Annotated in this window: 48 protein-coding genes and 2 tRNA genes; 24 read left to right on the top strand and 26 right to left on the bottom strand. The window is 55.1% G+C overall.

Annotation, left to right across the window (positions count from 1 at the left end; translation table 11 throughout):
• Positions 1-233: 233 nt before the first annotated feature.
• Positions 234-309 (bottom strand) — tRNA-Glu (locus JXO48_07560).
• Positions 310-433: 124 nt separating this feature from the next.
• Complete coding sequence (gene porA, locus JXO48_07555) at positions 434-1,609, bottom strand: pyruvate ferredoxin oxidoreductase (protein MBN2283731.1); 1,176 nt, start codon at positions 1,607-1,609, stop codon at positions 434-436.
• 296 nt (positions 1,610-1,905) lie between these two features.
• On the opposite strand from porA, the gene JXO48_07550 reads away from it, so the two are divergent.
• The 12 genes from JXO48_07550 (at position 1,906) to JXO48_07495 (ending at position 15,353) form a co-directional block, all read left to right on the top strand.
• Complete coding sequence (locus JXO48_07550; GenBank protein ID MBN2283730.1) at positions 1,906-2,673, top strand: response regulator transcription factor; 768 nt, start codon at positions 1,906-1,908, stop codon at positions 2,671-2,673.
• A gap of 72 nt (positions 2,674-2,745) precedes the next feature.
• The gene (locus JXO48_07545; protein ID MBN2283729.1) at positions 2,746-4,455 is read left to right on the top strand and encodes a histidine kinase; all 1,710 of its coding nucleotides are present in this window, start codon (positions 2,746-2,748) and stop codon (positions 4,453-4,455) included.
• 210 nt (positions 4,456-4,665) lie between these two features.
• Positions 4,666-5,610, top strand: coding sequence for an EamA family transporter (locus JXO48_07540; protein ID MBN2283728.1), 945 nt, complete (start codon positions 4,666-4,668; stop codon positions 5,608-5,610).
• A 200-nt stretch (positions 5,611-5,810) separates the two neighbouring features.
• The gene (locus JXO48_07535; GenBank protein MBN2283727.1) at positions 5,811-6,959 is read left to right on the top strand and encodes a branched-chain amino acid ABC transporter substrate-binding protein; all 1,149 of its coding nucleotides are present in this window, start codon (positions 5,811-5,813) and stop codon (positions 6,957-6,959) included.
• Between the two features lie 112 nt (positions 6,960-7,071).
• Positions 7,072-7,983 (top strand): branched-chain amino acid ABC transporter permease, encoded by a 912-nt coding sequence (locus JXO48_07530; GenBank protein ID MBN2283726.1) that lies wholly within the window; start codon positions 7,072-7,074, stop codon positions 7,981-7,983.
• Positions 7,984-7,988: 5 nt separating this feature from the next.
• The gene (locus JXO48_07525) at positions 7,989-8,990 is read left to right on the top strand and encodes a branched-chain amino acid ABC transporter permease (GenBank protein MBN2283725.1); all 1,002 of its coding nucleotides are present in this window, start codon (positions 7,989-7,991) and stop codon (positions 8,988-8,990) included.
• On the top strand, positions 8,983-9,783 hold the full coding sequence (locus JXO48_07520) for an ABC transporter ATP-binding protein (protein ID MBN2283724.1): 801 nt from the start codon (positions 8,983-8,985) through the stop codon (positions 9,781-9,783). Before JXO48_07525 ends, JXO48_07520 begins: the two co-directional genes overlap by 8 nt.
• 29 nt (positions 9,784-9,812) lie before the next feature.
• Positions 9,813-10,541 (top strand): ABC transporter ATP-binding protein, encoded by a 729-nt coding sequence (locus JXO48_07515; GenBank protein ID MBN2283723.1) that lies wholly within the window; start codon positions 9,813-9,815, stop codon positions 10,539-10,541.
• Positions 10,542-10,878: 337 nt separating this feature from the next.
• A complete protein-coding gene (locus JXO48_07510; GenBank protein ID MBN2283722.1) occupies positions 10,879-12,135 on the top strand; it encodes a glycine betaine/L-proline ABC transporter ATP-binding protein in 1,257 nt (418 codons plus the stop codon).
• A gap of 200 nt (positions 12,136-12,335) precedes the next feature.
• A complete protein-coding gene (locus JXO48_07505) occupies positions 12,336-13,136 on the top strand; it encodes an ABC transporter permease subunit (GenBank protein MBN2283721.1) in 801 nt (266 codons plus the stop codon).
• 164 nt (positions 13,137-13,300) lie between these two features.
• Positions 13,301-14,194, top strand: coding sequence for a glycine betaine ABC transporter substrate-binding protein (locus JXO48_07500; protein MBN2283720.1), 894 nt, complete (start codon positions 13,301-13,303; stop codon positions 14,192-14,194).
• Between the two features lie 241 nt (positions 14,195-14,435).
• Positions 14,436-15,353, top strand: coding sequence for a hypothetical protein (locus JXO48_07495; protein ID MBN2283719.1), 918 nt, complete (start codon positions 14,436-14,438; stop codon positions 15,351-15,353).
• 25 nt (positions 15,354-15,378) lie between these two features.
• Here JXO48_07495 and JXO48_07490 read toward each other — a convergent pair whose 3' ends face one another.
• The 5 genes from JXO48_07490 to JXO48_07470 all read right to left on the bottom strand — a co-directional run bounded on the left by JXO48_07490 (position 15,379) and on the right by JXO48_07470 (position 21,994).
• On the bottom strand, positions 15,379-16,947 hold the full coding sequence (locus tag JXO48_07490; GenBank protein ID MBN2283718.1) for an FGGY-family carbohydrate kinase: 1,569 nt from the start codon (positions 16,945-16,947) through the stop codon (positions 15,379-15,381).
• Between the two features lie 13 nt (positions 16,948-16,960).
• Positions 16,961-18,517 carry a glycerol-3-phosphate dehydrogenase/oxidase gene (locus JXO48_07485; protein ID MBN2283717.1) on the bottom strand — a complete coding sequence of 519 codons (1,557 nt, stop codon included), beginning with the start codon at positions 18,515-18,517 and terminating at the stop codon, positions 16,961-16,963.
• Between the two features lie 73 nt (positions 18,518-18,590).
• Complete coding sequence (locus JXO48_07480; GenBank protein ID MBN2283716.1) at positions 18,591-20,183, bottom strand: FAD-binding oxidoreductase; 1,593 nt, start codon at positions 20,181-20,183, stop codon at positions 18,591-18,593.
• Positions 20,158-20,889 carry a fatty acid metabolism transcriptional regulator FadR gene (gene fadR, locus JXO48_07475; GenBank protein ID MBN2283715.1) on the bottom strand — a complete coding sequence of 244 codons (732 nt, stop codon included), beginning with the start codon at positions 20,887-20,889 and terminating at the stop codon, positions 20,158-20,160. The genes JXO48_07480 and fadR overlap by 26 nt, the downstream gene beginning before the upstream one ends.
• Before the next feature lie 217 nt (positions 20,890-21,106).
• The gene (locus JXO48_07470; GenBank protein MBN2283714.1) at positions 21,107-21,994 is read right to left on the bottom strand and encodes a DMT family transporter; all 888 of its coding nucleotides are present in this window, start codon (positions 21,992-21,994) and stop codon (positions 21,107-21,109) included.
• Positions 21,995-22,232: 238 nt separating this feature from the next.
• Here JXO48_07470 and JXO48_07465 point away from each other — a divergent pair, with 238 nt between their 5' ends.
• Positions 22,233-23,648 carry a DUF4139 domain-containing protein gene (locus tag JXO48_07465; GenBank protein ID MBN2283713.1) on the top strand — a complete coding sequence of 472 codons (1,416 nt, stop codon included), beginning with the start codon at positions 22,233-22,235 and terminating at the stop codon, positions 23,646-23,648.
• A gap of 115 nt (positions 23,649-23,763) precedes the next feature.
• Here JXO48_07465 and JXO48_07460 read toward each other — a convergent pair whose 3' ends face one another.
• Entirely contained in the window at positions 23,764-24,285 is a 522-nt protein-coding gene (locus JXO48_07460; GenBank protein MBN2283712.1) for a PilZ domain-containing protein, read from the bottom strand.
• A gap of 327 nt (positions 24,286-24,612) precedes the next feature.
• Here JXO48_07460 and moaA point away from each other — a divergent pair, with 327 nt between their 5' ends.
• From moaA to amrS, 3 genes are read left to right on the top strand one after another with little or no spacing between them, the layout of a single operon-like run.
• A complete protein-coding gene (moaA, locus tag JXO48_07455) occupies positions 24,613-25,605 on the top strand; it encodes a GTP 3',8-cyclase MoaA (GenBank protein MBN2283711.1) in 993 nt (330 codons plus the stop codon).
• 14 nt (positions 25,606-25,619) lie between these two features.
• On the top strand, positions 25,620-26,387 hold the full coding sequence (locus JXO48_07450; protein ID MBN2283710.1) for a class I SAM-dependent methyltransferase: 768 nt from the start codon (positions 25,620-25,622) through the stop codon (positions 26,385-26,387).
• A complete protein-coding gene (gene amrS / locus JXO48_07445; GenBank protein MBN2283709.1) occupies positions 26,384-27,400 on the top strand; it encodes an AmmeMemoRadiSam system radical SAM enzyme in 1,017 nt (338 codons plus the stop codon). Before JXO48_07450 ends, amrS begins: the two co-directional genes overlap by 4 nt.
• A gap of 159 nt (positions 27,401-27,559) precedes the next feature.
• Here the strand turns inward: amrS and JXO48_07440 are convergent, their stop codons facing one another.
• The 13 genes from JXO48_07440 to JXO48_07380 form a co-directional block, all read right to left on the bottom strand.
• Complete coding sequence (locus JXO48_07440) at positions 27,560-28,498, bottom strand: cation transporter (GenBank protein ID MBN2283708.1); 939 nt, start codon at positions 28,496-28,498, stop codon at positions 27,560-27,562.
• 101 nt (positions 28,499-28,599) lie between these two features.
• A complete protein-coding gene (locus tag JXO48_07435; GenBank protein MBN2283707.1) occupies positions 28,600-29,337 on the bottom strand; it encodes a 3-oxoacyl-ACP reductase FabG in 738 nt (245 codons plus the stop codon).
• Between the two features lie 23 nt (positions 29,338-29,360).
• A complete protein-coding gene (locus tag JXO48_07430) occupies positions 29,361-30,038 on the bottom strand; it encodes a TetR/AcrR family transcriptional regulator (protein ID MBN2283706.1) in 678 nt (225 codons plus the stop codon).
• A gap of 72 nt (positions 30,039-30,110) precedes the next feature.
• Positions 30,111-31,265 carry an acyl-CoA/acyl-ACP dehydrogenase gene (locus tag JXO48_07425; protein MBN2283705.1) on the bottom strand — a complete coding sequence of 385 codons (1,155 nt, stop codon included), beginning with the start codon at positions 31,263-31,265 and terminating at the stop codon, positions 30,111-30,113.
• Positions 31,266-31,340: 75 nt separating this feature from the next.
• Positions 31,341-32,480, bottom strand: coding sequence for an acyl-CoA dehydrogenase family protein (locus tag JXO48_07420; GenBank protein MBN2283704.1), 1,140 nt, complete (start codon positions 32,478-32,480; stop codon positions 31,341-31,343).
• 71 nt (positions 32,481-32,551) lie between these two features.
• A complete protein-coding gene (locus JXO48_07415) occupies positions 32,552-33,004 on the bottom strand; it encodes a MaoC family dehydratase N-terminal domain-containing protein (protein ID MBN2283703.1) in 453 nt (150 codons plus the stop codon).
• A gap of 39 nt (positions 33,005-33,043) precedes the next feature.
• Positions 33,044-33,463 carry a Zn-ribbon domain-containing OB-fold protein gene (locus JXO48_07410; protein MBN2283702.1) on the bottom strand — a complete coding sequence of 140 codons (420 nt, stop codon included), beginning with the start codon at positions 33,461-33,463 and terminating at the stop codon, positions 33,044-33,046.
• A gap of 57 nt (positions 33,464-33,520) precedes the next feature.
• Positions 33,521-34,705 carry a thiolase family protein gene (locus JXO48_07405; protein ID MBN2283701.1) on the bottom strand — a complete coding sequence of 395 codons (1,185 nt, stop codon included), beginning with the start codon at positions 34,703-34,705 and terminating at the stop codon, positions 33,521-33,523.
• 23 nt (positions 34,706-34,728) lie between these two features.
• Positions 34,729-36,192, bottom strand: coding sequence for a 4-hydroxybutyryl-CoA dehydratase (locus JXO48_07400; GenBank protein MBN2283700.1), 1,464 nt, complete (start codon positions 36,190-36,192; stop codon positions 34,729-34,731).
• Between the two features lie 81 nt (positions 36,193-36,273).
• A complete protein-coding gene (locus JXO48_07395) occupies positions 36,274-37,896 on the bottom strand; it encodes an NAD(P)-binding protein (GenBank protein MBN2283699.1) in 1,623 nt (540 codons plus the stop codon).
• Between the two features lie 102 nt (positions 37,897-37,998).
• Complete coding sequence (locus JXO48_07390; GenBank protein MBN2283698.1) at positions 37,999-38,763, bottom strand: glucose 1-dehydrogenase; 765 nt, start codon at positions 38,761-38,763, stop codon at positions 37,999-38,001.
• Positions 38,764-38,842: 79 nt separating this feature from the next.
• Entirely contained in the window at positions 38,843-40,681 is a 1,839-nt protein-coding gene (locus JXO48_07385) for a long-chain fatty acid--CoA ligase (protein MBN2283697.1), read from the bottom strand.
• A 92-nt stretch (positions 40,682-40,773) separates the two neighbouring features.
• Complete coding sequence (locus JXO48_07380; GenBank protein ID MBN2283696.1) at positions 40,774-41,265, bottom strand: acyl-CoA dehydrogenase C-terminal domain-containing protein; 492 nt, start codon at positions 41,263-41,265, stop codon at positions 40,774-40,776.
• Between the two features lie 401 nt (positions 41,266-41,666).
• Between JXO48_07380 and JXO48_07375 the strand changes: the two genes are divergently transcribed.
• The gene (locus JXO48_07375; protein MBN2283695.1) at positions 41,667-42,845 is read left to right on the top strand and encodes a thiolase family protein; all 1,179 of its coding nucleotides are present in this window, start codon (positions 41,667-41,669) and stop codon (positions 42,843-42,845) included.
• A gap of 47 nt (positions 42,846-42,892) precedes the next feature.
• Here the strand turns inward: JXO48_07375 and JXO48_07370 are convergent, their stop codons facing one another.
• Genes JXO48_07370 through JXO48_07360 form a run of 3 tightly spaced genes read right to left on the bottom strand, consistent with a single transcriptional unit; the run spans position 42,893 to position 45,341 of the window.
• The gene (locus JXO48_07370) at positions 42,893-43,153 is read right to left on the bottom strand and encodes a DUF2007 domain-containing protein (GenBank protein ID MBN2283694.1); all 261 of its coding nucleotides are present in this window, start codon (positions 43,151-43,153) and stop codon (positions 42,893-42,895) included.
• Positions 43,154-43,176: 23 nt separating this feature from the next.
• A complete protein-coding gene (locus tag JXO48_07365) occupies positions 43,177-43,851 on the bottom strand; it encodes an acetate--CoA ligase family protein (GenBank protein MBN2283693.1) in 675 nt (224 codons plus the stop codon).
• A gap of 5 nt (positions 43,852-43,856) precedes the next feature.
• Entirely contained in the window at positions 43,857-45,341 is a 1,485-nt protein-coding gene (locus tag JXO48_07360; GenBank protein ID MBN2283692.1) for a CoA-binding protein, read from the bottom strand.
• A 258-nt stretch (positions 45,342-45,599) separates the two neighbouring features.
• Between JXO48_07360 and JXO48_07355 the strand changes: the two genes are divergently transcribed.
• The gene (locus tag JXO48_07355; GenBank protein MBN2283691.1) at positions 45,600-47,009 is read left to right on the top strand and encodes a CoA-binding protein; all 1,410 of its coding nucleotides are present in this window, start codon (positions 45,600-45,602) and stop codon (positions 47,007-47,009) included.
• 57 nt (positions 47,010-47,066) lie between these two features.
• Here the strand turns inward: JXO48_07355 and JXO48_07350 are convergent, their stop codons facing one another.
• Positions 47,067-48,707, bottom strand: coding sequence for an AMP-binding protein (locus JXO48_07350; GenBank protein ID MBN2283690.1), 1,641 nt, complete (start codon positions 48,705-48,707; stop codon positions 47,067-47,069).
• 306 nt (positions 48,708-49,013) lie between these two features.
• On the opposite strand from JXO48_07350, the gene smc reads away from it, so the two are divergent.
• From smc to JXO48_07325, 5 genes are all read left to right on the top strand, one after another.
• On the top strand, positions 49,014-52,577 hold the full coding sequence (gene smc / locus JXO48_07345; protein ID MBN2283689.1) for a chromosome segregation protein SMC: 3,564 nt from the start codon (positions 49,014-49,016) through the stop codon (positions 52,575-52,577).
• Positions 52,578-52,657: 80 nt separating this feature from the next.
• Entirely contained in the window at positions 52,658-53,590 is a 933-nt protein-coding gene (ftsY, locus tag JXO48_07340) for a signal recognition particle-docking protein FtsY (GenBank protein ID MBN2283688.1), read from the top strand.
• 9 nt (positions 53,591-53,599) lie between these two features.
• Positions 53,600-54,256, top strand: a complete 657-nt coding sequence (locus JXO48_07335) for a serine/threonine protein phosphatase (protein ID MBN2283687.1) — start codon at positions 53,600-53,602, stop codon at positions 54,254-54,256.
• Complete coding sequence (ftcD, locus tag JXO48_07330) at positions 54,253-55,176, top strand: glutamate formimidoyltransferase (protein MBN2283686.1); 924 nt, start codon at positions 54,253-54,255, stop codon at positions 55,174-55,176. Before JXO48_07335 ends, ftcD begins: the two co-directional genes overlap by 4 nt.
• A gap of 38 nt (positions 55,177-55,214) precedes the next feature.
• Positions 55,215-55,291 (top strand) — tRNA-Arg (locus JXO48_07325).
• A gap of 42 nt (positions 55,292-55,333) precedes the next feature.
• On the opposite strand, the gene JXO48_07320 is transcribed toward JXO48_07325, so the two are convergent.
• On the bottom strand, positions 55,334-56,554 hold the full coding sequence (locus JXO48_07320) for an HlyC/CorC family transporter (protein MBN2283685.1): 1,221 nt from the start codon (positions 56,552-56,554) through the stop codon (positions 55,334-55,336).
• Between the two features lie 249 nt (positions 56,555-56,803).
• Here JXO48_07320 and JXO48_07315 point away from each other — a divergent pair.
• A partial coding sequence (locus JXO48_07315; GenBank protein MBN2283684.1) for an AI-2E family transporter occupies positions 56,804-57,671 on the top strand: 868 nt, incomplete at its 3' end.

Genomic DNA, 57,671 nt, shown 5'->3' with positions numbered 1-57,671 from the left:
CTGCCCCGTGAAGCGAATGAACTTATTGCTGACGCAATCCGTCATGCACTATTGAAACGTGGAATTACCCCCCTTGTAACGCTCTGATAAAAAGCACTTTTAGGGGTGTTTGTCAATTACCGAATATCTGTGGGTCTTTTATTTCTACTGGCTTTGTGGGGTATAGTGTGGAAAAATACTTTTTCAGAAGCAATCAGGGGGTTGGCTTTTCGCCTAACCCCCTGATGGTATTCTGGCGTCCCCACGGGGAGTCGAACCCCGGTCGCCGGCGTGAAAGGCCGGTGTCCTAGGCCTCTAGACGATGGGGACGGAGATGGCCGCTCGTTATGAACTGCGACTTATATCCCGTTCCCTTTTTGTCTGTCAAGGATAAAATGGCCGCGGACAGGGCAACGGTTTCACGCCCATATTTCTTCATATTTTTACCGGCTTTTCACACTGAATTCCATTTTGATGTCATGCGGGCATCAAGCCAGATACCTTCACCGTCGGGTTGATCTTCCCGCTTGGTTCTCCAGTAGATATCTTCAAGTTCACCGGCACCCACCGTGCGACCCCCGATCCCTGCAACATAGGGAAAAACGGCAGGCACGGGCACGTTACCATGAAGAGCCGCGTCAACTTCCTTCATTATCCTGTTCCGTGCGTCAAGAGAAGCGTCCCGGTCGACGACGGCGACTTTCCGTGCCGGCGCAAGTGTTCGGCGGATGAGGTCAGCAGGAAAGGGACGCAGGAGCCTGACCCTGAGAAGTCCCGCCTTTTCGCCTTTCGCCCGCAATGCTTCAACGACCCGGCGGGCCGTGTCGGCCGTCATCCCCGCCGTTACCAGGATGATATCCGCGTCATCACAGTTGACCGCCTCCGCGGCAGCATAGGACCTTTGAAAAACATTCATAAAATATTCTTCGATCTCCTCAAATCGAACCAGCACACGTTCCGTGGATGCATCAACGAGAGATCCCGATTCACCGGAATCACCGGGGAGCAGACGAAATTGCAGGAGTGCTGATTCTTTTATAACGGGACGATATTCTCTCATGAGGGTCGGCAGGAAACGGTCAACGTATTTCTGAGACGGAATGTTCACCGGTTCAGGGAAACGATCCAGAGATGATTCATCAAGGACGATCATGACGGGCAATCCGACCGTCTCCTGGACTCGGTATGCTACAAGTATCGTGTCGAGGACTTCCTGGGCCGTCTCACAATGGACCTGTATCCAATTCACATGTTTCCGGACAAGATGCTCCCGTTGCTCGATCCAGATATCCAGGGAAGCGGTCCCGTCTCCCTCAATCTCGATCGCCACCGGGGGAAGCGAAGCAGACGATGACCAGAGGGCATACTCCCGCATCAATGACAGGCCACGGTTATAGGTTACTGCGAACGACCGAATCCCGGCCCGCGCAGCTTCCATCGAGACGGCAAGGGCGCCACGGACACTTTCCACCGGCAGTAACCGTGCCTGCAATCTGTTCTGCATACAGCCATGGGAAAGCGTTCCCACAAGATCAGTTCTCTGAGTGACGGAACACATGGAAATAATGCTCACACTGGCCAGGCGGAGCGCTTCGGATATCGCCTGGCTCACGTTCAATTCGTGTACCATTGGTTCTGTACCTCCCGGGATATGATTCCAATCCGTTGAAAATGTTAAAACATAGTGAGGAAATACCTGCGGGGTGACATGTATCGAGATTTGTTAAAGCAATAAAGGAAAGGCTGTGAAATGCACATTTTTCGGATTGAACGGTGGAAACAGCCGTTTCAAATGCCGTGCAAAAAAAGCCGAATCATGCTCCTTTCCGTCATCTTGATCCCTATGAGCTAGGAAAAACAATACTTTACGAAATGGTCATTTCATGATACATACCCCACCACAAACCCCCGGGAACCATAGGTATTATGATACTACGCTGCATTATCGCTGACGATGAACGCCCGTCCCGTGATGAGTTGCTGCATCTTCTTTCGGAAATGGGCGATGTCGAGATCCTCGCCTGCGTGCAAAACGGGAAGGAAGCGCTTGAATTGTTGAAAAAAACAAGACCGGATGTCGTTTTTCTCGATATTCGCATGCCCGTTGTCAGCGGCTTTGACGTGGCACGGGAAATCCTGACCTTTCCCGACCCGCCGGCGATCGTGTTCGCCACTGCCTACGACGAATACGCCATTCAGGCATTCGACATCAGGGCCGTTGATTATCTTCTCAAACCCTTTTCCCGTGAAAGGCTTACGGAAACTGTTCAACGCCTCAAAGAGGCACGGGTAAAGAAACTGGACCTGTCCGATCTGAAGGAGATCATCGAACGGGTTGAAGGTACGCTTGAATCAAAAAAACTGGTAAGAATACCTGTTGCCGACAAAGGGAAGATCCTGCTCCTGCCACCGGTGGATGTCTTTTTCTGCAGCACCACCGACAGTAAGATAAGGGTCTGCACATGGGAAGAATCATATTCCTGCGGCATGACACTCAATGAGCTTGAGAATCGTTTGAAGGATGAGCATTTTCTCCGGGTCCACCGGGGATGCCTTGTCAACCTTAACCATGTCAGGGGGCTGATCCCCTGGTTTGACGGCAAATATCTCCTGACCATGGGAGACAGCCACGGCACGGAAATCCAAGTCAGCAGAAACAACGCGAAACATCTGAAACGGATATTACATCTCTGACGGGAATCGGTTTCCTGATCGGGGTGTTCTTCTTCATCGGAAATAACATGAAAAAGAAAGGCTGTCGATGGTGTGAATGCCTTCGATCTGTTCATCACACTTGTTGAGCGTTTCGGTCTTATTGTGACGGCGTGCTTTGTGTTGATGCAACTCGGCGCCTTCAGGAAGATACTACAGAAGCGGGCCGATACGTATGAAAAGATCCTGATCACCCTCATATTCGGTGTTTTTGGCGTCATCGGGACAAACGCCGGAATAAACGTCATGGAAGCGATAGCTAACTTCAGGGGTATGGCGGTCATAACGGCGGGGCTCCTGGGAGGTCCTTTCGTAGGACTGGGGGCCGGCCTGATCGCCGGAGGGTACCGGTTACTGCTGGGTGGATTCACCGCTTTCGGCTGCGGTTTCGCCACACTTATCGAAGGGATCGGGGCCGGTCTGATATTTCATTACCGGCGTGGCCGTGCCATCGACTGGAAACTCGCCGGTGCCGTGGCGATCATCGGTGAATCCCTTCAGATGCTGCTGGTGCTCGGCACGAGCACACCATTCACGGATGCCCTGACCGTCGTGCAGATCGTCGCATTCCCCGTGATGCTTCTGAACGCGTTGGGCACGGCCATTTTCATTCAGGTCATCAATATCATCCGCCGGGAAGAAGAAAAGGCCGGGGCGGAACAGGCGCAGAAGGCCCTGCGGATCGCCCGCGAAACAGTGGGACACCTCAGAACCGGTCTGAACGAGCGTTCGGCACAAGAGACCGCCGAGATCATACACAGAATCGCCGACGTGGCCGGCGTGGCGATCACGGACCGCCACGGAACGCTCGCCTTCCGGGGAACGGTCGGTGAGCACAAGCCCGCTGGTACCGGTGAACTCAGCCCGCCGACGGCGGAAGTTATCAAGACCGGTGCATACCGGGTGATCGGCGCAAAAAAGCACGGCAGGCCAACGGGTCCGGACCGCCATCCCTGCAGCGGAATCATTGTTCCGCTCAGTAAAAAGGATGTTGTGGCAGGGACGCTGACGCTCTACAAGGAACCGGGGAGCCGCATCACCAGGGTAGACAGGGAACTGGCAATCGGGCTGGCCCACCTCTTTTCAACCCAGCTCGAGCTTGAAGAGATCCAGAAACAGGCGCAGGTTCTGACCAAGGCGGAAATAAAGGCGCTACAGGCCCAGATCAACCCGCATTTTCTCTTCAACGCCCTGAACACCATCAGTTCGCTGTGCCGCAGCGACATGGAGAAAGCGCGTGATCTGATAATTCACCTGGGAAACTTTTTCCGAGGAACCTTTAAAAGCAGCGAGACAGGTCTTGTCAGCCTCGAAGAGGAACTGGAGAACGTTCGATCCTACCTGACAATTGAAAAGGCCCGATTCGGGGAACGGATCACCGTTATCTATTCTCTTCATCACAACAGCGGTTCCTGGTCCATCCCACCCTTCACCCTTCAGCCCCTCGTTGAGAACGCCATAAAACACGGTCTGTCAGGACGTGACCGGGGTGGGACGGTTTCCATAACAACGGACAGGGACGGCGATGACCTGCGTATCACCGTTGAAGACACCGGTATCGGCATGTCCGGGGAAACAGTGAAGATGATCTTGAACGGCACGGACACCGCTCATCGCGGATCCGGCATCGCCCTCGCCAATATTCAGCAGAGGCTGACATTCCTCTATGGACCCGAATACGGAAAATTGACCATCGAGAGTACCGAGGGAGCAGGCACGAAAATGTCCCTGAAAATACCCGCCGGGGGAAAACGGGAATCGTGATCCGGGATTCGAGAACGTTTCATGCCCTTCACTTTGTCACTTTCAAGAAACGCCCGATGAATCGGGCAACTACAAACAAAACCCCGTTTCACGAATAACGATTTCCGAATCCCGCACTCAGGCACTTAGGCACCTAGGCACTCAGCATTTCATTTCCCTCTTGATTAAATATCACCGATACCGTATCAAGCAGCGAGAACGAATGCCGGTGTGGTAACAGAAGACATGCAGCATAATCCGTCACGGGGATATCTCCTTGTCGTCATGGCCGCCCTGATGTGGGCATCATCGGGCACGGCGGGGAAATTTCTGTTCCATTCGGGGGTCCCTCCCTTCGCCTTGATCTATCTGCGCGTATTTCTTGCAACGATCATACTGCTGGTGGTGTTCCTCCTTTTCAACCGAAGGCTTCTGGTGATAGAACCGCGTGACATACCCTATTTTCTCTTTCTGGGCGGCGTCGTCACGGCACTGGTCCAGTCATCCTATTTCTTCGCCATCAGCAGGATCCAGGTTGCCGCTGCGATACTCCTGCAGTATCTCGCCCCGCTCCTGGTGGCGCTCTATGCCATGCTCTTCTGGAAGGAACGGCCCACGGTGATCAAGATCCTCGCCCTGCTCCTGGCCTTTTCCGGCTGTTATCTCGTAGTGGGCGGTTACAACATCGACCTCCTGAAGATGAACCGTCTCGGCATCATCTGGGGGGTTACATCCGCCTTTGCCTTTGCCGGGTATACCCTCTTCGGTGAACGGGGAATGCACAAGTACTCGCCATGGACGGTTATCTTTTATACCGTGGCCTTTGCCGTTCTCTCGCTGAGCTTCTTCGGAAACCCCCTGCGGCACCTGACGGCCGGATATACGATCGAACAGGGAGGATTGATCCTCTATGTGACCCTCTTCGGGACGATCATCCCCTTCGGACTCTACCTTGCCGGAATAAACCACATCCGGTCCACCCGGGCCGTCATAACGGCCACCCTGGAACCCATTTCGGCGGCGCTCATCGCGTACCTGGTTCTGGGAGAGACCTTTGAGCCTCTCCAGATATTTGGGGGGGCACTCGTCATTATCGCGGTCATTTCTCTGCAGACACAGCGCGAATACGACGAACTGGCACCGATCGTCGTCCGCGGCAAAAAGGCGGGGGCATAGCGGCGGAACCGGACATCCCGAAATTCGCGAAACCACTTTATTCTTGACAGAGCTTCACTGCTTCCATATACTTCCTGCGCTTTTGGCACACCTTCCACGGTGCATCGAACGGAAGCAGGCCGAAGCGGATATCCCTTCTGAAAGGGATTTGAGAGAGGGCACTAGCCCGAAAGACCAAAAAAGGAGAGGCGCCGATGAGAATGTTCAGGAATGTGTTACTGGTATGTTTACTTGTATGCTTTTGTCTGCCCTTCAGCAGCATGGCAGCCGGAAAACCAGTCGTGATAGGGCTTCAGGGCCCGATCACCGGCCCCTGGGCTTACGAGGGCGAAATGGCAAAACAGTCATGCGAGATTGCCGCGCAGATCATCAATGACAAGGGCGGCATCCTGGGAGGTCGCATGGTGGAGCTCAGGGTGGTCGATGATGCGGGCGAACCGAAAACGGGCGCCCTGGCGGCCCAGAAACTGGTAGGTCAGAAAGATGTGGTGGCCGCCGTATCAACCTATGGTTCCTCCATATGCGAACCTGCATCGAACATCTATGAAAAATTCAAAAAGGTGAATATCGGCTACGGCGTCACGGCGGTCCGCCTGACACAGAGGGGATTTGAATATTTCTTCCGCACCTGCGGGCGGGACGATTCGCAAGGCAAGTTCTTCGCCGACTATGTACCGAAGAAATTCAACGCGAAGAAGATCGCCATCATGCACGACAACACGGCCTTCGGCAAAGGTCTCGCCGAGGACACGAAGCGCGCGATTCAGCCCATGATCGACGCCGGAACGGTGGAGATCGTATATTATGACGCCATAACGCCCGGTGAGAAGGATTTCCATGTGTCGCTGACGAACCTTCGAGAATCGAAGCCTGATGTGTGGTACTTCACCGGTTATTACGCCGAGGCGGCCCTTCTCGTCAGCCAGGCTCGGGAAATCGGCATCACCTGCCCCTTCGTGGGAGGGAACGCGGCGATCAATGACGAGTTCACCAAGATCGCGGGTATCGACAATGCCAAGGGGTGTTATATGACGAACGAACCCCTCCCGGCCGATCTCCCCTATGACAAGGCGAAAGAATTCCTGAAGGCCTATAAGGACAAATACGGCGAAATCCCATCGAGCCCCTGGCCGATCTATGCTGCCGATGCCCTGAACATCATCGCTTACGCGATCGACAAGACCGGCTCGACCGATTCCAAGGTCCTCGCTGACTACCTGAGAAACGACGTGAACGGTGTACCCGGCATCACGGGACCCATCGGGTTCACCGCCGAGGGTGACCGGGAAGGTGTTCCTTTTTATCTCTATGTTGTGGACGACAGCGGAAACATCGTTATTTCGGAATAACCGGTAATTTCATTATTCTTCCGGGTTCTCCGCCACAGCAGAACAAATCGACAGCACGGCAGCCGTTCAACCATCCTGGTTGGGGTTGCTGTGCTGTGTTCATTAGGAAGCAATGCGAGTTGTCATAGAACAGATAATAAACGGACTGACGATCGGTTCCTTTTACGCTCTCATCGCCCTTGGATACTCCATGGTCTACGGCGTTCTGAAGCTCATCAACTTCGCCCACGGAGATTTCTTCACCCTCGGTTCATACATCGGATATACCGTCCTTGTCTTCGGTGCGGCGCTGATAACAACGCATTTCGGCCTCTGGGGCGGTATGGTCGCGGCAATGCTCATGGCCGCCTTCTGCCTGGCGGTGGTGGGAATCCTGGTCGAGCGGGCGGCATACCGGCCCATCTATCCGGCGGGGCGGCTGCCGGCGGTCGTATCGGCACTGGGTGCCTCGATATTTCTCCAGAACGCCATCATGGTCATCTGGGGCCCCCGGTACCAGGCCTATCCGGCAAAACTGATCCCGAACGTCCGTCTCGATCTCTGGGGCATAAACATCACCCTGCTGCAGATCGTTATTCTGGTACTGTCATTCCTCCTGCTGGGGATCCTTTATTACATCATCCAAAAAACACTCTTCGGCGCCGCCATCAGGGCGACCGCCCTTGACCGTGATACGGCTTCCCTGATGGGGGTCAATTTCAACAAGGTCATTTTCTTCATCTTCACGCTCGGACCAGCCCTGGGAGCCATGACGGGCGTCATGGTCGGCATGTATTATCGCCAGATAAGCTTCACCATGGGCTGGAACTACGGTCTGAAGGCCTTTACGGCGACCATCCTGGGAGGGATCGGCAACCTTCCGGGAGCCATGTTCGGAGGGCTCATCCTGGGCACGCTTGAAATGCTCGGCGCGGCTTACATTTCCGCGGCATGGAAAGATGTGTTCGTCTTCCTGATCCTCATCCTCGTTCTGATCTTCCGCCCGACGGGTCTCTTCGGCGAGAAAACGGCTGAAAAGGTGTAGGTGCCATGAAGGAGAGCAGGTCCGCGTCGATCCAGTATTTTTTCAGGTCACAGCCGGCACTGCTGTTTCTCGTCATCGGCGCCTTCATCATTTACCCTTTCTTTGTCGACAACTATTACATCGATATCGGCTTTTTCTTCGGCATATACGCCCTGCTCGGGCTCAGCCTGAACATCGTTCTCGGCGAAGTGGGCCTCTTCGATCTCGGCCATGCGGGATTTTACGCCATCGGCGCCTATGTTACTGCCATTTTCAACACGAAGCTGGGCGTCCCGATCCTGGCGCTCCTTCCCGTGAGCGCCCTGGCGGCCGCGCTCTTTGCCTATGTCGTCTGTTTTCCTATTATTCACCTTCGTGGTGATTACCTGCTGATCGTCACCATCGGCATGGCGGAGATCATCCGCCTGACGCTCATCAATAATCCCTTTGACCTGACGGGAGGCCCGAACGGTGTTTTCGGTATTGATTTCCCGGCCATAGGCAACATAATCGTTATCGATTCCTCCATCGAGTTCTACTATCTCATATGGGTCATCGTCGCGCTGAGCATCATCGGCCTGATACGGCTTCAGAACTCACGGATCGGCAGGGCCTGGAACTGCATCAGGGAGGACGAACTCGCCGCGGGGGCAGGCGGCATCGATGTCAAATCATACAAGCTTCTCGCCTTTGTCCTGGGAGCGGCACTTGCCGGTGTGGCGGGAAACGTTTACGCGAGCAAACTCATGGCCGTATCACCGGAAAGCTTCACCTTCTGGGAATCGTGCATGCTTTTCTGCATCGTCCTGATCGGCGGCATGGGCTCAATCCCGGGGGTCCTCATCGGAGCAGCCTTCATCAGTCTTTTTCCTGAAATATTCCGGCCATTTGCCATGTACCGCATGCTTGTCTTCGGAACGGTCATGATCCTGATGATGATGTTCAGACCGGGAGGGGCATGGCCGAGAAAACGGGGCGGCGTCGAATTCACCTCCCTGCTGACCAGAATGAGGCAAAAAGATGGCTGAACCGCACCGCCGGAATTCCGGTAACAACATCGTTCTGGAAACGCAGAACCTCACCAAGCGTTTCGGAGGACTGACAGCGGTGGGCGAATTCGATTCCCGGGTACATGAAGGAGAAATATTCAGCCTGATCGGGCCGAATGGAGCGGGGAAAACGACCGTTTTCAACGTGGTAACCGGCATCTACGCGCCCGAAGAAGGCCGCATTCTCTTCAAGGGAAAGAATATCACGGGGCGTAAACCCCATCAGATCGTCTCCCTTGGCATTGCCCGGACCTTTCAGAACATCCGCCTCTTTCCGAACATGACCTGTCTGGAAAACGTCATGGCCGGCCAGCACTGCCGCGGCCGGGCCGGACTCTGGGCATCCATATTCAGAACGGGAAAGCAGCGTGAAGAAGAGCAGCGGATCCATCGAAACGCGGAGGAACGGCTCAACCAGGTCGGCCTTTCCCGTTTCAGGGATGAACTGGCGAAAAATATCGCCTATGGAAGTCAACGCATGCTGGAGATCGCCAGGGCCCTGGCTTCGGAGCCGAAACTTCTCGTCCTGGACGAACCGAGCAGCGGTCTCAATCCCCGGGAAACGGAGATCCTCATGGAATTTCTCAAGACCGTGATCCATCGGGAAAGCCTGACGATCCTCCTCATAGAACACGACATGAACGTCGTCATGGGCATATCGGACTGGGTCAGCGTCATGGACGGCGGCAGAAAGATAGCCGAGGGGACCCCGCGGGATATCTATCACGATGAACGGGTCATCGAGGCCTACCTGGGCAAGGAAGAAGAATAGGGGATATCGTGTCTGAACCGTTGAATCCGATACTGACCGTTGAGTCTCTCTCCGTTACGTATGGCGCCATCGAAGCGCTTCGCGACGTGTCGCTCCACCTCAATGAGGGTGAGATCGTGACCGTCCTGGGCGCGAACGGGGCGGGGAAGACAACTCTTCTGAACACTATTTCGGGAATCGTCCCGGCACGAAGCGGCACCATCACGCTGCGCGATGAACCGCTCAGAAATATCCCGCCCCATGAGATCGTTGAACGCGGCATATCCCAGTCGCCGGAAGGAAGAAAAGTATTCTCAACGCTGACGGTGGAGGAAAACCTCAACCTCGGCGCCTATACGATACGAAGGAACCAGGCGGCCGTTCGGGATGCCAAGGAACGCGCCTTCGATCTCTTTCCGATCCTGCGCGAGCGACGGCGCCAGCTGGCGGGAACACTGTCCGGCGGTGAGCAGCAGATGCTGGCCATTGGTCGTGCCCTGATGAGCTCGCCGAAAGTCCTTCTTCTGGACGAACCGTCTCTCGGTCTCGCCCCCATCCTGGTCAGCCAGATATTCCGTATTATCGAGGAGATAAACCGCCAGGGAACATCCATTCTCCTGGTGGAACAGAACGCCAGAAAGGCCCTTGGCATTGCCCACCGCGGTCATGTACTGGAAAACGGCCGCGTGTCGGTGAGCGGTTCCGCCGCCGACCTTCGTTCCAATGAAAAGATCCAGGAAGCCTACCTCGGCGGAAGCGCGATCAAAGGGCGCTTCTAACGATCCCCCGCACCATCCGTATTCGCGGTTTTACTATTTATTACCTTACTTCAATAAGATAATTAATACATCCTCAACTCATACCTTCTTGTATCGATAGTCGGACCTTTCCGATCCCTGATCCCTGCCCCCCGATCCCTGCTTTTACCACAACCGTGCCTTGACAAACATATTTCAATAACGTATAATTCGCACATTTAATATATTATTAATAATTATTAGTACTCATATTGTTATTCGTGGAATAAATATCCGGTCATTCCTCTGACGCCTCTTCCATGAAAAACTCAGAGTCACATAATAAAGATCAAATAAGCAGAGCAAAGGATATTCGGTAATGGCAGAACTTGATGTGCGAAACGTCTATAAAATATTCGGCGATAAACCCGATGAAGCCATCGCTCTCCTCAGGCAGGGAACATCAAAGGAAGAAGTCCTGGAAAAGACCGGGCAGGTCGTGGGTGTACAGGACGTCAGTTTCCATCTGGAATCGGGAAACCTGTTCTGTATCATGGGCCTGTCAGGCAGCGGTAAATCCACCCTCCTTCGCTGCATCAACCGGCTAGTGGAACCGACGAGCGGTGAGATCTACCTTGAGAGCAACGGCAACCGGATCGATGTCACCCGTCTGACGAAAAAAGAACTGAGGGTGGTACGGGAAAAACAGATGGCAATGATTTTTCAGCATTTCGCCCTTTTCCCCTACCGAACCGTGCTTTCGAACGTCGCCTTCGGCCTTGAAGTGCAGGGAATTCCCAAGAAGGACCGTGAGGGGAAAGCCCAGGAAATCCTTGAACTTGTCGGCCTTGGCGAATGGGGCAAGGCATACCCTCCTCAGCTTTCGGGCGGGATGCAGCAACGGGTCGGCCTGGCACGGGCCCTCGCTTCCGAAGGAGACCTGCTGCTGATGGACGAACCTTTCAGTGCCCTGGACCCCCTCATCAAGGTCAACATGCAGGACGAGCTGATAAACCTGCAGAATCAGGTCAAGCGTACCATTCTCTTCGTAACCCACGATCTCGACGAAGCGCTCAAGCTCGGCGACAAGATCGCCATCATGGAGCAGGGTCGCATCGTGCAGATGGGAACGCCCGAGCAGATAATCGTGAACCCGAAAACGGAATATGTCACGAGATTCGTGGAAAACGCCGATGCCACGGGTGTCATAACGCTCGGCACCATTGCCCGGAGACTTCCCCTCAACCGCGACGGGGGAATCCCGGTGGACGCATCGGTCCTGGGAAAAGAACCTTCTCTCTTCGCGAAATACCGGGATGTTGTTTACTGCCTGGATGAGAACTCCCGTCCCCTGGGATGTATCCGCCGGGGTCGTACCTTTCCCCTCCGTCATGCCCACGCGCACATGCCCTCAAAGGACGCGCGCAGGGTCTTTCTGATGGCCGACGATCAGATGCTCTTGAAGGACCTGATGTACATCCGTCTCGAAACATCGGTCAATCCCGTCGTGGTGGTATCCGATATCGGCGTCTTCCAGGGTGTCATCACCGAAAAGGAGGTCCTTCAGGGAATTCTCGAGAAAGGGCGTTCCAACGGCAATGCAACACAAGAAGCCGGCAAAGGAGAACTCAGATGATCCGTCAGATCAAACGACCGGACCGGTCCGCCCGGTTCCTTATATATTCATTTCTTGCAGTGATACTGCTTCACATTCTGTGTATCCCGGCGCTGTCAAAGGAATACGGCGCCGACCTGTTCGACGAAATTGGAAAGAAAAGCCTTATCCCCCTGGACGACTGGATCGATGTGGGTATCGATTGGATCGCCCTGAATTTCATGGGTCTTTTCGATTCGATCACTTTCATCATAACGAATATCAACAGCGGCATCCTCGCGGTGCTCTCGTTCGTACCTGTCGTCCCACTTCCCTTTAACGGGCTGTCCATTGCGATCCCCGTCCTGGGCATCATCCTGATTCCGGTGCTGTGGTGGATGACAAGCCTGGGGACCGGTATCTTTGCCTTTGTCGGGTTGTGGTTTACGGCAAACGTGGGGCTGTGGCCTGAAACCATGGAAACATTCTCGCTTACACTGACTGCGGCGTTTATCGCCCTGTTCTTCGGCATCCCCACAGGGATCGTGGCGGGCAAGTCCGACCTGGTGGAGCGTATCGTCCGGCCCATCCTGGATTTCATGCAGACCCTGCCGGTGTTCGTCTATCTCATACCCGCGGTCATACTTTTTGGACTGGGTCCCGCTCCCGGGGTAGTGGCAACGACTATTTTCGCCATTCCTCCGGCGGTTCGCCTGACCAATCTTGGAATTCGCGGCGTGCCCGCGGAGTTGGTGGAAGCAGGAGAGGCCTTCGGGTGCGGTTACTTCCAGTTGCTCTGGAAAATACAGCTCCCCATGGCACGTCCCTCGATCATGGCCGGCGTGAACCAGACCATCATGCTTTCTCTCTCGATGGTCGTTATCGCGGCCCTTATCGGCGCCGGAGGTCTCGGCATTGAAGTGGTTCGAAGTATCCAGCGAATGCTTGTAGGAAAGGGATTCGTCGCGGGTATCGCCGTGGTCATCGTCGCCATCATCCTTGACCGGGCAACGCGGAGCATCGGGCGACGCAGGCTCGGTTGATGTATATGCAGCTTCAATGGAATCATACTCGGTTCAATCGGACAAATGCAGACACTATGGAAGGAGGTGAACATTTTCTGGAAAATTGATCAAAAGACTCAGGTAAAGTGGATCAATATGCAAACAGTAACTATTTAAATAATCAAAAAAGGAGTACATCGATCATGATACAGGGAAAAAAATTTGTGTTATGCCTGCTGCTGGCGGCGGTGATGACGGTAACATTCACGTTCGGAACGGCGGCGGCAGAGGAAAAGAAAACGCTCAGCTTCGGTGTTGTGGCATGGTCCGAAGCGCTGGCCGAAGGAGAACTGATCAAATACATCATGGAAAAAGAGATCGGCCAGCCCGTCAAGATCACCAACCCCGATATCGGGGTTGCTTACACGGCAATCGCCAACGGTGATCTGGACCTTTTCATTGAATCCTGGCTGCCCATGACCCACGAAGCATACTGGGACAAGATCGCCAGCAAGGTTTGCGATTTCGGCCCCATCTATGAAGATGCCAGTCTCGGATGGGCCGTGCCGAACTACATACCCAAGGACGTCTTCAATTCGGTTACCGATATGGGCAAGGCCGAAGTGATGAAGAAATGTGACGGGAAGATCATCGGTATCGACCCCGGTTCCGGCCTGATGCAGCATTCCGCTCTCATGATGAAACGATATCCGGAGTTGAAGGACTGGAAACTCATTGAAGGCAGCGATTACGCCATGGTGGCATCCTTGAAAAGGGCCATGCAGCGCAAGGAGTGGGTCGTGGTAACCCTCTGGAAACCTCACTTTGCCTTCAGCCGGTTCGACATCAGGTATATCGAAGAACCGCGGAAGATCCTCGGAACGGAAGAACGGAGCCACATGATCGGCCGGCGTGACTTCATGGACGTTTTCCCGAGCGAGGTCAGCAGCTTTCTGTCGCGGTTGTATTTTACCATCGATCAGGTCAACGAACTCGTCGACCTCTATGAAAAAGATGAAGACACCGCCGCCGAGAAGTTCATCAAGAACCACCCCAAGCTGGTACATTACTGGGTGACCGGCGAGGTTGGTGATTAATGTTGGTCTCCGGGGATGCCGCTCATTGCAGTGAGGCGTCATCCCGGAATAAAGTTCTCAACTGAAAAAGGCCGTCCTTCGTGACGGCCTTTTTTTCCTTCCCGCCCGAAAAGACCTTCCCTCCTCTGAAAACAATTGCATCTCTCCGGTCGATTCGATACTCTGATCCCACTGAAGAAACCGGCGGTCCAGGCCGGTCAGCAGAACCGGCCTGGTTTTTCATCGGGAGAACGGCACCTGCATGAAAAAACTTGTTATCATGCTCTTCGTCTTTATACTTTTTCATACCCCGATTCAACCGGCCGGTGGAACGGAACACTGGCTGATCGGGTCGCAGGACGCTGAAGTTCTGTATGATGATCCCCTGGAGGAAGACGCCCGGCGGGTCCTCGAGATATACCCCGCGATCAGGTCGGAAATCGAGGAACGGCTGGGTTGGCACCTCGACATCCGGCCACGTATCGTCCTCGTGGGTGCAAGGGATCGGTTCCAGCGTATAGTTTCCCATGAGCTTTTCGTCGCCGTGGCCATCCCCGAACAAGACCTCATCATCATCGACCATTCACGGATGAACCTGTCCCCCTTCAGTCTCCCTGTGACACTGAAACATGAGATGTGCCACCTGCTGCTGCACCGGCACATCAAGGAGGAAAACCTTCCACGCTGGTTTGACGAAGGTGTCGCCCAGTGGATGAGCGACGGTATCTCGGAGGTCATAATAAGAAACGGTCCCGCCGTTCTGGGCAGGGCGGGCGCCGCGGGCAACTGGATACCCCTTCGAAGGCTTCATCACGGGTTCCCCCGGAACGATCCGGCCCTCTCGCTCGCGTACGAAGAGAGCAAGAACGTTGTTGAATACATGGTGGAGGTCGGCGGAGCGGGATCGATCCCGGAGATCCTGGAATATCTCAGCGCGGGAATTTCAATTGACGATGCTGTTGAACGTGTGCTCGGCCTCTCCTTCGACGAGATGGAGAACGACTGGCACCGGCATCTGAAAAAACAGATCCCCTGGCTGCTTTTTCTCAGCAGCCATCTTTACGAGATCCTCTTTTTCATCGGGGCGCTCCTCTTGGTGACGGCCTTTCTCCGCTTATGGTGGAGGAAGAGGACCTACCGCGACGAAGAGGACGACGAGGAACTGTTCTATCGGCACTGAGGTCACACAGCAGCAGCTTCTCCCGTCAGGAGATCTTTTCCGGATACCCCGTAATTTCCCGGATCCGCTCATAGAGTGGTTTCAGGCGCTTGTACATCTGCTTATAGACATCACGGTACAAGGCGTCATAGAGCTGGTGATTTCGATTGTCCGGCTCAAATACTTCTCCGACGTGCGTCATGGCCTGGACGGCATCGGGAAAATCAGGAAACAGCTTCAGGCCGACAGCGGCGTCGATAGCCGCACCGAGTCCCGATGTTTCGTAGAGATGCGGTTTTGCCGTCGGCAGGCCGAAGATATCCGCCGTGAGCTGCATTGCCTTTCTGCTCTGCGAACCGCCCCCCGAGACCCGCAGCGTCGTGATGGGGATCCCGGTGCGTTTCTCTATCCGCTCCTTTCCTTCCCTGAGAGCGTAGGCCAGGCCTTCCAGGATGGACCGGTAGAGATAGGCCCGGGTATGGATGTCACCGAACCCGATGACCGCCCCCTTTGCCTCCGGGCCGGGCACCTTCAACCCGGGACTCCAGAACGGCTGGAGCATCAGCCCCATCGAACCGGCGGGAACGTCTTCTATCAGTTCGTCAAAGAGTTCTTCTACCTCTATGCCCTGTTTCGACGCCTCCTCGATCTCGGGGTGGCCGAATTCTTCCTTGAACCAGCTCACCATCCAGTATCCCCGGAATATCTGCACCTCTATGGTGTGCCAGCGCGGTATCGCCGCCGGATAGGGCGGCAGCATCGACACCGCTTCGATATATTTTTCGCTCGTCACGTTGATGGTCGCCGTCGTTCCATAGCTCAGGCATCCGATGGACGGCTCGAGGCTTCCCGACCCGATGACCTCGCAGGCCTTGTCTGCCGCGGCGGCGATAACAGGGAGCCCCTTCGGCAGTCCCGTCTCCCGCGAGGCTTCCTCGGTGATGGTACCCAGGGGCTGACCAACGTCAACGAGCTTCGGCAGCTTTTCCCTTTCCATTGAAAGACACTTCCATTTCCAGTCCCAGCCCGGCGCCCACTGGAGTTTCTTGTAATCAAAGGGGATATATCCGACCTGGGAACCCACGGAATCGACGAACTCTCCCGTCAGACGGTGGTTGAGGTAACCTGAAAGGAGAAGATACTTGTGGGTATTTCTCCAGACGTCGGGCTGGTAGGTGCTGATCCAGTTCGCCTCGGCCTCGGAACGGAAGTAGTCGATGGTCCCGCTCAGGCGGAGGGCCTTGAAGAGAAAACCCCAGAGGCCTCCCAGGGGGGGTAGATTATAGGTTTTCCGCTGGTCCAGCCAGATCACGGCGGGCCGCAACGGTTTTCCCCTGCGGTCGAGATTGATCACCGATGCCCGCTGCGTGGTCAGGGATACCCCCGCGATCCGATCGCGGGGAACATCACCCCGCTGCCATAGTTCCTGACAGGCCTGGCAGAGCGATCGCCAGAAAACCTCCGGGTCCTGTTCAGCCCAGCCCGGGTTATCAGAGAAGTACGGTCTGAACGCCACGCGCTGGCGGGCCAATAAGGTACCCTTCATGTCGAACACAAGCGCTTTCAGACTCTGGGTACCGCAATCGATGGCAAGAAGCAGGTCCTTTGAATTCATAAGTGTCCTCCTGTCATGTTGAAGGAAGAGAATAGGCCCGATCCCAGAGACCGTGATACATGTCGATCTCGTCCTCCCATCTGAGATCGCTCCAGGGAAGAAGGGGGCTGCAGAGACGGCGGATACGCTCCATATGCTCACGTCCTCCCTGTGTCGTCAGGAGCCCGATCCGGACACGTCGAAGCAGCAGGTCGGAGAGATGACGGACCTGTTCACGGTTCGCCGTAAAGGGGATCTCGGCCCAGAGCGTATCGGTACCAGGGATCGCGTTCAGGTCATCGGCGGCGGCGGACGCGACAACTTCTTTCGCCGATTCACCATACCTGCCGTAGAGACGCCGCCACGTCTTTTTCGTCAGCCCCTGCGATCGGGTGACCTTTTCAGGGACCTTGGCAAAAACAGGGTCCTTTTTGCTGATCTCCTTCATTTCCGGCAGAAAGGCCGCTGCTGCTTTCAGTGTATCCCAGGCCATGCGCCGGAACGTGGTCAGTTTTCCCCCCGTCACGGTGACCATTCCCTGTTTCTTCCAGACCGCGTAATCACGGGATTCTTCGGACGGTGAAAGTTTCCCCTCGCTCAGGACAGGCCGGACACCGGCGAATGTGGAGAGACAGTCCGCGGGAGACAGCTCGATGGAGGGAAAATAGTACCGGATCCCTTCCATCATGTAGTCCACCTCTTCCTTCGTGATGACCGGTTCCTCGGACAGGTCCTGATGGTGATCGATATCGGTCGTACCGACCAGGACGGCACCTTCCCATGGAATGGCAAAGAAACCCCTGTCGTCTGCGGGATGCATGAACGCCACGGCGTGATCGAGTGGCAGCGCCCAGAGAGGAAATACCATATGGCTTCCCCGCAGGGGACGTAAATGCCGCTTCGGATCAGGCGACGGGTGCAGTTTCTCGCCCCAGGCACCGGTTGCGTTGATGACGGTCTTTGTCTGGAACTCCCGGGTTTCTCTTGTTTCCGTGTCCTCCGCCACCACACCGGCGACATTACCCTTCGCGTCGTACAGAATTTCCGTCGCTTTTGTGTAGTTCAAGGCGACACCACCGTTCGCGACGGCCTCAATGATAAGACGAAGGACCAGCCGGCAATCGTCGACCTGGGCATCGAAAAAGCGAAAGCCTCCCACGAGGTCCTCCTGCCTGAGGTGCGGAGACATTTTCCGGAATTCTTCCAGGTCGAGAAATGAATGCTGTTTCTGTCCGGCCATCAGGTCATAGAGCAGAAGACCGATATCAACGGTCCACTTGCCCGGCCCGGCCCCCTTGTAAACGGGAAGCAGGAACCCCACCTGCTCGACCAGGCCCGGGGCTTCTTTCAGCATGCGTTCCCGTTCTTCCACGGCGGCCTTTGTCAAAAGGAGATGTCCCTCCCTGAGGTACCGAAGTCCGCCATGGACCAGTTTCGTCGACCGGCTCGACGTGCCCCAGGAATAGTCCTTCTGCTCCAGGAGGAGGACGCTGAATCCCATCCTCACGGCCTCACGGAATATGCCGGCTCCCGTGATACCCCCGCCGATAACGATCAAATCCCAGGTTTCCGGAATGTCCTGCACGTTCATGGGTTCACCTCGTGCTCCAATTCCGGGGATGACGGGCATCTTCAGCGGTTGGCCGCAGAACGCCCGGTTCCCCTCAGATCAACTTTGTGGGATTCATGCGCCGTTCAGGATCGAGATAGGTGGTGATCTCCTTCAGTAATCCCATTCCGACGCTTCCCTTCTCGGCCTCCAGATAGGGTTTGTGGTCGATTCCCACGCCATGCTGATGACTGATCGTACCCCCCACCTTGACGATGACCCGGCTGGCCGCATCTTTGAGGATCTTCCATCGTTCCACCGTTGCTTCCGGTGTTTCACCCAGTCGGAAAACAAACTGCGTATAGATGCTCGACCCCGTCGCATAAATTCTTGAAAGGTGCGTGAAGACATGCACGTTCTCATCGAAGGGCATCAACCCCTTGCCGATGACCCGTTCGATCTCATCCATGGTTTCTTCCACACGGTCCCAGGGAACGGACGTTTCCAGGGTGTCGACGGCATAGCCGGCATCCCAGAGGGTGTTGCGCAGGTAAGGTGTCCTGAAACGGTTCTTCTTCCATCCCTTTCCCATGGACCTGCCCACGGAAACCGCGCCGTGACGGCCGATGATCGAGTTCACCTCACCTTTTACCGCACGCGCGATCCGACGCGAACCGATTATCCCGATCAGGCACATGCAGCATCCGTTCTCCGGGATACCCCGCAGGCTCAGATATTTCTTCAGAAGGGCGATCTCCCGTTCATGTCCGGCAAGATAGAGATTCGTCATCGTTTCAACGGGATTGCTCAAACGGATCATGGAAAGGGGAAGCTCAGCGGCGGCGAGGTTCCTGACCCCCTCAAAGGCTTCGGTCCAGTCGGGAAAAAAGACACCGAAAACGTCGTCGACCTCGGGTATGGGGGTTATCTTCACCATCGCCTTCGTAAGGACACCCATTCTTCCCTCAGACCCGAGGACCAGTTGCTTCAGGTCCGGTCCCGCCGCAGATACGGGAAAGTCCGTCATGGGAAGGATTCCCCTCGGCGTGATGACCTCCCCGCCCACGAACAACCGGTCGATGCTTCCGTAGTGGAGAGATTGCTGGCCGCTGGAACGCGTCACGATCCAGCCCCCCAGCGACGAATACTCGAATGATTGAGGATAATGCCCGAACGTATATCCCTTCGCCGCCAACTGCGCTTCCAGGTCAGGGCCCCGAACACCGGCCTCAAAGGTGGCAAGCAGACTTTCTGGTTCCATGGTAATCATGCGTTTCAGGCGCTTCATGGAAAGGCTCACCACCGGGCGGTCCGATTCGGGAATCGTCAGGTGTCCCACGACACTTGTTCCACCTCCGTAAGGGATGACGACCAGATGCTCCCGCTGGGTATAGTCGAGGATCTCCTTTACGTCCTGCAGTGTCGTCGGATGGGCTACACCGTCCGGATACCTTTCAAGCGTGCCGCACCGTAATGCTATCCAGTCCGGCAGGCTCTGGCCGTGAGCATGGATAAGCCGCTCCCGCGGATCCTTTGAAATGAGCCGGTATTCTCCAAGCCGCGATTGTGGAATCGCCGCCAGGGTATCTTCAAGGCTGTGATCCTTCCGGGGTGTTCCCTCTCCGATAAGCCCCCGGAGAAGGTCAAGGGCCTGAGAAGGCAGTTCCATCGTTACCGTCTCGTCACCCCATCCGTTCCAGCGCTCCATTATAAACCTCCTGTGTACGTGCCAGTTCCTCCCATATATGGATGCTTGTCTCAAGGGCCTCCCTGACGATATCTTCGATGCAATTACCACCGTTACGTATCGCATCGAACAGTTTTTGATAATACCTTCGCGAAGCCTTCCTTCCTGTCCTGCTGTTGAAATAGGTCGGCGCCATCAACCTGAAGATGTCGGTAAAATCGTTCAGTATGAGCAGGTATATGGGGTTTTGCGACTCGCGGGCGATCAGTACCTGTAATCCCCAGTCATAGCGGGCGAAAGCTTCGGGATCATCTTTCAGTTCCCTGGATTTCCCAAGGTATTCGAGCAGGGCATCGGGAGAATTCTCTACGGCCTTTTTTGCCACCGGCGGCAGGAGATTGACCCGCACCTCAAGAAGATTGGTGATGAACTCACGAGAAAGGATATCACCGTATTTGGCCGTGGTGCTCAGCAGGCGAAGACCACCCTCCTTCCAGTAATTGTTTACCACGGTCTGTTTCCCGTGATGGATGGTAATCCATCCCTCACTTGCGAGGCGTTGAAGAATTTCCCTGAGCGTGGGCCTGGTCACCCCCAGTTCTTCCGCGAAGACCCGTTCGCTGGGCAGGACGGAGCCGGGCGGAAAGGTGCCGTCAAGGATCGCGGTCACTACCATGCGCTCGGCATACTGGGCGGGGCGAAACGGAAGCCCTTTCTCTACTGCCATTACTGTACCCTCTCTACTGTTTCTTTCTTACTGGTTAGAGGTCATACCAATTTACGATGACCATGTCAAGGGATTACGGATTACGGATTATGTATTATAGATCAGGTTTTTCACCTCCCTTTCGTAAAGGGAGGTGGGAGGGATTTATATATTTAAAAATCCCCCTCAATCCCCCTTTTCCAAAGGGGGAGGCGGGTTTTGTCACGCACTCAGGCACTCAGGCACTTAGACTCTTCCCTCCCCTTCGTGATGCGATGATGATGGCGGCGAATATCAGTACCATGCCCATGCCCTGGAACCCGCTGATGGGCTCACCGAGTAAGGTGTATGCCAGGAGCGTGGCACCAACGGGTTCGCCGAGAATGGTGATCGCTATCATGCCGGCCCTGATATGACGGAGCGCCCAGTTGAAGGCCGTATGTCCGATCAGCTGGGGAACGACGGCGAGAAGCGCCATGAAGAGATACGATGAAGGACGGTATCCCGTGAAGGGAATAGAGCATACAAGCGAGACGGCAAGGAGAACGGCCGCGCTGATGGAAAAGACGATCGTGATATAGGTCAGATTATCGAGCCGCTCTCTGACCGCGCTTCCCACGATAAGGTAACCGCTTGCCATGACGGCGCCCATCAGTGCCAGTACATCACCCAGTACAGCCCTTCCGTCACCGAAGTCCAGGGCACGGAAACCGCCGTCTCCCAAGGCGATAAATGCGCTTCCGGCAACGCAGAGAATGATCCCGGCCACCAGCGTTCCCTGCTGGCGTTCCCGCAGGACAAGGGCGGAAAAAACACCGACGAAGATGGGATTTGTCGTCACGAGAACGACACTGCTCGCCACTGATGTATATTTCAGCGACGTGATCCAGGTAATGAAGTGGAGGGCGAGGAAAAGTCCACCGAGAAATGAGAGAAGCAGGTCCCGCCGCGTCAGCGTTGAGAAGCTGCAGCCCCGTATCCTGAAATACACCAGGAGGCAGGCCGAAGCAATGACCAGACGGTAGGTGGCGATCATGACGGCGGGCACATCATCGCAGAACTTGATGAAGATGGCCGCGAAGGATATGGCCGTAATGCCGATCAGAAGAACGACGACGGTCTTCAGGGTTCCATCCTGGCGCACAGGGAACGCTCCTCCGGATGACTGGTTTTTATTGGATATCACGGACTGCCCTTATCACAAAACCCCGGCCCTGTAATTAGAATTCTAACGGGCATTCGGGATTCGGGATTGGAGATGCGGGATGCGGATATATTACGAAGTCGTCATTACTTTCCCGTCAAGATGTGATATTATTCCAGGCAAACAAAAAAAGACTGTTGGAACCGAAGGAGGCACGGCCATGAAAGGAAGGTTCGCCATTTTCTGTTGCGTCCTGTTGCTTCTTGTGCCCGCATCGACATCCGCCGGCACGGCCATAAAAAGTACCGAGCAAGACCAGAAGTCGGTGGAGGTTACCGTCTATAACAGTAACCTTGGCCTAATCAAGGACACCCGGCTCATCGATATCCCTACCGGCAGCGGTGAGCTGCGGTTCATGGACGTAGCCGCTTCGATAGTCCCCGTCACCGTTCACGTGGCCCCGCAAAGGGGACCGGGTGACTTCATTGTTCTGGAACAGAACTACGAATATGACCTGATGAACGCCGACAAACTCCTCGATAAATATGTGGGCAAAGAGATAAAGATCATCGACTGGAACCGTTACCATGACCGGAAGGACGTCATACAGGCCGAACTGCTCAGCAATAACGACGGCCAGATATATCGGATCGATGGAGAGATATACCTTGGACATCCCGGGTTTAAGGTCCTTCCCGAACTTCCTGAAAACCTCATCGCGAAACCCACTCTGACCTGGTTGTATGAGAACACCAAGCAATCCCCCTGCGCCCTTGAGGTCTCCTATCTGACCGGCAACATATCCTGGGAGGCCGATTACATCATGGTATTGAACGAGGACGACCGGAAGGCGGATCTTTCGGGATGGGTCACGATCGACAACCGCAGCGGTGCGGGGTATAGAGAGGCAACCCTGAAACTGATCGCCGGAGAGATCCACCGCGCTGAGGAAGTCGGGCGCGACCGGGCCGTGCTGGCCGAAATGGTCGCAAAGGCGGCACCGCAATTCGAGGAAAAGGCGTTCTTTGAGTATCACATCTATGACCTGCAGCGAAAAACGACCATCAAGGACAGGCAGACAAAACAGATACGGCTGTTCGAGGCAGCGGACGTTTCCGTCGAAAAGGAACTTCTTGTCTACGGTTCGACGGGATATTTCACCAGGCAGTATCGTGAGAAAAATCCGGAACAGCCCGTTGCGGTGTACGTGTTCTTCCAAAACTCTTTACAGAACAACCTCGGCATTCCGCTCCCCGAGGGAACCATCCGTCTCTATAAAAAGGACGCTGCGGGAAGCCAGCAGTTCATCGGGGAAGACAGGATCCGTCACACACCGAAAGATGAGAAAGTGCGGCTGAAGGTCGGTGAGGCCTTCGACGTGGTAGCCGAACGCAAGCAGACCGATTTTCAACAGAAGACATCGCAGCTCTTCGAATCTCAGTGGGAAGTGAAGGTCAGGAACCACAAGATGGAAGACGTTGTCGTGGGTATCATTGAGCCCCTTTACGGCAACTGGTCGATCCTCAGGAGCAGCCATTCGTACCGGAAGCTTGACGCCTTCACGATCCGGTTCGATGTAACCGTTCCCGCCGACGGCGAGGTCACCGTTACCTACCGGGTTCGAGTAGGGTTGTAGACGTGAAGCGTTAGGTGTAAGACGTTAGGCGTGAAGCGTGAGAGGTTAGTCGTGAAGCGAAAGATACGGTCGTATTCTCCGAATCACGAATCTCGAATCCCGACCCCTACCCCCGTCAATATTTGACATAGAAAGCGAGTTCCTTCTCCCGCTCGTCGATGGGACGGGTAAATTCTGCACCCACGTATTCACCGAACACCCTTCGAACAATCGCCTTTTTTTCTATGGGGAGACGGCTTGCGGTGTCCAGTTTGAACTTTACACGAAGGAAATCGCCCTGTTTGATTTTCAGGGGGGTTTTCATCTTGAAACCGATTCCCGTTTTTGAAATATCCGAGACCACTATCCCCGACACCTTGTCAAAGTGAGCGTCCAGGTCTATATCACCGGATTCCACGGTGGTGCAGATACCCGTCAGGTTCGTTGGCTTGCGAAAGGCCTTGCGCAGATTAATCAACACATCGAGAAGGCTACCGCACCCCTCGCATTTCATATTCATGCGGTATGCTCCCTCGCTGTAGGAAATTTCATTCACATTAAGACGTTTGACGGTTCCGCACTGGCGGCAGACAATACTGACATTCCCTTTTTCGTTGGGACTTGCGACAACTTTTATAGCTTCTCCACCCTGCTCCATGTTCTCCGGCTCCCTTATTGTCTCGATCCTTCCGCGCCAGCGTGTGAAAATCTCATCACGGCGGAGTAACACGGCTGCGTCTCCCTGCTCCTTTCCGTAATGGACCACTCACACCAACTCGTTGAATCAGGATCCTTCGCCACAGCAATTAAGTATCAGAAATTACACCATCAACGGTATTTGTCAAGGGGTTTCATGGCACTTGTTCATTGGCTGTCAGCCACCCCCTTTTCGGCTGCTTGCTAAGTTATGCCACTTATGATAGAAACCCCCTCTATCGAAGTGGGTTTCCATTGAAGCTCCCTTCACGGAAGGATACAGCCGCACATGATAGACAAATTCAACAGGGAGATCAATTACTTACGTGTTTCCATCACCGATCGGTGCAATCTCCGCTGCCAGTACTGCATGCCCAAGGAAGGGGTATCGCTGATCGGCCACCAGGATATCCTCAGCTATGAGGAAATTCTCCGTATCGTCAGGATCTCCGTCGGTCTGGGAATAATCAAGGTTCGCGTCACAGGTGGTGAACCGCTTGTTCGGAAGGACATTGTCGGATTCCTGCGTTCACTCGGGCGCATCGAGGAACTTCGTGATATCAGTCTCACGACGAATGGGATCCTGCTCGAAGAGCTCGCGGAAGACATGTTCGATGCCGGAATAAGACGGATCAATGTCAGTCTCGATTCCCTGTTACCGGAACGCTACCGGACCATTACCCGCGTGGGCGACCTCGACCGCGTTCTCCGGGGGATCCTGGCGGTTCACCGGATCGGATACGCGCCGATCAAGATCAACGTGGTGGCGATCAAGGGTTTCAACGACGATGAGATAATGGATTTTGCCCGCCTGACCTTTGAGTATCCTTTTCAGATCCGCTTCATCGAGTACATGCCGATCGGCACAGCGTTCCTGAAAAATGATTTCGAATATATCTCGAACAATGTCATAATACAGACGATCCAGAAAACGGAAACCCTTGAACCGGTGAGTGGGCACACAAACGGGGCGGAGGGCCCGGCGCGTGTCTACCGCATACGGGGTGCCGTCGGGGAGATCGGCATTATCAGCGCCATCAGTCATGGTTTCTGTGAGTCCTGTAACCGGCTCAGGCTGACGGCCGATGGGAGCCTTCGAACATGCCTTCTCTCCGATGAGGAGGTCGACCTGAAAGGAATCATGCGCGCCGGGTGCAGTGATGCCGAGCTCGAAAAGGTGATCCGAAACGCCATTCTCTCGAAGCCGCAGCGATCATCCACGTTCTGCTACGAAGTAAACCGCAAGAAGTGTGTCCGCAGCATGTCCGCCATAGGAGGGTGAGGACGGGATATATCATGGCACGAAGCAACGGGGATACCTATCACTCCTGCGACGAGTGGCGTGCTTCGCCCGTGGGTACCTACGTTGACCGGCGGCGAAAGAAGCTGATAACCGATCTTCTTGATCTCCGGGAAGATGAACAGCTTCTTGATGTCGGCTGCAAAACGGGCCATCTCCTCCTCTACTTCAGGCGGCTGGGCTGCGATGTGACCGGTGTCGAATCATCGAAAGACATGCTTGCCGCAGCCCGGGAACGACTCGGTGAACGAGCGGACCTCCGTTTGGGAACTCCCGAGGACCTTCCTTTTTCGGACAATGAATTCGACATAGTGACGGTCAGTTGTTTTGAATCAACAAGGTCGCCGGCCATCACCCTCAGTGAAGCGATCAGGGTTTGCCGGGGCAGGGTCTTCGTGGAGGTCCTTAATCGATATTCGCTTGCGGCCGCGCAGAGAAGAAGGAGAAAGATCGACGGCGTCCCCCTCCATGACGGTTCCCTCTTGTACAGTTACCTCTTTGTAAGGAAGCTCATCCGTGACGTCCTCGCCGACGCGCCCATAGAGTGGGGAAGCGTCATTTACTTTCCCCTCCCCTGGTATCTTCGCGCCGCCGCCATGGAAGACAGGATGCCCCGGAAGAAAAACCCTTTCGGACTTTTCATGGGGATCTCCTTTCCCGTCTATTTTACCCACATGACGCTCCAGGACCCCCTGACCGGGGGCCGTAAATTGAAGGTGGCCCGAAAGCAGGTGCCGGGAGCGGTACGGGAGGTGGAAAAGTGAAAAAGAAGGCGCTCCTTTATGAAACGCTGGAGGATGGGAAAGTCCGGTGCGTGCTCTGCGCACACACCTGCGTCATCGCCCCCGGCAAGAAGGGCATTTGCGGCGTCAGGGTGAACGAAGAAGGCACCTTGTACACCCTCGTATACGGGACCATCATCGCCGAGAATGTGGACCCCATTGAGAAGAAACCGCTCTTTCACATCCTACCGGGCTCAAGATCGTATTCGATCGCCACCGTGGGATGCAATTTTCAGTGCACCTTCTGCCAGAACAGCGACATCTCCCAGATGCCCCGTGACCAGAACCGTATCGTGGGAAAGGAGTGCACACCATCCACCCTGGTGGAACACGCCCTGCAATCCGGCTCGAAAACGATCGCGTATACGTATACGGAGCCGACCGTTTTTTTTGAACTGGCCTACGATACGGCGAAGATGGCTCACGACAAGGACATCAGGAACGTCTTTGTCACCAATGGATATATGACGGCGGACATGCTCGACATGCTGTCCCCCTACCTTGACGGCGCCAACGTCGATCTGAAATCTTTCAGCAATGAATTTTACAAAAAGTACTGCGGCGCCAGGCTCCAACCCGTTCTTGACAGCCTTCGCAGGATGAAGGACCTCGGGATATGGCTTGAGATCACCACATTACTTATTCCGGGACTTAACGACAGCGATGAGGAGCTGGCGGATATAGCCCGTTACATCCACTCTCTCGGGGACGGGACTCCATGGCACATCAGCAGGTTTCATCCCCAGTACAGGCTTCTGAACATTCCTCCCACTCCCGTGGAAACCCTTCACCGCGCCCGGCGCTGCGGTATCGAGGCCGGGTTGAAATACGTATACACGGGAAACGTTCCGGGCGATGAAGGCGAAAACACATATTGCCATCATTGCGGCAATCTTCTTATCGAACGCTACGGATTCCGGATCGGCAGGATCAATATCAAAAACGGGGCATGCGTCAAGTGCGGCACCGCCGCGGAAGGAATATGGGGGATCTGAATGAGAAAACGGGATTAGGAGGATTAAAAGGATTAGGGGATTAAGGTTCGTAATCCATAATCCGTAATCCGTAATCCATAATCCCCAGGATTCTACCAATATGCGGCCTGGATTCCCGCCTGCGCGGGAACGACAGAGAGCGCTTGAATGCCACCCGGATCATTCGCTGCTGTATGGGCAATTCTTGTCTTCCCTGGCATAAAAACAATTTTTATCACAGGGATGTATTCTGATCGTAACATCACATTCGCCCAGGTGTGACTCAATATCTTCTTTGATCTCGGATATGACCCGATGGCCCTCCCTCAACGACATGTGTTCCGGCATGATGAGGTCCATTTCAACAAACTGGACTCTCCCCGCCGATCTGGTCCTCAGATCTTTGAAGTTGCAGTATTTATCGACATGCCTGGCAAGAACTTTGACCACTTCGATCTGTCTGGACTCTTCTATGGACGCATCGAGAAGCTTTGTAAAGGCTTCCTTCAGGAGGCGTGCGGACGGCACGGCGATCACGGCACTCACGAACAGTGTTGTCACGGGATCTATGTAATGGACCACTTTGACAAGTCCCGCGGCTGTTGTGAGCATTATCAGAATGAACGCCACGGCGATCGCCGCCGATATGAATCCTTCAATCCTGAAGTGGATGCTTTCCGCGTACAGTGCGGGAGACCCGCTTTTCCGTGCCTGTTGCAGTATGTAATATGCCCCCCCGAAGTTGATACCTACACCGATGAGGCAACTCGCAAGACCGACCATGGGGGCCTGTACCTCCGCTACCCTGACGATATGCATGATCGCCTGAAAAGACATGGCAAGGGCGAGACCGATGAGGACGATCCCTTCCATCACCTCGCACACGTTCTCGATCCTTCCGTAACCATAGTTATACAGGAAATCAGCGGGCTTGTTTGATATCTTCACGGCATAGAAAAGGACAATCGAAACGGCGAGAGCGACGCAGGATATTCCCAGGTCGGCCGCTATGGCAATGGAACCGACGATGATGAGCGCAACCAGTTTTATGCAGCAGAGAATGACATTCGCGACGAGGCTGACCTTCACGGCTCGCATCATGTACAGGTCGTTCGGCATGCTGCCTTCTATACAGCAAAAAGGAACATTATGGTAGTCAATTTGTGATTCAACAAAGGCGGGGATCTTTCTTCGAATGAAAGGGCATCGCCACGGCAGCATCAGGCCATGTTCATGCCGCCATCCACACGGATCACCTGACCGGTCATATAGGATGCGCCGTCCGAGGCAAGAAGAATTACGGGCTTCACAAAGTCTTCCGGTCTTCCGATACGTCCCAGGGGGATTCTTCCGGCGAGCGCTTTTTTCTGTTGCTCGCTCATCAGAGCAAGCATCGGGGTATCGACCATGCCGGGAGAAATCACATTAACCCGGATTCCCAGAGCACTTACCTCACGGGCAAGTGATTTTGAAAACGCTTCGACACCGGCCTTTGCGGCCGCGTAATGAGCGCTTCCCTTTCCTCCGATATCGGCCAGCACGGAGGAAAAATTGATGATGCTTCCCCCTCCCGCCTCGGTCATGGCGGGCAGTACCGCGCGGGAACAGAGAAAAACAGAGGTAAGATTCATCGTAATGACCTGTCGCCACAGGTCAAGGCGCATGTCCTGAACCTGACAGGGCCTGCTGATGGCGGCCACGTTGACGAGCACTTCAGGCGGTCCGAAACGCTTCTCACAGGCCTCGATCATTGCCTGAACCGACCCGGCATCACTCACATCGGCCTGATATTCTTTCCAGCACTCCTCGCGCAGCGATGGGACGCCCACTTTTCGGGTATGAAGGTCGACTGCGAACACCCGCGCTCCCGCCTCGCAAAGCCCTTCTGCGACGGCACTACCGATCCCTCCTGCCGCACCGGTGACCAGCACCGTTTTCCCGTCAAGCTCATCACTCATGGAGCGTTACTCCCGGAATTCACTCACGACCCTCCCGACATCAGCCGTTTGGTAAATATTTCCGACACGATCTGGGCTTCTTTCCTGATGTTCTTCACGATCTCCGCACGGCTTTTCCCCGGGCTCTTGCGATAGGTCAAAAGGACGCCGTTCAGTGCCGCGAAAAAGGTCAGCGCCAGAATTCTTACTTCCGGGTCGGAGCTAAACTTCCGGAAATGCTGCTCTATGGTATCGACGAAGTACTTTGTGTTCTCAGATAGCTTGCCCAGAAGGTTATCGTTCAGCATGTCGTCGATCATGAAATGAGCCCGCATTTTGAGGTTCTGTTCCTCTCCCAGAAAATGATCGACGGTAATGGTGGCGATCTTTTCAAGATTGAGATCGCTGGAATGTTCGAACACCTTGACAAGCTTCTCGAGCAACCGGTTATTGCTTCTGACATATGATTCGGCATAGAGCGCCTGCTTATCCGCGAAATACCGATAGATGGCCGTCGGAGTAATGCCGACTTCCATGGCGATATTGCGCATGGTCACCTGCTCAAAGGGCTTTGCGGAAAACACCCGCTCCGCCGCGTCTATGATCAGATTTCTCCGGTTTTCCCTTTCCTGTTCCTTGAGCATGGGAAAATCGGTCGGTTGCTTCTGTTTCTTCTTTTCCATCACCCCGTCCTCGTTCGCTTCCCATTCTGATCGTTCCACCGGAAGACCCCCGTCGTCCATTCCACGACTGGTTCCCTCCTCGATCGAACATGTGTACGAAAATTCTCAGGATCAATATGCCCACAGGCAGTCGGCCAGGGTATCCTTCAGCACGCCTGTACCAGGGGTACCCTCCAGCATCACCAGGGAGTCACGAAGATACCGCTGGGCATCGTACTCGTTTGCATACCCGTACCCTCCCAGAACCTGCATACAGTCCATGGCGGCCTGCCGGACATCCCGGCATGCCCGGAGCCGGGCCATGGTCGATTCTTCCAGATAGGGGTCCCCCCTGTCGGCACACCAGCAGGCACGATAAAGAAGGTCACCGGCCACCCGGACGGAAACGGCCATTTCCACCAGCATGTCCTGAACGCCACCGAACCGCATGATAGCCTGACCGAACTGCTCCCGTTCCTTAGCATAATTCAGGGCGTATTCATAGCAGCCTTTCATTATCCCGCGGGCTATGGCGGCGATTTCGAGGTTAGCGCACGCGGCGATCCCTTCCATTTGAACCCGCCCCCGGCCGATATGCTCACCCCCGCCCAGTATGTCTTCCCTGGTGAGGACGAGATCATCAAAAACGACATCGCAGAACGACCCGCTCACGAATCCAACGGTTTCCGCGGGCGTTATCCGGATATTGCCGGAACCGGTCTGAACGAGAAAGATTGTCACGCTGTTCTCGTCCCCATCGATGGCCTCCGTCGATACGGGTACGATCAGGTAATCGGCATGGTCCGCAAGGCCGGCGCACGACTTGACGCCACTGACAACGAACACTTCATCACGCCGTTCCGCTTGCGTCCGGAAAGGCCCCGCCCCCCCGGTCAATCCCGGTTCCTCAACGGCGAAGGAAAAGAGATGGGCACCTTCGGCGAGCTTCGGAAGAAGCGCTTTCTTTTGCGCATCGCTGCCCAGCGTCGACAGCGTGAGTCCTCCACGAAACGCCGCCGCAGAAAAGGCACCTGCCAGCACGGGAGAAACCGTCGCCAGCTCTTCGGTCACCAGTGCCGCTCCCAGAACGTTCGGCCCTCCGCCGCCATACTCTTCCGGAATGGTAAGCCCGCAAAACCCCATCCCCGCGACGGTCCGGTAGAGGTCCGTCGGAAACCTCCGCTCCTCGTCAAGTTTCTTGACGACCTCGCGGCCGCACTCACGGGCCAGAAATTTCTCTATCGTATCTCTGATAAACCGCTGTTCATCACTTAACGAAAAATCCATTATCGGCTCCTTTGAAAGATCCTCTCCCGATCATGAAGGCCTGCCGGCAGTTCATGAACCAGCGCACCGTCCCGGTCAAACGTTCAGGGTCTTGGCAATGATGTTCTTCTGTATCTGGGATGTACCGCCGCCGATGGAGTAGATCATGATATCTCTCAGGTATCGCTGCATGTCACGTCTCATCAGAGACGCCTCCCGCCCCAGGATATCAAGTCCCTGGAGAACGATCTTTTTCGTGGTCTCCGCCGAAAAGTATTTCGACATGGACGTTTCCATAACAGGCTGCATGTGCTGCGTTTCCTTCCACGCAGCGGCATAAATGAGCCAGCGGATGGCTTCGACGTTCGTGGCCATATCGGCGAGCTGGTGCTGCATGCTCTGCTGGATGTTTTTCCTGTTAGTTCCCGGAATCATATCACGGGCATATTCCAGAGCATCCTCGAGGGCGGCCTCGGCAATCCCGAGCGCGACGGCCGACAGATTCAGCCGTTCCTGGTTGAGAAGTTTCATCTCCTGGAACCATCCTTTGTTGAGGTATTCGGGCCCGCCCAGGATATCTACCGATCTGACACGTACATTATCGTAGGTCACCTCACAGGTATTCGAGCCATGCATACCGATCTTCTCAAGAGACCTGGCTTGGTATCCTTCCAGCCCGGTGTCCACGATAAAGGCCGTTATCCCGGCATACTTCGGCTGATCCGTGCGGGCAAAGGTGACGGCGTAATCCGAAACCCCCGCTCCTGATATGAACATCTTGTTACCCGTTACGACATATCCGTCTCCATCGGGAATCCCGCGGGTACTGATGCTCGCCGCGTCAGAGCCTGCATTCGGTTCGGTCAGTGCAAAGCAGAATTTTATCTCCCCCCTGCCGAGCCGCGGCAGGTATTCCCGTTTCTGGGCCGCACTGCCGTTCACTCCTATGATCTCATTTCCATAGAGGACTATATTACCGAAGGCCCAGGTCAGTGTCGGAAACCGCCTTCCCAGTTCCTCAAATATGATCATCAGGTCGATAATGTCGCCGCCGGTGCCGCCGTACTCTTCCGGAATGTTGACCCGGGCAAGATCAAGATCGACGAGCTTGCCGAGCAATTCATGGGGATACTCGTCCTTTTCGTCAAGCTCTCGTACCAGGTCACGCGGCATTTCGCGTTCCACAAAGTCACGTACCTTTTTTCTGAGTTTCTCCTGTTCCTCGCTGAAGCGCATGTCCACGGCATCAAACTCCTTCCCCTGCCTGCACCGGCCCCTGCTCCCGGCATGAAACCGGCGGCAGTTTATTACACGGCGGGTCTCCGATGCATCAGGAAATTCATGTCGAACACAAGAACAACCTCATCACGCTGATTATGAACGCTGTATTTCCAGATCTGTATGCCCTGAGTGTCCTTTTTCGTCTCTTTTCTCTGTGTCACCTCAATGTTCACCGTTACGGTATCGCCGATCCTCACGGGAGCGAGCATACGCATGTTGTCGACACCCATCCAGGCCATGACGGCCCCTCCCTCGATCCTGGCCTGTGCCGCCAGGCCGACGGCCAACCCGAAGATGAGAGGCCCATGCGCGATCCGCTCCTTGAAAACGGTTTTTTTCGCGTACTCGGCATCCACGTGAAGTGGGTAGAAGTCCATGGTCAGACCCGCCCAGGTAACGATATGGGACTCCGTAACCGTTATGGACGGGGTTTTGAAAGAAAACCCCACATCAAAATCTTCCCAGTATTTTTCAGCCATGAGCATCCTCCCTGGAGCAAATGTTATATGCTGCTTCTCCTACCTTGATGCGGCAGGTCTGAACTTCGGAAGCGTGAACTCATCGCTCAGTTTCTCGAAGACCACCTCGACGGGCATGTCGCAACGCACCTCATAGGGATCACATTCCACGATATTGGTCAGCATCTGGACCCCTTCCTCCTCCATCTTTACGATGGCGATCACGAAGGGCATGTCGGCGATAAACGCCGAGGGCGCGTTGTTCTCCACCACGGTAAAGCTGAATACCGTTCCCCTGCCCGATGATTCCACCCATTCGAGATTTTCAGAAAAACATCGTGAACAGGCGATCCGCGGAATGAAGACATTGGTCCCGCAGTCCCCGCATTTCTGATACAGCAATTTCCCATTCCGGGTTCCTTCCCAGAACGGCATGGTCCACGCCGTTGCGACAGGTACCGGTTTTGGTTTGACTGGCATATTCATGTGAAAAGCTCCTTTCAAAGATTCACGACAGTCCTTTGTGGCATCTCCAAGTTACGGGATCTCCGTTCCGAAGACGGACACCTGCGAATCCATGTAGGTGCCGCCCGTTCCGGTTTCAACGGCGAACCGGGCATTCGGAACCTGCCGCTCACCGGCCTTTCCCATCAGCTGCCGGAAGGTTTCAACGAGGATGGCCACACCACCGCCACCACCGGTATGTCCCTGGGAAAGCATACCGCCATTGGTCGTCGTCGGGATCTTTCCGCCGGGCCAGGTATCTCCTCTCAGGAACATCTCGCCTCCATCACCTCTTTTGCAGAATCCGAGTTCCTCAAAGGCGATCAGTTCGTAGATGGGATAGGAATCGTAGATCTCGGCGATATCCATGTCTGCCGCTGTCAGTCCCGCTTCCCCAAAGGCCTTTTCGGCCGCTCTCGCCCAGCCGAACCGGGTGATATCGGGCTCCTGGGAATAGACAAAGTGCGTCACGATGCCGCCTTCGCCCAGCAGATAGACGGGTCTCTCCGTAATGTCCCGCGCGCGCTCGGCCGAGGTCACGATGAAGGCCGCCCCGCCGTCGAAGAGCATGTTCGACTGTTTCGCACGCAGGGGTGTGGACAGTACCTTGGAGGACAGGATTTCCTCGATGGTCACCGGTTTTCTGAAAAACGCGTGCGGGTTCAGCTCCGCCCATTTCCGGTTGGAAACGCATACCGCCGCGAGGTGTTCATCGGTGCATCCCGTCTCATACATGTAACGGGTCATGGCGAGAGCGGCGATAGATGAATAATGCTGCCCGAATGGGACCTCCCATTCATGTGAAATGCCCGCCGTGGCAAAAAGGTCGATGCCGCCCTGAAGGTCCACACCGGTACCGAGGCGGTCGGCGTGAACGAAGAGAACCGTCGAGGCCGCCTTTGAATTGATAAGAGATGCCGCGATATCAATGCCGCAACTGCTTGTGGAACCGCCCGAAAAGACCTGGCAGTTCTTGCTGACGTTTTTCAGTCCCAGTTCCTCGACGACGCGGCCGGTGATCAGTTCCGTGTTGAAAGGCGGGCTGTAAACGGCGCCGCAGGGAAGAACGTAATCGATATTATCCTTGTTGATGCCGGCATCCCTGATGGCCCGGCGTGCCGATTCGATCGCATGGTAAATCGCCGAGGCTTCGGGAAATCGCCCCGTCGGGACCTCCCCGATGCCGATGATGGCAACCTTGCCCTTGAGATCACTCATGGGTACACTCCTTTCCGAAGAATTCAGTCTTTTCTTCGTTCACCGGCCGGTATACCGGCCATTTCGTCAACAAGTTTCTTGCACCGGGCGATCAATTTCCGGGCCTCCATGAAAATCGTCATCCGCTCGGCATACGGCGACCCTTCACCGTGGAGACAGATGGTCTCCAGATCACCCGATGTAAGGCGGCGGATCAGGTCGAACATGCGCAGGCGGTCTTCCGTTGGGAGCTCCGGTATTCCCTGCAGGTACTTTTCAATATCATCATGTGTTTCGGGGTTCTTCCAGTCCTTGTAGGTGGGCGCCGTTACCAGCAGCCCGCCCGCGAGGTCCTGTATGATCTCGACCACCTTGTGATAATTATGGGCGAAGTGGTATTTCGCGATATTGGTCGTCACCGGGTTGGGAACGGGTATCCCGGCATGGTCCACATAATCCAGGCAGGCCGAGCGGGAAAGGGCCGAGAGCGTCTGCAGGTAGATGACGATCTCGGTGATCTTTTCTCTCACATGGGGCGCTCCCGCAATTCCGTTATATTCCGCAATGGCCTGCGCGATGCCCAGCAGATGCTCGCTCATGGGGATGCGGTAGGCACAGCCCGTCCTCCGGTGAAGCAGGGCGAAATTGTAGACCATGGTGGCGGCATACTGCCACTCGCCGCAAAGGAAAACCCGGTCCCAGGGTACAAAGACATCATCGAAGATGATCAGTGAATCCGTGTGCATTCTGCGCAGCGGACGTTCAACGGGAAACTCGAGATCGCTGATCCGCGAGCTGAAGGGACGAACGATCTGCCGGATACCCTGTGTGTTGATGGGAAGGGCAAACGCAACGGCATAATCGGCGTCTTCCGCACCCCCCAGGGCACGGCAGGGAATCGCGAAGAACTCGTTGCAATAGGCCGCCGCAGTGATATGCGCTTTTGCCCCGCGAACGACGATCCCGTCGTCCCGCCGTTCCACGATACGGAGGTGAAAATCGGGATGGACCTGCCGTTGATCGGAAGGACGCAGGTGCCGGTCCCCCTTGACATCGGTGACGGCGGCGACCACGCTCAGGTCCGTTCTTTTGAGGTACCTGCGGTAGTTTTCGATCCTCTCAAGATACGCCGCGCCGGCATCGCCCATGCTGCGGGCGGTGATGGATATGGCGTTCATCGCGTCGGCGCCGATATCATGGGTAAAGGGAATGTATCCATCCCCCAGTTCGGTGGCCTTGATGGTCAGCTCAAGCTGTTTGAGCAGGTCCTCTCCGTTTTTCGGGGTGTAGTAGAACCGGCTGATATCCTCGCCGAGTTCCTCGTCCCTGACAACGGCCAGATCACGGTACCGAGGATCCTCCGCCATTTCATAATCGACGGCGGCGGTCTCCACACAGGCCAGCAGATCGGGGTCCTCGGCCACATTATCGATTTTCCGGCCCTTGTAGTATACAATTCTTCCGTCATTCAGACTCGCCTTGAATTCATCGGGTGTCATCAAACCCATGGATCATACCTCCTCACACTCTTTCCACATACGAAGCGGGAATCGATCCCGCTCCGGTGTTCGTCCCCTCGGGGCGTCCCCCTACTCCCACACCTTGTCTTCAGGAACACCGCGATGGTAGACGGGGAATATCTGTTCTTCGAGCCTGGTTCCCATCATGGCGTCCACCGTCATGACCGCGCACAGACCGGCCCCGTCGACACCGCCTCCCCACATCCGCTTACCGTATTGATCACCCGTGAAGAAGAGATTGCCGATATGAGGCGACGTGACATCAGGGCGCTCCATTCCGACGGGCCGCCAATTCCCGTACGCCCTGTCGCAGGCCGTCCAGATGAAGAATTTCACATCCTCCTTCCAGGAACGGAACGTCCGTTTGAACCAGTTTTCGCAGAACTCCGTCAATCTCTTGACCTTGTCCGGATTGTTCATCTCGTAATCGAGCAGTGGGAGCGAGAAACAGTAATCCCGTTCACCATCGGGAGCCCTTCCATGATCCCTGCAGATGCTCGGCCGAGCCACGCTCTTGCCGGCACTGGAAGACATGTTCCACATGACCACGTCCACGGCACCGCCCCTGAACCCCTCTTCGGGACCGACGACATCGGGCATGTAGATGAAACTCCGTTCATCGATGCCTTTCTCTTCCAGCACGTTCCGCTTCAGTCCGATCATCCCCGTGAGGAGACTGGGCGTGAAGAACTTTGTTCTGACGGCGCTCACGAACTCGTGGTCGAAATGACGGGGGTGAATAATGCTGAAGATAGCCTTGGGCATGAGATTACAGATGATCCGGTCGGCATAGATCGTTTCAAATCCTTTCCTGGTGCGAAGGATAACACCCCGAGCGGTCCCTTTCTCAACAATGACCTGCTCCACCGGCGTGTTTCTCAGCACTTTCCCGCCGAACGAGTTCAGACACTCTTCCATGGCCAGCGGTATGGCCGTGACACCGGGGTTGGAAATGGTACCGACGGAACCGTCCACGAGATTCATTTTGATATCCCGCGCCATCGCCTGATATCCGAGAAAATCGCCGGCCGGTGTCATGGAAAGATCGTTCTGGACGGTTTGTGAGGCCGCGAGGTTCTTGATATAGGCGTAGGTTTTCGGATTGATCTTCCGCTGCTCGAGCCAATCCTGGAGAGAAATCTTCATCAGGGATTTCAGTGATGCATAATCGGTCATCGCCATCGCCCTGAGCTGTTCGATCGTTTCCCCATATTCCTGTGGCGACATCCATCCGTAGGCCTCACCCTTGCCGACCTGGTAGAAGCGGTTACCCCCCCGGTAATCGATGTATGCAAACCCTGTGTTGGTGGGAAGGTCGACGGGAACATCCAGGTAATCCAGCAGGCAGCGCACGCGGCTCCTGTTGCCCCAGAACAACCCATGGCCGCTGTCCATGGTATAGCCGTCGAACAGCCCCTTCTGAAAGCATTCCTCAATGGCAGGAAACCCCTTCGCGGCAAAGGGCCAGGTACCATTATACTCCCACATCTGCCTGAAACCGTTCACATCGAGTTCCAGGCCGTCAACGGTCATCCGGTCACCCTTGCCTACCATGGAGAGGCTGCGGCCACCGATAAAGGGGGCCTTTTCGGCTACCAGTACCTTTTTCCCAAAATTCTTCGCTAAAAGAGCTGCGGCCCCCATACCGGCGATACCTGAACCTATTACGATCACGTCATACTTTTTCGCCATACTGTCGATTCTCCTTCCCCTTTCAAAGCATGGTATTTTTGTTCGATCCATTTCACCCGGCGGTCATTTGTAAAATGTATCCATCCACCGGACGCTGCATCGTTAAAGGGATGTCCCTCCGTCGGCTACCAGGACCTGGCCCGTCATGAAGGATGATGCGTCCGACGCGAGGAACAGGGCGATCCGGGCGATCTCTTCGGGCTGGGCGATCCTGCCCAGGGGCGTCCGTTCCAGGACGTTCTTCATCAGGGAATCATCCGTCCAGAGTGCCTGGGAAAAGCGGGTCTGCACGACACCGGGTGCTATGGCATTGACCCTTACACCATAGCGGCCCATTTCCTTCGCCATGGCACGTGTGAGCATATTGATGCCGGCCTTGCTGATGCAGTACAATCCCAGCCCCCAGTCCGGGGTAAGGCCGCCCAGAGAGGATATGTTGACGATAACACCCGACTCCTGCTCCTTCATCACCTTTCCCGCTGCCTGGCTCAGAAGAGTGTAGCCCTTGAGGTTCGTGAGCATGATCTGATCGTACATCCCCTCATCCATGTCTATCAACTGCCCCATTCCGGGATTGGTAGCCGCGTTGTTCACCAGCACGTCGATCCCGCCGAACTCCTTTTTCACTCTGTCAATAAGGGCATTGATGCTGTCCGCTTCACGATTATGATAGGTGACGACAAGCGCCGTTCTTCCCATTGCCCGGATCTCATCGGCCACAGCGTCCAGAGCTTCCTGTTTCCGGCTTGCCACGGCAACATCCGCGCCGGCATCGGCGAACCGGAGCGCGATGGCTTTTCCAATCCCCCTGCTCGCCCCCGTTATCAGCGTCTTCTTTCCTGCCATTGAAAGATATGAAACATCCATGGTGTACTCCCCGGTGGATCGACACGGTTACCCGCATTGGTTATCAAATGTTAACGACATTAACTTATATTAACCTACATCATGTGTCAAGCCTTTTCTTACTTCCCTGTTCAGCCATGTACATCGCATTGATCTCTTTCGCGTACTTTTCTGCTAGGACGCGGCGTTTCACCTTCAACGTCGGTGTCAGCTCACCCGTCTCCTGGGTCCAGACAAAGGGCATCAAGGTAAATTTCTTTATCTGCTCAACCCGTCCGAAGGGTCCCATCTTTTCTTTGATCTCTCTGTCGAAAAGGTCCTTCACCTCTTCCCTGCCTATCAACTCTTCCCGGTTCGTGAAACCGATGTTGTTCTTTCGCGCCCAGGGTTCAAGTATTTCAAAGACAGGTACCACCAGTGCTGACAGGTACTTTCGGCTGTCACCGATGACGGCCACCTGTTCGATGAACTCGGACGTCAGCATGGCATTTTCAAGATTCTGAGGGGAAATGTTCTTGCCGCCGGACGTGATGAGTATGTCCTTTATCCTTCCCGTGATACGGAGATTTCCCTCGGCATCCAGTTCACCAATGTCGCCGCTTCTCAGGTATCCGTCACTCGTCATTGCCTCCCGCGTGGCTGCTTCATTCTTGTAGTAACCCACCATGACCTGGGGACCCTTAATGAGCAATTCTCCGTCATCACCTATTCTTATCTCCGTATCGGGAACAGGCATGCCGACCGTTCCCGGTCTGATGTGTCCCACGTAATTGCAGGTCACGACGGGTGACGTTTCACTGAGCCCATATGCGTCGCAGCAGCTGATACCGATGCCCAGGAAAAATTCAAGAACATGGGGAAGCATGGGAGCCCCGCCAAGGCCGATAAAATAGATCCGGTCCAGGCCGAGGGCCTTTTTCAGCTTGGAAAATATCAGCCGGTCGGCCAGGTTGTACTCAAGGGCGAAAAGACCGCCGCGTTTCTTCCCATTGCAGATATAGGGAAGGTTTCTCGCACCCACGCTTTTCGCCCACTCAAAGAGCTTCTTCTTCAGGGGCGGCGCCTGGGCGACCTTTTCATGAATGCCGTCATACATCTTCTCCAGCACCCGGGGGACGGAGGCCATGAAAGTGGGACGGATCGCCTGCAGGTCTTCCAGAAGCGTGGTGATGTCCTTTACAAAGCAGACCTTGTTGGCGCTGTACACCTGACAGTAATAAACCGCCGTCCGTTCCACGGCATGAGAAAGGGGCAGAAACGAGGGCAGCCGGTGCTGCTGCGTCACTATTTCGGGAAACCGGGCCTTGAACTGATGCACATTGGACATGATGTTATGATGTGAGAGCATGACCCCTTTCGGGTCTCCCGTGGTACCGGAGGTGTAAATGAACGTGCACAGGTCGTCGGGGCGAATCGCTTTGAGCCGCCGGTCGAATTCATCTTCGTCCCGGCAGGCCCTTCCCTGCTCAAAGGCTTCCCCCATGGTGAGCACGCCTTCATATGTTCCGCCGATCTCGTCAAACACGACCACTTCCTCCAGTTTCGGCAGTGCTTTTCTGACGGACAAGACGCGACGCAAGTGATCTTCCGTGCCGGCACAGCATATCCGGGCATCCGAATCGTCCAGTATGTACCGAACCTCTTCGGGGGTGTTGGTCGCGTAGATCGGGATATTGACGGCCCCGATGGATAGAATGGCCATATCGGCGACCCACCACTCAAACCGGTTCGGTGAGAAGACGGCCACCTTGTCACCGTGCCGGATGCCCCTGTCGAGCAGATGATACGCAAATTCGTGGATCATATCATTCATTCGGTTCCAGGAAACATCGAACCATTCACCGGCGCCATTCCGGTAGGCCACGCAGGCCTTTTCACCGTTTTCGAGCGCTCTGTTCTGAAAAACCGCTGCCATGGTTATCTCATCAAAGTGTTCCATCAGTACCTCCTTTATCAAGCGCCACCGCAATAGGGATCTGAAACTGGCAGGCCGAACGCGCGGCGGAGAAGTCCGCCGCATAACGGACTTTTCTACCAGGCGAAACTTTCCTCGGCGATTTCCAGCATGGAAATATCATCGCTCTTGATCGATCTCAGCGTCGCATTCACTTCGGGCAGTATGTGGTTCACAAAAAACTTCAGGCTTGCCGTTTTACCCGCATAAAACGCGGCGTCCTTGTTTTCCTTCAGGAATTGCGACCACGATCGAGGATCACGGCGATCGACGCCGGCGTTTTCGCACAACGCGTCCGTCTTTTCGTCGGCGACCCCGGCCTGCCAGAGCAACAGCCATGCCGAGACGACCTTTCCCATCATCATCAGAAATGGATAGGCCTGTGAAACCGGCACCAGGAACTTCCCTTCCTTGCCGCAACCGGCAAAATACATGCCGGCCTCGACCAGGTCGTTCACGGCTGCCTGTGTCTTCTGTGCCATATCCATGAGGTTTGGATTATCTGCATACCGGGCTATGGTGGCGTTCATTTCAGCAAGCAGGATCATGAAGTAGCTTCCTTTTTTCATTGGGAGCTTCCGTCCCACAAGATCCAGGGCCTGAATTCCGTTGGTACCCTCATGGATCGATGCGATTTTCTCGACCAAGCCGGGCCCTGTCGCAGCGCAATGACCACTCCGGGATACCGGCCCGGTGATGCCGCCCGTTCATCCAATATGATCATGGGTATTATTTTAAGAGTGCTTCCAGGCACTTCTTTTGTGAGAAATCGAGACGTCATAATGTAAATAGACATACAAAAAATTAACGTTGTTATCTTTTATTGTGTGTGTTAATATAATCTGACATTGGTAATGGAGTCAAGAGATTTTATCGACAGTGATGAAAAAGATCGACGTACCGCCGATGGGAACCATCCGGTCATGGGAAAGCAAGGAAGTAACATTATATATGTGAAGGAGGATAATCTATGAAGGAATGCGTTATCGTCGATGGAGTCAGGACCGCAAACGTGCGGGCACATCCCAAGAAGGGCTGGTTCAGGAACCTTCGTCCCGAGGTACCCCTGAAGGCAGCGTACACGGCCCTGTTCGCGCGTAATCCTCAGGTCAACCCGGAAAACATAGACGCCGTATTCTGCGGTACTGCAAACCAGGCAGGTATGCAGAACGACATCGCCCGACTCGGCTGGCTCGCGGGAGGATTTCCGGAATCGATCCCGACGAACGGCATCGGCCAGCAGTGTCCCTCAGGCATGGCGGCGGCCGAGCATGCGGCACGGGCGATCATGTGCGGTGAGGGAGAGATCTATGTCGTATCAGGCGTCGAGGACATGGAAAAGGCTAATCCCATGTTCCATATCGACTTTTCACCACTCCTAGCCGACCGGTACAACATGCAGGACCTTCTGATGGGTTCCACGGCGGAAAAGGTAGCTGCTCAGTACAGCGTATCACGTGTCGATCAGGAAAATTTCGCCTTCTGGAGTCACCGGCGTGCCCATGAAGCCACAGAGGCGGGGAAATTCGCCAACGAGATCATTCCCGTAGAGGGCCACGATGATGAGGGCAATACCATCATCGTTGACCGGGACCAGTGGGTAAGGCCCGATATCTCCATGGACCAGATGGCAGCCATGAAACCGGCATACCGGGAAGACGGCGTCGTCACGGCAGCCACATCATCTCCCATTACTGCAGGTGCCTGCGCCATGCTGCTCATGAGCCGCGAAAAGGCGGACGAACTCGGCATGAAGTATCACCTCGCCTATGCCGGCGGTGTCATGGCCGGATGCGACCCGACCGTCATGGGCATGGGTCCTCTTTACGCCGCCCGGAAACTCCTCGCATGGAAAGGAATGACCATAAACGACATCGATGTGTGGGAGCTGAACGAGGCCTTCGGCAGCCAGTCCCTGGCCGTCCTACGCGAACTGGGACTGGGTGAGAACGCACCCTTCGAAAACGTGAACGTCTGGGGCGGAGCGCTGGCACTCGGTCATCCCCTCGGCCAGTCCGGCGCCCGGATCATCATTACCCTGAACAATATAATGCAGAACGATTACCCAGACGCGACGTACGGGGTCGCCATGCTCTGCGGCGGTTTCGGGAACGCGAACGCGTCGTTGTGGAAAAATGTGAAAAAATGATGGGGGTATCTGAAGAAGGCGCGGCGGGTAGTATCACCGCGCCTTCTTTATTTCTCCTGCCAGTCCAGGTCCCCGTTCTCATAGGTCCTGGAGAGGACATCCAATGCCCGGGGAGCGTCCTGCGAAGGAACGGTCACTCTCACCTGGCCGAGGCCGTCCAGCGTGAGACCGTACAGAGCCCCCACCGCTTCATACTCGAGCCGCGTGGGAATCCCTTCCGTTTCAAGCCTGCCTACGATGATATTCGCCTCGGCCATGCCGTTGGCGACGAAGACGACGTCCCACTTTTCCCCTTCAAAGGAACTCATGTTTATTGTGCTTTCCTGCCTGGTTATTTGCCGTTCAGAACGACAAGGGCGTCAACGGCAACCGGTTTCCCATCAAGAACCTTCAGGGGGTTGATGTCGATCTCCCGCACCGCCTCGTATTCCAGCCCGATGCGTCCGAGCGCCAGCAGGATGTCGGCGAGCATTTCACGGTCCACGGGCGGCTTTCCTCGAACAGCGCCCAGTATTTTCCTGCCCCTGATGTCATCCATCATCTCCATGGCATCGAGCCGGGTCAGTGGTGCGACACGGAAGGAAATATCCTCGAGTATCTCCGTAAAGATCCCTCCCAGACCGAACATGACGCACGGACCGAACTGCTCGTCACGGGTCAGTCCAACCACCAGTTCCCGGTCCCCTTTCACCATCTGCTGGACGAGGACTTCCTTGACGGTCACGTCAGGTTTCGATGTCAGGCGCCGGAAGGCTTCACGAACATCATCTTCATCACGCATGTCCAGAGCGATGAGATCCATCTCCGTCTTATGGCTCAACTCCTCACCGGACCCTTTCAAGACCACCGGATAGCCGATCTCTGCCGCGGCCGCCACGGCGGCTTCCTCGGTCGTCACGATGGTTTCCCGGGTTACGGGGATCCCCGCCTCAGCGAGAAACAGTTTCGATTCATGCTCCGAAAGAGCCTTCGCCCCCCTTTTCAATGCCTCTTCGATGATCTTCATACGTCCTACCGTCTCCTTTGTTTGGTTTCATAATACCGTGAAACATGACCGATGGCGCGAAGAGCGCCCGTGAGATCGTCAAAAACGGGAATATGCCGCTCCAGAAACGCGTTTCTTACTGCCCGTATCATTTCCTCAACGCCCATTTTCGAAATGTCTCTCACATTATTCGGCAACACCACCACCACGGGCTTGCCCGTTTTCTCCACCACGTCCTTCATGGCATCGGCGAGCACCTGGATGGGAACGACGTCCTTGACCGAAACACCTTCAATATCCTTTGCAAAGTGCTCAAAATGGTACAAAAGCTGGATCAGGACCTGAATGTCGACCCGGTCGTCCTCGGCAGCCATGAGAAGGGCCTTTTTCAGGGTCCCCGGATCAACATAGGGATTTCCCACATCGATCGGGTTCAACGCGCTCGAACCCGGTTTGGGGAGCACAGAGAGAATCCGGTCACTGAGTGACTGCTCAAGACGAGGAAGTTCAAGACCGAAGCTTTCCGCCGCATCACAGGCACCCACCCCCAGGGCGCCTCCGCCGCCGGTAACCACTATACCCCGGTATACCTGGCCTGGAAGTCTTGACAGGGCCAGTGTCGTTTCTGCCATCTCCATCAGGTCCACGACGGGAACCACGTTGCACTGCCGCATGAGGGACTTCCAGATGACACCGCTCCCCCCCAGGGAGGCCGTATGGCTCAGGACCGCCCTATTTCCGGCATCTGAAAGACCGCCCTTGTAAATGACCACGGGTTTCTTCTCACCCACCTCTCTGAGTACGTCAAAGAACAGCCGCCCCTCCTGAACGCCTTCGACGTACATGGCGACCACGCCCGTTTCCGGGTCATCTCCGAGGTACCGGAGCAGTTCCGTTTCCCTCAGGTCGGCTCCGTTCCCGAAGCTGATGACCTTGCTGAAACGGACACCCATCCACCGGCCCATGTGCGCGAAGTCTATCGACATCCCGCCGCTCTGGGAAAGGAAGGCCACGGGACCGCTTTCCCGGGACAGGTCCGGACCGGGCATCAGTGTCAGCCCGCTGCCGGGACAGTACACGCCGAAACAGTTGGGACCAATCACCCGGATTCCCTGCTTCGCCCGTTCAACAACCGCCTTTTCCAGGGCCATGCCGCCGTCCGTTCCCGTTTCCCTGAACCCGGCGGAAAGGATTTCCGCCCCGGCCGCCCCCTTCCGCAGGGCCGCATCGAGCGTCTCTGGCACCTGTTCGGCGGGAACGGCAATAATGACGAAATCGATATCCTCGGGAATATCTTCGATACGGGGATATATCTTCATGCCCCGGACCATCCCGCCCCGTGGATTCACGGGGTATATCGTTCCCGCGTACCCCATCTCGAGCAACGAGCCCATCATCCAGCCCCCGAAGCCCGCACCGTTCGCAGACACCCCGACGATCGCGATCCGTTCAGGATGAAAGATCCTTTCAAAAACGTCCTTTTCATGTGTGTCGGCCCGAGCAACGCCCATTCAACGCTCCTTTCGCATCCCTGTATCTTTCCGAATCATTCCTGAATCGCGGGCACCCCACCGAGTGCAGTTTATGGTAGGAAAGTCTTGATTTGTCAACATGAAAAATTTCGATCCGCGAACCTGCTGCGGTTCCACCGGCATATGCACCCCCCGCAATGCGACCGTTGTTATGTTCCATGACGGCATCATTTTTTATTGACTGAAATGCCTATCCATAATAGATGAAGGCCACCTTACACGAAAGGGAGTCATCTCGTGGATCTTGAAAAACTGTTCTATCCGAAAAGCATAGCGGTCATCGGCGCTTCGTCAAAGCTGGGCGGCGGAAAACTTCCCTATTACCTCATCCTTAAAATGATCGGCTATAATGGTGAGCTCTACCCTGTCAATCCCAAGTACAACGAAATGGACGGTGTTCGTTTCTACCATTCCCTCGACGAGTTGCCCGAAGGAATAGACCTGGTCATCGTAACGGCACCGAAGAGCCAGTCCCTTGAGATCATGAAGGCGGCGGCACGGAGAAAAGTAAAATTCATTCATTTCTTCACGGCCGGTTTCTCGGAAATGGGCAATCACGAAATGGAAGAGGAGATCATCCGTGAGGCCCGCAGGGGAGGAACACGGATCGTCGGCCCCAACTGCATCGGCGTATATTGTCCCGAAGGACGCGTCAGTTTCGGTTTCAGCATTCAACAACAGAACGGCAACTCGGATGTCTGTTTCATCGGCCAGTCCGGCGGCGTCACGACGAATTTCGTGCGCATGGCCGTAGCTCACTATCTCGGATTGAACAAGGTTGTTTCCTACGGTAACCAGATAGACATACGGGCGGAGGACTATCTTTCCTATTTCGCCCGGGACACGCGGATCCGCGTGATGGGTGCCTATATCGAAGACCTGAAGGAACCGCAGCGCTTTCTTGACATATTGAAGGAGATCACCGCCGAACGCCCCGTCTTCATTCTGAAGGGGGGTATGTCCGAAGCCGGCGCAAAGGCCGCGGCGAGCCACACGGGCGCCATGGCCAGTAACTACCGTGTCTGGGCGTCTGCCATGAGCCAGGGCGGCGGGGTCCTCGTCGACACCTTTGAAGAACTCGTCAATGCCATCATGCTTGGGGTCAGTGACAGAACTCCGGCGGGACCTCGCGTGGGATTCCTGGGCGCGGGGGGAGGAACGGCGGTCACTTTCACCGACTGCGCCGAACTGGCGGGGCTGAACGTCCCGACACTCGCACCGGAGACCCAGAAACGCATCGCGGAAAAGATCAGCGACGTGAACACATCGACGGCGAATCCCGTCGACCTGGGCATGTTCGGGTTCGACTTCAACATCATGGCCGAGGGCATCCTCTCACTTGATGCCGATGAGGGAGTTGACGTCATCGTCCCCTATTTTTCCATCGATTTCATCAACAATTTCCAGAAAGACAAGCTTCAGACCGGACCCAACATCATCCTGGAGGCAGTAGGCCGGGCACAGAAGCCCGTCATACCCGTCATATCGCGCTTCTCGCAGACCAATCTCGAAACGGAAGAGGCCCGCATCGGCATGTTCAAGACCTTCCGTGCGGCAGGGCTGCCGGTCTACGCGACCATACAGGACTGCGCCGGCGCCATCGCGAAATATCTTGAATGGTTAAGGAAAAAGGAAGCGAGGGGATAACCCTCATATGAGAACAACGGCGGGAGGACGGTGACATCCGTCCTCCCTTTTGTTCTTCTACGCGGCGCTTTTCTTGACAAAGCGCTCGATCAGCTTGAACTTCTGGACCTTGCCGCTGGCCGTCATGGGGATATCATCGGTGAATTCCCAGTACTTCGGTATCTTGTGACGGGCGATCCGGCCCCGACAGTATTCAAGCATCTCTTCTTCCGTGGTCTGCCTGCCGTCCTTCAGGATAATCACCGCGAGGATCTGCTCGCCGTACTTTTCATCGGGAACACCTACGACGTAGACGTCCTTTACCTTCGGGTTCGTGTGAAGGAATTCCTCGATCTCACGGGGGTAGATATTTTCCCCGCCCCGAATGATCATGTCCTTGATCCGGCCCGTTATCCTGAAATATCCACGTTCATCCACTGTTCCGAGGTCTCCCGTATGGAGCCAGCCCTCTTCGTCAATGGCTTCCCGTGTGGCCTCGGGCATCTTGTAGTATCCCTTCATGACACAGGGACTCCTGGTGACGATCTCTCCCTGAACGTTGGGCGGCAGGTCCTTTCCCGTATCGGGATCGACGACCTTCCCCTCCACGCCCTCGAAGAGGGTGCCTACCGTCGACACCCGCAGCTCAACGGGATCGTCACGGCGCGTCATGGTCATGACGGGGGAACTCTCGGTCTGGCCGAAGGCGATGACCACTTCGGAGCAGTGCATATCGGTGATGACACGGTTCATCGCCTCGATGGGACAGGGCGCTCCCGCCATGATCCCCGTCCGCAGTGAGCGCAGATCGAAGCGCAGAAAATCGGGATGGTTCAGGATGGCGATGAACATGGTCGGCACGCCATTGACGGCTGTGCATTCTTCTTCTTCGACATACCGCATGGATTTCCCCGGATCGAAGCTTTCCAAAACAACCATGGTCGAACCGTGACAGACACAGTTGAGCGAGCTCATGACGCAACCGAAGCAGTGAAACAGTGGCACCTGTATGAGCAGGCGGTCCTGCTCGGTCATTCCCATGACATCCCCGACCATACGGGCGTTATTGATGATATTGTAATGGGTCAGCATGACGCCCTTCGGGAATCCCGTCGTTCCCGACGTATACTGCATGTTGACCACCTCGTGGGCGTCTATCGACGCTTTTCGCTCCGCGAGTTCGGCATCGCTGACCGTTTCACCCCTTCGGATCACTTCATCGAAACGGAACATGCCGGGCGTTTCCTGCCGGGGCCCGACATAAACGACATTCTTCAGGCGGGGAAGACTCTTAGCGCAGATCTCTCCCGGTTTCGAGAGTCGCATTTCCGGGATGACCTCATGGGAAATATCGAAGAAATTCGTATCCCGGTACCCCTCCATCAGAACGAGCGTCGTCGAATCCGACTGGCGCAGAATATACTCAATTTCGTGTGATTTGTAGTTCGTGTTTACCGTCACCAGGACAGCCCCGATCATGCCAAGGCCGAACTGGAGGTACATCCACTCGGGAAGATTCGTCGTCCAGACCGACACGTGATCCCCTTTGTTGACACCGATCGCCATGAACCCGCGGGCTACAGACCGGCAGGTATCGAGAAATTCCCGGTAGTTCTGCCGGATGTTAAATTCGGGACAGACAAGGGCTTCGCCGTCGGGAAACCGTTCCGCCGTCTCTTCGAGGAGCCTTCCCATGGTAATTTTCCTGAAACCGGACATGATATACAACACCTCCTCGGATAGAACGCGTAATCGCTGGTGCGTTCATATGACCTCTCGCAGCAAGAGTCAAGAAAAAAGGGGGCACCGCACCCGAATGACCTCTTTTTGAAAAGACATTGAAATAATTGGCGCCCTGTGGATAAAAAACACAACAAGATGTGTTCGAAAAAAATCGGCCACAATATATTGTGTTTTTGCTTTACAAAGACCGGTTCTTCTGATAAATTTTTGCTCAAATTATGGAAAAAATAAGTGAGATTAGGTCCTTCCGGCCGACGGAAGGAGGAAAAACGGTCATACTGCATGAAACTGGCGAAACTGGACATACTGGGCTTCAAATCCTTCAGGGATAAGACTCCGCTCGAATTTTCCGAAGGGATCAGCGCCATCGTCGGTCCCAACGGGTGCGGTAAAAGCAACATTGTGGACGCGATCCGCTGGGTCATGGGTGAACAGCGATTCACGGCGCTCCGCGGGAAAAAGATGGAGGACGTCATTTTCAACGGCAGCGACGGAACCGCCGGTGTCAACATCGCGGAAGTGACCATGACCCTGGAGCGTAACGGCAGGATCTTCCCGGGCAAGTTCGCCGAGATGTCGGAGATCACCATATCACGGCGGCTTTACCGCGACGGAGAGAGCGAGTACTTCATCAACAAGGCACCCTGCCGGCTCCTCGATGTCAGAGAATTCTTCATGGATATGGGCGTGGGGGCCAGGACATACTCCATCGTCGAACAGGAACGGGTGACGAAACTGGTCGAAGCAAAGCCCCAGGACCGGCGCGAGTTCATTGAAGAAGCGGCTGGCATCGTCAAATATAAATCAAGGAGGGAATCGGCGACCCGGAAGATCGAGGCGACACAGCAGAACATCACCAGGCTGAACGATATTCTCAGAGAAGTCAAAAGCCAGCTCAACGCCACGGCTCGCCAGGCGAAAAAAGCGGAGCGGTACAAGGAACTGAGGAAAGAGATCAAGGAAGCCCGCCTGCAGCTCTCCCTGCAGACCTATGCGGAACTGACCGCGCGAAGAGCACAACTGCAACACGCCGCCGATTCCCTCAACAAAGAACATATAGAAGCACAAACCGCACTGAAGAGCTCGGAAGCCGCCGTTGAAGACATGAGATCGCAACTTGCCGAGCAGGAAGCGGCCATCACCGACCTGCAGGAGCGGTTCTACTCCGTCAGAAATGAAATAAACATCAAGGAGCAGGGGATCAACTTCGCGCGGGAAACAATCAGGGAACTTCAGCGTAAAAAGGAAGCCAACATCCGCGAAATAGCCGGACAGGAGCAGCGACGGAAAGAGATCAACCAGGAAATCGATGGGATACACACGTCGACAGAGGAATACCGGAAACGGATCAATGACCTTACATCATTAATGGTGGAGATACAGAAAACCGTCGAGGGCCTCAGGGTCCGTGAGAGGTCACTCCATGAAACCCTCGAAATGGAGAAATCGAGCCACATAGACCGGGTCGCCGAACAGGCTCGCGTGAAGAACGTCCTCGCCGCCCTTCTGAAAGGAATGGATTCCATCGGTGTGAAGATAACCACCGAGGAAAAGGAACTCGCTGAAAAGAAAAAGCAGCGGACGGCCCTTGAGAAAAAACGGACCGCGCTGGCCGCCCAATTGTCGGCGGACCGGGAGGGTCTTGCGAAGCTTATTTCCGAGGAAGAGAACATCCAGGCCGGCAGCCAGCAGAAAGAAGCGGAGCTTGCGACCCTGCTGGAAGAGATCGACGGCATCCGGCAGGAGATCGGCATCGCCTCGTCACGGTTGACATCATTAAAGGAACTGCGCGAACGATTCGAACTGTGCAGTGAAGGGACCCGAACCATACTGAAGGCGGTTCAGACACGGGAATTACCCCGCGACGAAGTGCTCGGCCTGGTCGCCGACAACATCAGCGTTCCCCGGAACTATGAAACGGCCGTTGAAGCGGCCCTCGAGGACAAGCTGCAGTATGTCATCGTCAAAAGCCAGAAAGAAGGCATGAAGGCGATCGATTACCTCAAGCAGCGCGCCTCGGGACGGGGCAGCTTCATTCCCCTGGAACTGCGAAATGGCGGCACCGACGAAACCCTTCCCGCCTACCTGAAGGGGGCGGTCCGCCTTGCTGACCATGTGACGCCCCATGACGATCATTACCGTCCCATCGTTGACTACCTCCTGAAGGACGTTCTTCTGATATCCGACCTCCGGACGGCACTGGGCCTGTGGGAGAAGAACGGATTCACGGGGACCTATGTCACCCCCGAAGGCGACATCATCCGCTCCGACGGCGTCATAACCGGCGGTAGCGCCGTGAACGGTGAGGGTTCGCTTTTGCGGAACAACCGTGAGATCGAAGAATTGAACGCCCTGGTGGATGCACTGAACGGTCGTCTCGCAAAAAGCCGCTCTCATGCGGAAAAACTGAAGACGGCACTCTCGGCGCTCCGTGAGCGGACAGCCGTTCTCAGGACACAGATCCATGAACAGCAGATCGCCATCAACGGACGGGAGAAGGACCTCGAGAGGCTTGACGGAGAAGCATCCTGGATCGATCAGGCCATCACGGTCGCTACCTTCAACCGGGATACACTGGAATCGGAAAAAGAGGATGCCCTGCGGCGGATAGAGGAGCTTCGGCAGGAAGAGGCATCGCAGAAAGAGGCTATGGCATCCGCCGGCGAGCGGATCACCGCCCTTCAGGAAGAGTGGACCCGCCTCAAGGAGGAACTGGCCGGACGAGACGCCGAACTGGTGGAAAAGAGAATTTCCATAACTTCTCTTGAGGAACAGCACAAGGGGAAGGAAGAGACCCTTGCCCGGCTTGACAAGGCACTCCTGGAAGCCGGTGAGGCCATTTCTCAGCTTCATGTGGACCTGCGCAACGGCGAGAACAAGGCTGCCGAAACGGCTCAATCCATAGAACGGGATGAGACGGCCCTGACCGGACTGTATGAAACATACAACGGTCTGGAGAAAGACCTGTCACACCGGCGGGAGCTGCAGGGAAACAGGGAATCGGTTCTTCGGGAGCACGAGGTGTCGGTCCTGAAGGAACGAAGGCTCCACGAAGAACTGGCGAAGAAGGCCGGCAACCTTGAGATCGAGATCCGGGAGCTGAACATAAAACTTGAAACACTTGCCCGGGCGATTGAGGAAAAATATGCCGTCGATATAGAGGAACTGTTGCCGGGATTCGCTGGACTGAGCGAATCAGAGACCGAACAGCTGCACCGGAAACTTACGGACAGTGAAAAGAAGATCGAGGAGTTCGGAGAAGTCAATCTTCTCGCCCTCAGCGAACATGAGCAGCTGCGGGAACGCCACGATTTCCTCGCGATCCAGCTGAAGGACCTCAACGAATCGATCGAGTCCCTGCAGCGGACCATCTCAAGGATAAACCAGATATCGAGAAAGCGTTTCGCCGAAACCTTCGAGGCTGTGGACGGCTATTTCCAGGAGGTCTTTCCCCGGCTTTTCCCTGGCGGCAAGGGTCGGCTGATCCTTACCGACGAAGAGGACATGCTGGAAACCGGCGTCGATATCGAACTTCAGATCCCGGGGAAACGGCGGCAGAACCTGTCCCTCCTGTCGGGCGGCGAAAAGGCCCTCTCGGCAGTGGCCCTGATCTTTTCGATCCTCCTGTACCGTCCGACGCCCTTCCTGGTCCTTGACGAGGCCGACGCGCCGCTGGACGATACGAACGTATACCTTTTCAAGAATCTCGTGAAGGACGTCGCCCGCAACTCCCAGGTCATCTACATAACGCACAACAAGCAGACCATGGAGGCCGCCGACAACCTCATCGGCGTCACCATGGCGAAAAACGGCATATCGAGCATCGTATCTGTCAGCCTCAATTGAACCTCACCTGATTCGATTCTTTACATCTCACGGGAAACATTGTATGAGTAGCGCCTAAACCCTGATCTGGAAGTTCGACGATGGAAGAGAACAGCAAGGAAGCGGGATTTTTCTCACGGCTCAAAACGGGTCTTGACAAAACACGAAAGAGCTTTGTCAGAAATCTCGATGAAATGATCTCCGGCGACAAGGTGATCTCCCAGGATACTTTTGAAGACCTGGAAGAGATCATGATAGCCGCTGACCTAGGGCCGGCCTTCACCTGCGACCTCATCGAGGATATGCGGGACCGGGCGAAACGCCGTGAATTGGACCAATCGGATTCGCTCAAGAACATCATCAAGGACAATATGGTCGGCATCCTGGCCCACTGTGAAGCCCCGCTGCGGATACCGCTGGACTCGCTTTACACTATCATGGTGGTGGGCGTGAACGGCACGGGGAAAACAACCACCATCGGAAAAATGGCGCATCGCTTCACAAAGAGAGGGCTCTCCGTCATGCTCGCGGCGGCGGACACCTTCCGGGCGGCAGCCATCGAGCAGCTTGAGATCTGGAGCACCCGGACCGGCGTTCCCCTGATAAAACAGAAGATGGGCGCCGACCCATCGGCCGTCGTTTATGACGCCATCCACTCCGCCCAGTCGAAGAACGTGAATGTCCTTATCATCGACACGGCGGGCCGGCTGCATACGAAGACCAACCTCATGGACGAGCTCAAAAAGGTCCAGAGAATCATGGGACGGGAACTTCCCGGGTCCCCCCACGAGACACTGCTCGTCCTTGACGCCACCACGGGTCAGAACGCCGTCTCACAGGCACAGATGTTCAACAAGGAGATCGGCATCACCGGGCTGGCCCTGACGAAACTGGACGGCACATCAAAGGGAGGTATCGTGGTCAGGATCGCCAAGGAAATGAAGCTCCCCATCCGGTATATCGGCATCGGTGAAAAGATCGATGACCTGCGGACATTCAAGAGCGAGGAATTTGTCAAAGCCCTCTTCGAATAAGGAGAGGCCATGGAAAAAATATTCGCCATCGGCGACATCCACGGGTGCCTCGACGAACTGGATGCACTGCTCTCCACCATCACTATCAATGCGGATCGCGACCTTCTCCTCTTCATCGGCGATTACATAGACCGGGGCCCCGCTTCAAAAGGGGTGGTTGATCGCGTGCTTGAACTGAAGGCGCGCCTGAACCACGTTGTCTGTCTCATGGGAAACCATGAGCAGATGTTCCTCGACTACATCACGGGCGGAACAACGGGTGACATGTTTCTTTACAACGGGGGAGACGCGACGCTGCGGTCATACCGCGATCGCCTGTCGCTTCGAAGCGCTGTCGATATCATGCCGGAAGCGCACCGGGACTTCTTTGAATCCCTGCAACTTTTTTTTGAAACCGACGACTATCTTTTCGTGCATGCCGGTTTCAGGCCCGGCATACCTCTTGAGGAACAGGACCGGGAAGACCTGTTCTGGATACGCTACGAGTTCATCCGGTCCGATCACGACTTTGGAAAAACCGTCGTCTTCGGCCACACACCCTTTCCCGATGTGTACCGAGACGATTACAAGATCGGGATCGACACGGGCGCCGTTTACGGCGGGTACCTGACCTGCCTGGAGCTGCCCGCCGAAGTGATCCACCAGGTGGGGGGACTTGACATATGAAGATCATGGAATGTGTGCCGAATTTCAGTGAAGGCAGGAACGGAATGTTCCTCGACGAGATGGTGCGCCTGCTGTCCGACGTCGGGGGCGTGCGGGTCCTCGACGCCGGCATGGACCCCGACCACAACCGCAGCGTCATCACCTTCATCGGAACCTGTGATTCAATTCTGACGGGTGCCGACCGACTCTGTGACCGGGCTGTCGAACTGATCGACATGAGGACCCATGAAGGCGTGCATCCACGCATGGGCGCCGTCGACGTGGTCCCCTTCATCCCCCTTGCCGGCGCCGGCATGGAGGACGCCGTCGCCGCGGCCCACACCTTCGGCCGCGGCTTCGCCCGCCGTAACAGGATACCCGTTTACTTTTACGGAGCGGCGGCCCTTCACCCCCGGAAAAAGGAACTTCCCGACGTGCGGCGATGCCGGTATGAAGGATTGGAGGAACGGCTGAAGGACGAGCAATGGAAGCCCGACGCGGGCCCGGTGCGGTACAAACCCCGCAGCGGGGCGACAGCCGTCGGCGCCCGGAAACCGCTCATCGCCTTCAATGTCAATCTTAACTGCGATAACGTCGTCGCAGCCAGGCAGATCGCCCGGGACATCAGGGAATCATACGGTGGCCTCCCCTGCGTCAGGGCCATCGGTATCGAGCTTACCAGCAGGGGGATCGTCCAGGTCTCCATGAACCTCATCGATTACGAAGTAACACCGCCCGTGGTGGTCTTCGACCATATCCGCGAACAGGCCGCTCAATGGGGGATCGAGGTCCTCGAATCGGAACTGATCGGCCTGGCACCTCAAAAAGCCTTTGAAGGCGTCTCGGCAGACTATCTGAAACTCGTCAATTTCGGTCCCGAGCGGATACTCGAAAACTACCTCTCCTTTTCCCCCAAATCATTTGACTCGAAGGAGAAATAATGATAGGGGATTTCCTCTCAAAAACCGACAGGCCGCGTGCCCCCGTAGCTCAGGCGGATAGAGCAACGGATTCCTAATCCGTGTGCCGTGTGTTCGAGTCACACCGGGGGCACCAGAAATAGCAAGGGTTACAGCATATCAGGCTGTAACCCTTTTCCTAATTCGCCGGATCACCCTTTCCGGCCTGGCTTTCTTCTGTGATTTCCACCTTGATGCCAAGTGCCTTGGCGCGTTTTTTCCACTGTTGCCGTGCAAGAACACGCATGTCTTCAACATCATCCATTTCATCTTGAATTTCCATGCCCAATAATGTCTCCAACACATCTTCCAGCGTTACCAACCCTGACGTTCCTCCATATTCATTAACGACAATGGCGATGTGTTGCCGATGATCGAGAAGAAATTCCAACAGCATTGACAATGGCATTAACTCTGGAACGAAATGAACACTTCGCTTCAGTGCATCAAGCTTTACATCACCCCGTCCCAGGGACGTGGACATTAGAATCTCATCTTTGAGAACAAAGCCCGTAATGTTATCAATATCCGTTTCGTATACCGGCAGGCGCGAGAATGGAGCTTCAGTGACATCCTTCAAGGCCTCCGCAACCATCATATCTTGAGGCAATGCCGAAATTACAACACGTGGTGTCATGATGTCTGTTACTTGCAGCGAGCCGAACTGAAATAGATTTCGTATGAACTGGGACTCTTGCTCGTCAATCTGACCAGTCTGCTCACCGACATCCGCCATGGCGACGAATTCATCACGGCTGAAAACATGTTCCACTTTTCCCCGGGCGATCAGTCTTGTCAGTCCTTCAGCAATCCACACCAACGGATAAAGAGATATGATCAGGCCCTGTATGAAAAGTGCCGTTATCCCCACGAACTTCGGCCAGTAGACTGCCCCAATCGTTTTGGGAATGATTTCAGAAAAAAATAAGATCATTAACGTCATGACAGCGGAGAACAAACCAATCCAGACACTTCCAAATACCACCGTAGCTTGAGCCCCAGCCACAACAGCCCCTACAGTGTGTGCGATCGTGTTCAAAGTCAAGATCGCGGCAAGTGATTGGTCAATTCTCTCTTGCCGCAGCCGTTTTAATAATCCCGCGCGTTCTGGTTGCTTCTCTCGGAGACTCTCAATGAACGACGGCGTGATACTCAAGAGAACGGCCTCCGCTATAGAACAGACGAAGGAGAAGACCAATGCCAGCAATACAAAGACAATCAAGAGCACGACATCGGTCTTTGAGCCTTCAACAATCGGCAATATTCCGTTTTCAGTACCTCCTGCAACGGTAGCTCCGGCAAAAACCGACAGGAAGATAACTGCTAATATCTTGCATGAACGTGCGTTTGATGATCTCATAAGAATTCAGATGTCTCTTTGTTGAATCGAATCTTGAAAGTATTCAGTATAAAAACTTATAATTATCAGCATGCATTATCAACATCTACTGATGCAATGTTTATTGAATGCGAAGTTGGTGTAAAAAACTCTATCACATGTTGCGTTCTGAATGAAAGCATGGATAATGTTGATGCACACTTCAGAAAAGGAACCAAGCGGCTTTTATGCACATTGCAAGGGCGCTCGTTCCGAAAAACAGGAGATCTCATGATACCAGACAATAAACCCTTTACCTTTGACCGGGTAGTTCGTCTCGTTTTGGCCGCCGCAGGTATCTGGGCCCTGGTCTGGCTTTTAAGTCTTTTGAGTGATGTTCTTATTCCCTTTGCCGTCGCTCTTCTCTTGGCATACATGATGAACCCGCTGGTTCTTCTGCTGCAGAAGAAGATCCCCAATAGAACGGCATCCGTCTTCATTGCTCTTGCCCTCGTAAGCGGGGTCATTACGTTCGTTTTCTGGCTTATCATTCCCCTGATCATCCATGAAGTGAGTTATATCGGTCGGATTCTCTCAGACCTGGCAAACAATACCGATATTACACAGCGGGCGCGACAACTGCTTCCCCCTGATCTTGTGAACGTATTGAAAGAGTATGCTTCCAGAGAGGAAATACAAGAGTATTTTAAAGCCGAGAATTTCTGGAGCATCGTTGAAATGGCGGCCCGGAAAGTTCTCCCCGGAGTGTGGGGAATTGCAACGGGTATGGCAAGTTTTCTTTTGGGAATTCTGGGACTTGCCATCATTGGCCTCTATCTTGTCTTTCTGCTGATCGATTACCAGAAGGTGAGCACGGGCTGGAAAGAACTGATCCCTCCACTCTATCGCGAGTCCGTCGTTGGATTCGTGAAAGATTTCGAGTCTGCCATGAACAGCTATTTCAGGGGACAGGCGGCGGTAGCAACCATCGTTGGTATCCTTTTTGCCCTGGGATTCTGTCTCATTGGGCTCCCCCTGGGCATTCTTCTTGGGCTCTTTACAGGTATTCTCAACATGGTCCCTTATTTGCAGCTTATCGCCCTGATACCCGCCTTTCTACTTTCACTTGCCTCTTCACTCGAAACGGGAACCAACCTTT

The organism is Deltaproteobacteria bacterium (assembly GCA_016933965.1).
In the GTDB taxonomy this organism is placed as follows: domain Bacteria; phylum Desulfobacterota; class Syntrophia; order Syntrophales; family UBA2210; genus JAFGTS01.
The sequence above is the reverse complement of the archived record's forward strand: the minus strand, read 5'-3'. Positions and strand labels throughout refer to the sequence as shown.

Excerpts from the sequence above, each read along its gene's own strand:
- fadR (MBN2283715.1), bottom strand. The coding sequence starts at position 20,889 with ATGGCAGTAGAGAAAGGGCTTCCGTTTCGCCCCGCCCAGTATGCCGAG.
- JXO48_07350 (MBN2283690.1), bottom strand. The coding sequence starts at position 48,707 with ATGTCCGGTTTCAGGAAAATTACCATGGGAAGGCTCCTCGAAGAGACG.
- moaA (MBN2283711.1), top strand. The coding sequence starts at position 24,613 with ATGATAGACAAATTCAACAGGGAGATCAATTACTTACGTGTTTCCATC.
- JXO48_07425 (MBN2283705.1), bottom strand. The coding sequence starts at position 31,265 with ATGGATTTTTCGTTAAGTGATGAACAGCGGTTTATCAGAGATACGATA.
- JXO48_07435 (MBN2283707.1), bottom strand. The coding sequence starts at position 29,337 with ATGAGTGATGAGCTTGACGGGAAAACGGTGCTGGTCACCGGTGCGGCA.
- JXO48_07360 (MBN2283692.1), bottom strand. The coding sequence starts at position 45,341 with ATGGGCGTTGCTCGGGCCGACACACATGAAAAGGACGTTTTTGAAAGG.
- JXO48_07370 (MBN2283694.1), bottom strand. The coding sequence starts at position 43,153 with ATGAGTTCCTTTGAAGGGGAAAAGTGGGACGTCGTCTTCGTCGCCAAC.
- JXO48_07420 (MBN2283704.1), bottom strand. The coding sequence starts at position 32,480 with ATGCGCTTCAGCGAGGAACAGGAGAAACTCAGAAAAAAGGTACGTGAC.
- JXO48_07505 (MBN2283721.1), top strand. The coding sequence starts at position 12,336 with ATGGGTCTTTTCGATTCGATCACTTTCATCATAACGAATATCAACAGC.
- JXO48_07335 (MBN2283687.1), top strand. The coding sequence starts at position 53,600 with ATGGAAAAAATATTCGCCATCGGCGACATCCACGGGTGCCTCGACGAA.
- JXO48_07395 (MBN2283699.1), bottom strand. The coding sequence starts at position 37,896 with ATGGCGAAAAAGTATGACGTGATCGTAATAGGTTCAGGTATCGCCGGT.
- JXO48_07390 (MBN2283698.1), bottom strand. The coding sequence starts at position 38,763 with ATGGATGTTTCATATCTTTCAATGGCAGGAAAGAAGACGCTGATAACG.
- JXO48_07410 (MBN2283702.1), bottom strand. The coding sequence starts at position 33,463 with ATGCCAGTCAAACCAAAACCGGTACCTGTCGCAACGGCGTGGACCATG.
- porA (MBN2283731.1), bottom strand. The coding sequence starts at position 1,609 with ATGGTACACGAATTGAACGTGAGCCAGGCGATATCCGAAGCGCTCCGC.
- JXO48_07375 (MBN2283695.1), top strand. The coding sequence starts at position 41,667 with ATGAAGGAATGCGTTATCGTCGATGGAGTCAGGACCGCAAACGTGCGG.
- JXO48_07530 (MBN2283726.1), top strand. The coding sequence starts at position 7,072 with ATGCGAGTTGTCATAGAACAGATAATAAACGGACTGACGATCGGTTCC.
- JXO48_07450 (MBN2283710.1), top strand. The coding sequence starts at position 25,620 with ATGGCACGAAGCAACGGGGATACCTATCACTCCTGCGACGAGTGGCGT.
- JXO48_07520 (MBN2283724.1), top strand. The coding sequence starts at position 8,983 with ATGGCTGAACCGCACCGCCGGAATTCCGGTAACAACATCGTTCTGGAA.
- JXO48_07460 (MBN2283712.1), bottom strand. The coding sequence starts at position 24,285 with ATGGAGCAGGGTGGAGAAGCTATAAAAGTTGTCGCAAGTCCCAACGAA.
- ftsY (MBN2283688.1), top strand. The coding sequence starts at position 52,658 with ATGGAAGAGAACAGCAAGGAAGCGGGATTTTTCTCACGGCTCAAAACG.
- JXO48_07480 (MBN2283716.1), bottom strand. The coding sequence starts at position 20,183 with ATGGAGCGCTGGAACGGATGGGGTGACGAGACGGTAACGATGGAACTG.
- JXO48_07415 (MBN2283703.1), bottom strand. The coding sequence starts at position 33,004 with ATGGCTGAAAAATACTGGGAAGATTTTGATGTGGGGTTTTCTTTCAAA.
- JXO48_07380 (MBN2283696.1), bottom strand. The coding sequence starts at position 41,265 with ATGAAAAAAGGAAGCTACTTCATGATCCTGCTTGCTGAAATGAACGCC.
- JXO48_07405 (MBN2283701.1), bottom strand. The coding sequence starts at position 34,705 with ATGAGTGATCTCAAGGGCAAGGTTGCCATCATCGGCATCGGGGAGGTC.
- JXO48_07400 (MBN2283700.1), bottom strand. The coding sequence starts at position 36,192 with ATGGGTTTGATGACACCCGATGAATTCAAGGCGAGTCTGAATGACGGA.
- smc (MBN2283689.1), top strand. The coding sequence starts at position 49,014 with ATGAAACTGGCGAAACTGGACATACTGGGCTTCAAATCCTTCAGGGAT.
- JXO48_07550 (MBN2283730.1), top strand. The coding sequence starts at position 1,906 with ATGATACTACGCTGCATTATCGCTGACGATGAACGCCCGTCCCGTGAT.
- JXO48_07510 (MBN2283722.1), top strand. The coding sequence starts at position 10,879 with ATGGCAGAACTTGATGTGCGAAACGTCTATAAAATATTCGGCGATAAA.
- JXO48_07320 (MBN2283685.1), bottom strand. The coding sequence starts at position 56,554 with ATGAGATCATCAAACGCACGTTCATGCAAGATATTAGCAGTTATCTTC.
- JXO48_07500 (MBN2283720.1), top strand. The coding sequence starts at position 13,301 with ATGATACAGGGAAAAAAATTTGTGTTATGCCTGCTGCTGGCGGCGGTG.
- JXO48_07465 (MBN2283713.1), top strand. The coding sequence starts at position 22,233 with ATGAAAGGAAGGTTCGCCATTTTCTGTTGCGTCCTGTTGCTTCTTGTG.
- JXO48_07490 (MBN2283718.1), bottom strand. The coding sequence starts at position 16,947 with ATGAATTCAAAGGACCTGCTTCTTGCCATCGATTGCGGTACCCAGAGT.
- JXO48_07365 (MBN2283693.1), bottom strand. The coding sequence starts at position 43,851 with ATGAAGATCATCGAAGAGGCATTGAAAAGGGGGGCGAAGGCTCTTTCG.
- JXO48_07440 (MBN2283708.1), bottom strand. The coding sequence starts at position 28,498 with ATGCCGAACGACCTGTACATGATGCGAGCCGTGAAGGTCAGCCTCGTC.
- JXO48_07385 (MBN2283697.1), bottom strand. The coding sequence starts at position 40,681 with ATGGAACACTTTGATGAGATAACCATGGCAGCGGTTTTTCAGAACAGA.
- JXO48_07535 (MBN2283727.1), top strand. The coding sequence starts at position 5,811 with ATGTTCAGGAATGTGTTACTGGTATGTTTACTTGTATGCTTTTGTCTG.
- ftcD (MBN2283686.1), top strand. The coding sequence starts at position 54,253 with ATGAAGATCATGGAATGTGTGCCGAATTTCAGTGAAGGCAGGAACGGA.
- JXO48_07495 (MBN2283719.1), top strand. The coding sequence starts at position 14,436 with ATGAAAAAACTTGTTATCATGCTCTTCGTCTTTATACTTTTTCATACC.
- JXO48_07525 (MBN2283725.1), top strand. The coding sequence starts at position 7,989 with ATGAAGGAGAGCAGGTCCGCGTCGATCCAGTATTTTTTCAGGTCACAG.
- JXO48_07485 (MBN2283717.1), bottom strand. The coding sequence starts at position 18,517 with ATGAACGTGCAGGACATTCCGGAAACCTGGGATTTGATCGTTATCGGC.